General features: G+C 30.9%; 55 protein-coding genes and 2 pseudogenes (1 of these 57 running past the window's edge). 32 read left to right on the top strand and 25 right to left on the bottom strand.

All coding sequences use genetic code 11. From position 1 onward, the window contains the following. Positions 1–915 (top strand): methyl-accepting chemotaxis protein (locus AJN64_RS07300; protein WP_002934477.1); only part of this gene is annotated, 915 nt, incomplete at its 5' end. Positions 916–957: 42 nt separating this feature from the next. Here AJN64_RS07300 and AJN64_RS07295 read toward each other — a convergent pair. The 20 genes from AJN64_RS07295 to AJN64_RS07200 form a co-directional block, all read right to left on the bottom strand. Then, the gene (locus AJN64_RS07295; RefSeq protein WP_044779862.1) at positions 958–3324 is read right to left on the bottom strand and encodes a flagellar protein; all 2367 of its coding nucleotides are present in this window, start codon (positions 3322–3324) and stop codon (positions 958–960) included. A gap of 21 nt (positions 3325–3345) precedes the next feature. Next, positions 3346–4734, bottom strand: coding sequence for an NADH-quinone oxidoreductase subunit N (locus AJN64_RS07290; RefSeq protein WP_070292847.1), 1389 nt, complete (start codon positions 4732–4734; stop codon positions 3346–3348). Beyond that, entirely contained in the window at positions 4724–6211 is a 1488-nt protein-coding gene (locus tag AJN64_RS07285; protein WP_053872612.1) for an NADH-quinone oxidoreductase subunit M, read from the bottom strand. The genes AJN64_RS07290 and AJN64_RS07285 overlap by 11 nt, the downstream gene beginning before the upstream one ends. Position 6212: 1 nt before the next feature. Continuing rightward, complete coding sequence (nuoL, locus tag AJN64_RS07280; protein ID WP_053872613.1) at positions 6213–8003, bottom strand: NADH-quinone oxidoreductase subunit L; 1791 nt, start codon at positions 8001–8003, stop codon at positions 6213–6215. 1 nt (position 8004) lies between these two features. Then, positions 8005–8301, bottom strand: coding sequence for an NADH-quinone oxidoreductase subunit NuoK (nuoK, locus tag AJN64_RS07275; RefSeq protein ID WP_002858466.1), 297 nt, complete (start codon positions 8299–8301; stop codon positions 8005–8007). Further along, positions 8298–8816 (bottom strand): NADH-quinone oxidoreductase subunit J, encoded by a 519-nt coding sequence (locus AJN64_RS07270; protein ID WP_053872614.1) that lies wholly within the window; start codon positions 8814–8816, stop codon positions 8298–8300. The genes nuoK and AJN64_RS07270 overlap by 4 nt, the downstream gene beginning before the upstream one ends. After that, on the bottom strand, positions 8813–9454 hold the full coding sequence (gene nuoI, locus AJN64_RS07265) for an NADH-quinone oxidoreductase subunit NuoI (protein ID WP_044778693.1): 642 nt from the start codon (positions 9452–9454) through the stop codon (positions 8813–8815). The genes AJN64_RS07270 and nuoI overlap by 4 nt, the downstream gene beginning before the upstream one ends. Positions 9455–9463: 9 nt before the next feature. Continuing rightward, on the bottom strand, positions 9464–10462 hold the full coding sequence (gene nuoH, locus AJN64_RS07260) for an NADH-quinone oxidoreductase subunit NuoH (protein ID WP_053872615.1): 999 nt from the start codon (positions 10460–10462) through the stop codon (positions 9464–9466). After that, positions 10455–12917, bottom strand: coding sequence for an NADH-quinone oxidoreductase subunit G (locus tag AJN64_RS07255; protein ID WP_053872616.1), 2463 nt, complete (start codon positions 12915–12917; stop codon positions 10455–10457). Before AJN64_RS07255 ends, nuoH begins: the two co-directional genes overlap by 8 nt. Beyond that, positions 12914–13606 carry a hypothetical protein gene (locus AJN64_RS07250; protein WP_053872617.1) on the bottom strand — a complete coding sequence of 231 codons (693 nt, stop codon included), beginning with the start codon at positions 13604–13606 and terminating at the stop codon, positions 12914–12916. Before AJN64_RS07250 ends, AJN64_RS07255 begins: the two co-directional genes overlap by 4 nt. After that, positions 13603–13830, bottom strand: coding sequence for an NADH-ubiquinone oxidoreductase subunit E family protein (locus AJN64_RS07245; RefSeq protein ID WP_002824979.1), 228 nt, complete (start codon positions 13828–13830; stop codon positions 13603–13605). The genes AJN64_RS07250 and AJN64_RS07245 overlap by 4 nt, the downstream gene beginning before the upstream one ends. Then, a complete protein-coding gene (gene nuoD, locus AJN64_RS07240; RefSeq protein WP_002862216.1) occupies positions 13827–15053 on the bottom strand; it encodes an NADH dehydrogenase (quinone) subunit D in 1227 nt (408 codons plus the stop codon). The genes AJN64_RS07245 and nuoD overlap by 4 nt, the downstream gene beginning before the upstream one ends. 1 nt (position 15054) lies before the next feature. Next, a complete protein-coding gene (locus AJN64_RS07235; RefSeq protein ID WP_083271926.1) occupies positions 15055–15849 on the bottom strand; it encodes an NADH-quinone oxidoreductase subunit C in 795 nt (264 codons plus the stop codon). Further along, complete coding sequence (locus AJN64_RS07230; RefSeq protein ID WP_002851253.1) at positions 15846–16349, bottom strand: NuoB/complex I 20 kDa subunit family protein; 504 nt, start codon at positions 16347–16349, stop codon at positions 15846–15848. Before AJN64_RS07230 ends, AJN64_RS07235 begins: the two co-directional genes overlap by 4 nt. Continuing rightward, positions 16331–16720 (bottom strand): NAD(P)H-quinone oxidoreductase subunit 3, encoded by a 390-nt coding sequence (locus AJN64_RS07225; RefSeq protein ID WP_002824972.1) that lies wholly within the window; start codon positions 16718–16720, stop codon positions 16331–16333. The genes AJN64_RS07230 and AJN64_RS07225 overlap by 19 nt, the downstream gene beginning before the upstream one ends. A gap of 113 nt (positions 16721–16833) precedes the next feature. Further along, positions 16834–17499, bottom strand: coding sequence for an ATP-binding cassette domain-containing protein (locus AJN64_RS07220; protein WP_044778688.1), 666 nt, complete (start codon positions 17497–17499; stop codon positions 16834–16836). Continuing rightward, entirely contained in the window at positions 17492–18202 is a 711-nt protein-coding gene (locus AJN64_RS07215) for an ATP-binding cassette domain-containing protein (RefSeq protein WP_044778686.1), read from the bottom strand. The genes AJN64_RS07220 and AJN64_RS07215 overlap by 8 nt, the downstream gene beginning before the upstream one ends. Further along, positions 18199–18993 (bottom strand): ABC transporter permease, encoded by a 795-nt coding sequence (locus AJN64_RS07210; protein ID WP_074487149.1) that lies wholly within the window; start codon positions 18991–18993, stop codon positions 18199–18201. Before AJN64_RS07210 ends, AJN64_RS07215 begins: the two co-directional genes overlap by 4 nt. Then, positions 18980–19924, bottom strand: a complete 945-nt coding sequence (locus AJN64_RS07205; protein ID WP_053872620.1) for an ABC transporter permease — start codon at positions 19922–19924, stop codon at positions 18980–18982. Before AJN64_RS07205 ends, AJN64_RS07210 begins: the two co-directional genes overlap by 14 nt. Next, the gene (locus AJN64_RS07200; RefSeq protein ID WP_070292845.1) at positions 19924–21459 is read right to left on the bottom strand and encodes an ABC transporter substrate-binding protein; all 1536 of its coding nucleotides are present in this window, start codon (positions 21457–21459) and stop codon (positions 19924–19926) included. Before AJN64_RS07200 ends, AJN64_RS07205 begins: the two co-directional genes overlap by 1 nt. Positions 21460–21794: 335 nt before the next feature. Between AJN64_RS07200 and AJN64_RS09820 the strand changes: the two genes are divergently transcribed. From AJN64_RS09820 to cgb, 9 genes and pseudogenes are all read left to right on the top strand, one after another. Further along, the gene (locus AJN64_RS09820) at positions 21795–21944 is read left to right on the top strand and encodes a hypothetical protein (RefSeq protein ID WP_002862223.1); all 150 of its coding nucleotides are present in this window, start codon (positions 21795–21797) and stop codon (positions 21942–21944) included. Between the two features lie 151 nt (positions 21945–22095). Further along, the gene (locus tag AJN64_RS09815) at positions 22096–22503 is read left to right on the top strand and encodes a molybdopterin-dependent oxidoreductase (protein WP_053872594.1); all 408 of its coding nucleotides are present in this window, start codon (positions 22096–22098) and stop codon (positions 22501–22503) included. 375 nt (positions 22504–22878) lie between these two features. Next, entirely contained in the window at positions 22879–23103 is a 225-nt protein-coding gene (locus AJN64_RS09810) for a molybdopterin-dependent oxidoreductase (protein WP_053872595.1), read from the top strand. A 62-nt stretch (positions 23104–23165) separates the two neighbouring features. After that, complete coding sequence (locus AJN64_RS09805) at positions 23166–23561, top strand: hypothetical protein (RefSeq protein WP_053872596.1); 396 nt, start codon at positions 23166–23168, stop codon at positions 23559–23561. Positions 23562–23585: 24 nt separating this feature from the next. Beyond that, positions 23586–23771, top strand: a complete 186-nt coding sequence (locus tag AJN64_RS09800) for a hypothetical protein (protein ID WP_053872597.1) — start codon at positions 23586–23588, stop codon at positions 23769–23771. A gap of 10 nt (positions 23772–23781) precedes the next feature. Beyond that, positions 23782–24212, top strand: a pseudogene (locus AJN64_RS07175) (4Fe-4S dicluster domain-containing protein); the annotation flags it as partial. 126 nt (positions 24213–24338) lie between these two features. After that, the gene (locus AJN64_RS07170) at positions 24339–24965 is read left to right on the top strand and encodes a DmsC/YnfH family molybdoenzyme membrane anchor subunit (RefSeq protein WP_079860282.1); all 627 of its coding nucleotides are present in this window, start codon (positions 24339–24341) and stop codon (positions 24963–24965) included. Continuing rightward, positions 24913–25470 (top strand): molecular chaperone, encoded by a 558-nt coding sequence (locus AJN64_RS07165; protein WP_053872689.1) that lies wholly within the window; start codon positions 24913–24915, stop codon positions 25468–25470. The genes AJN64_RS07170 and AJN64_RS07165 overlap by 53 nt, the downstream gene beginning before the upstream one ends. A 66-nt stretch (positions 25471–25536) precedes the next feature. Next, positions 25537–25959, top strand: coding sequence for a single-domain globin Cgb (gene cgb, locus AJN64_RS07160; protein WP_002862237.1), 423 nt, complete (start codon positions 25537–25539; stop codon positions 25957–25959). A gap of 19 nt (positions 25960–25978) precedes the next feature. Here the strand turns inward: cgb and AJN64_RS07155 are convergent, their stop codons facing one another. Both AJN64_RS07155 and AJN64_RS07150 read right to left on the bottom strand, forming a co-directional pair. Continuing rightward, complete coding sequence (locus AJN64_RS07155; protein ID WP_053872690.1) at positions 25979–27610, bottom strand: multidrug ABC transporter permease/ATP-binding protein; 1632 nt, start codon at positions 27608–27610, stop codon at positions 25979–25981. A gap of 49 nt (positions 27611–27659) precedes the next feature. Next, positions 27660–28953, bottom strand: a pseudogene (locus AJN64_RS07150) (MFS transporter). 87 nt (positions 28954–29040) lie between these two features. Here AJN64_RS07150 and AJN64_RS07145 point away from each other — a divergent pair. The 15 genes from AJN64_RS07145 (at position 29041) to hisIE (ending at position 39346) form a co-directional block, all read left to right on the top strand. Further along, on the top strand, positions 29041–29838 hold the full coding sequence (locus AJN64_RS07145) for an MBL fold metallo-hydrolase (protein ID WP_053872691.1): 798 nt from the start codon (positions 29041–29043) through the stop codon (positions 29836–29838). Positions 29839–29925: 87 nt separating this feature from the next. Beyond that, positions 29926–30144: a translation initiation factor IF-1 gene (gene infA, locus AJN64_RS07140; protein ID WP_002781436.1), complete on the top strand. Its 219-nt coding sequence runs from the start codon at positions 29926–29928 to the stop codon at positions 30142–30144. Positions 30145–30315: 171 nt separating this feature from the next. Continuing rightward, a complete protein-coding gene (gene rpmJ, locus AJN64_RS07135; RefSeq protein ID WP_002781429.1) occupies positions 30316–30429 on the top strand; it encodes a 50S ribosomal protein L36 in 114 nt (37 codons plus the stop codon). 2 nt (positions 30430–30431) lie between these two features. Then, a complete protein-coding gene (gene rpsM, locus AJN64_RS07130; RefSeq protein WP_002800121.1) occupies positions 30432–30797 on the top strand; it encodes a 30S ribosomal protein S13 in 366 nt (121 codons plus the stop codon). 9 nt (positions 30798–30806) lie between these two features. After that, entirely contained in the window at positions 30807–31199 is a 393-nt protein-coding gene (gene rpsK / locus AJN64_RS07125) for a 30S ribosomal protein S11 (protein ID WP_070292844.1), read from the top strand. Positions 31200–31226: 27 nt separating this feature from the next. Further along, positions 31227–31853 carry a 30S ribosomal protein S4 gene (gene rpsD / locus AJN64_RS07120; protein ID WP_002856574.1) on the top strand — a complete coding sequence of 209 codons (627 nt, stop codon included), beginning with the start codon at positions 31227–31229 and terminating at the stop codon, positions 31851–31853. Positions 31854–31865: 12 nt separating this feature from the next. Then, positions 31866–32879, top strand: coding sequence for a DNA-directed RNA polymerase subunit alpha (locus AJN64_RS07115; RefSeq protein WP_002855748.1), 1014 nt, complete (start codon positions 31866–31868; stop codon positions 32877–32879). Positions 32880–32882: 3 nt separating this feature from the next. Next, on the top strand, positions 32883–33236 hold the full coding sequence (gene rplQ, locus AJN64_RS07110; RefSeq protein WP_002851332.1) for a 50S ribosomal protein L17: 354 nt from the start codon (positions 32883–32885) through the stop codon (positions 33234–33236). Positions 33237–33408: 172 nt separating this feature from the next. After that, positions 33409–34308: an ATP phosphoribosyltransferase gene (gene hisG, locus AJN64_RS07105; protein WP_053872692.1), complete on the top strand. Its 900-nt coding sequence runs from the start codon at positions 33409–33411 to the stop codon at positions 34306–34308. Between the two features lie 7 nt (positions 34309–34315). Beyond that, on the top strand, positions 34316–35602 hold the full coding sequence (gene hisD, locus AJN64_RS07100; RefSeq protein ID WP_053872693.1) for a histidinol dehydrogenase: 1287 nt from the start codon (positions 34316–34318) through the stop codon (positions 35600–35602). Beyond that, the gene (gene hisB / locus AJN64_RS07095; protein WP_053872694.1) at positions 35599–36657 is read left to right on the top strand and encodes a bifunctional histidinol-phosphatase/imidazoleglycerol-phosphate dehydratase HisB; all 1059 of its coding nucleotides are present in this window, start codon (positions 35599–35601) and stop codon (positions 36655–36657) included. Before hisD ends, hisB begins: the two co-directional genes overlap by 4 nt. Next, positions 36654–37241, top strand: coding sequence for an imidazole glycerol phosphate synthase subunit HisH (gene hisH, locus AJN64_RS07090; RefSeq protein WP_053872695.1), 588 nt, complete (start codon positions 36654–36656; stop codon positions 37239–37241). Before hisB ends, hisH begins: the two co-directional genes overlap by 4 nt. Next, positions 37238–37972, top strand: coding sequence for a 1-(5-phosphoribosyl)-5-[(5-phosphoribosylamino)methylideneamino]imidazole-4-carboxamide isomerase (hisA, locus tag AJN64_RS07085; protein ID WP_002862246.1), 735 nt, complete (start codon positions 37238–37240; stop codon positions 37970–37972). Before hisH ends, hisA begins: the two co-directional genes overlap by 4 nt. Next, on the top strand, positions 37954–38721 hold the full coding sequence (gene hisF / locus AJN64_RS07080) for an imidazole glycerol phosphate synthase subunit HisF (protein WP_052858814.1): 768 nt from the start codon (positions 37954–37956) through the stop codon (positions 38719–38721). Before hisA ends, hisF begins: the two co-directional genes overlap by 19 nt. A 1-nt stretch (position 38722) precedes the next feature. After that, positions 38723–39346 carry a bifunctional phosphoribosyl-AMP cyclohydrolase/phosphoribosyl-ATP diphosphatase HisIE gene (gene hisIE / locus AJN64_RS07075; RefSeq protein ID WP_053872696.1) on the top strand — a complete coding sequence of 208 codons (624 nt, stop codon included), beginning with the start codon at positions 38723–38725 and terminating at the stop codon, positions 39344–39346. A 23-nt stretch (positions 39347–39369) separates the two neighbouring features. Here hisIE and AJN64_RS07070 read toward each other — a convergent pair whose 3' ends face one another. After that, positions 39370–40530, bottom strand: coding sequence for a tetrahydrodipicolinate N-succinyltransferase N-terminal domain-containing protein (locus tag AJN64_RS07070; RefSeq protein ID WP_002866583.1), 1161 nt, complete (start codon positions 40528–40530; stop codon positions 39370–39372). A gap of 25 nt (positions 40531–40555) precedes the next feature. After that, positions 40556–41662: an Mrp/NBP35 family ATP-binding protein gene (locus AJN64_RS07065; RefSeq protein WP_002871282.1), complete on the bottom strand. Its 1107-nt coding sequence runs from the start codon at positions 41660–41662 to the stop codon at positions 40556–40558. A gap of 122 nt (positions 41663–41784) precedes the next feature. Here AJN64_RS07065 and AJN64_RS07060 point away from each other — a divergent pair, with 122 nt between their 5' ends. The 6 genes from AJN64_RS07060 to prfA all read left to right on the top strand — a co-directional run bounded on the left by AJN64_RS07060 (position 41785) and on the right by prfA (position 46855). Next, a complete protein-coding gene (locus AJN64_RS07060; protein WP_044794390.1) occupies positions 41785–42900 on the top strand; it encodes a bifunctional 2-C-methyl-D-erythritol 4-phosphate cytidylyltransferase/2-C-methyl-D-erythritol 2,4-cyclodiphosphate synthase in 1116 nt (371 codons plus the stop codon). Further along, positions 42897–43784, top strand: a complete 888-nt coding sequence (locus AJN64_RS07055; protein ID WP_002866587.1) for a response regulator — start codon at positions 42897–42899, stop codon at positions 43782–43784. Before AJN64_RS07060 ends, AJN64_RS07055 begins: the two co-directional genes overlap by 4 nt. Next, positions 43762–44922 (top strand): sulfate adenylyltransferase, encoded by a 1161-nt coding sequence (locus tag AJN64_RS07050; RefSeq protein ID WP_053872697.1) that lies wholly within the window; start codon positions 43762–43764, stop codon positions 44920–44922. Before AJN64_RS07055 ends, AJN64_RS07050 begins: the two co-directional genes overlap by 23 nt. 4 nt (positions 44923–44926) lie before the next feature. After that, positions 44927–45427: a phosphatidylglycerophosphatase A gene (locus tag AJN64_RS07045; RefSeq protein WP_002862253.1), complete on the top strand. Its 501-nt coding sequence runs from the start codon at positions 44927–44929 to the stop codon at positions 45425–45427. Positions 45428–45505: 78 nt separating this feature from the next. Continuing rightward, on the top strand, positions 45506–45769 hold the full coding sequence (gene rpsT / locus AJN64_RS07040) for a 30S ribosomal protein S20 (protein WP_002856547.1): 264 nt from the start codon (positions 45506–45508) through the stop codon (positions 45767–45769). Between the two features lie 18 nt (positions 45770–45787). Then, positions 45788–46855 carry a peptide chain release factor 1 gene (gene prfA / locus AJN64_RS07035; RefSeq protein WP_002858952.1) on the top strand — a complete coding sequence of 356 codons (1068 nt, stop codon included), beginning with the start codon at positions 45788–45790 and terminating at the stop codon, positions 46853–46855. Positions 46856–46868: 13 nt separating this feature from the next. Here prfA and AJN64_RS07030 read toward each other — a convergent pair whose 3' ends face one another. Further along, positions 46869–47624 carry a HugZ family heme oxygenase gene (locus tag AJN64_RS07030; RefSeq protein WP_070292843.1) on the bottom strand — a complete coding sequence of 252 codons (756 nt, stop codon included), beginning with the start codon at positions 47622–47624 and terminating at the stop codon, positions 46869–46871. A 193-nt stretch (positions 47625–47817) separates the two neighbouring features. On the opposite strand from AJN64_RS07030, the gene AJN64_RS07025 reads away from it, so the two are divergent. Further along, positions 47818–48853, top strand: partial view of a TonB-dependent receptor gene (locus AJN64_RS07025; protein ID WP_070292842.1) — the beginning only. 1094 nt of this gene lie beyond the right edge of the window; 1036 of the gene's 2130 nt are visible here — the first part of the coding sequence; the start codon lies at positions 47818–47820; the stop codon falls past the right edge of the window.

The following is a 48853-nucleotide window of genomic DNA, read 5'->3' as shown; positions in this document are numbered from 1 at the left end:
ATCAACGAAAACATCCTTGCTACTAAAAAAGGTTTAGAACAAGACAATCAAGCTGTTAAAGAATCAGTTCAAACCGTATCAGTTGTAGAAGGTGGTAATCTAACAGCAAGAATTACTGCTAATCCAAGAAACCCACAGCTTATTGAACTTAAAAATGTTCTAAATAAACTTCTTGATGTTTTACAAGCTAGAGTAGGTTCTGATATGAATGTTATTCATAAAATATTTGAAGAATACAAAAGCTTAGATTTTAGAAATAAAATCTCTAATGCTTCAGGAAGTGTTGAATTAACTACTAATGCTTTAGGTGATGAAATAGTTAAAATGCTAAAACAAAGTTCAGACTTTGCTAATGCTTTAGCTAATGAAAGTGGAAAATTACAAACTGCTGTTCAAAGCTTAACCACTTCTTCAAATTCTCAAGCTCAATCTTTAGAAGAAACTGCAGCAGCTTTAGAAGAGATCACTTCTTCTATGCAAAATGTTTCAGTTAAAACTAGTGATGTTATCACTCAATCTGAAGAGATTAAAAATGTTACAGGTATTATAGGAGATATCGCAGATCAAATCAATCTTCTAGCTTTAAATGCAGCTATTGAAGCTGCACGTGCTGGAGAACATGGTAGAGGCTTTGCTGTTGTGGCTGATGAAGTTAGAAAACTAGCTGAGAGAACTCAAAAGTCTTTATCTGAAATAGAAGCTAATACTAATTTACTTGTTCAATCTATCAATGATATGGCAGAAAGTATTAAAGAACAAACTGCAGGTATTACTCAAATCAATGATAGCGTAGCACAAATTGATCAAACTACTAAAGATAATGTTGAAATTGCTAATGAATCAGCTATTATTTCTAGTACAGTAAGTGATATAGCTAATAATATCTTAGAAGATGTTAAGAAGAAGAGGTTTTAACCTTAGATAACTAGCTAAAAAGCTAGTTATCTCTAAATTTACTTATTGATTTAAAATTTGATTTTTACTCTTACATAAATTCTGCCAATTTGAAACACTTTTGATTTCAAGACATTGTTTTAAACTTTCTTTTTCAGCTTGTATATTTTGCATTCTTTCATAAGTTAAAGCTTGGATATATAAAGCTCTTGCTCTATCTTCATCTGAAAGTTTTAATTTAAGCAAATCTGTTAAAACGGCTAAACTTTCTTCATTTTTATTGATTTTAGCCAAAGCATCAAGATACATAAATTCTAAATTAGGACTAAAAAGATTTATACCTTTAAAATTTTGATAGTCAATGGCCTTAGGTGCGTAAGTTAAAATAGTTGTTTGCATATTATGATCATTAGCATAAGAAAGTAAAGCATCATAAGCTTCTACCATACTAAAATTCATTGGAAAACTTTCTAAAATTTGCAAAATTTTAATGGCTTGATTGTAGTCATTTAAACGCAACAAAGACAAAAATTGCAAATAATAAGCCTTAAAATTCTCATCATCGCTTTTTAAAATTCTAGAATTAGCTATATCTTTAGAAATTTTAATCACCTGAGGATATTGTTTATTATCAAAAAGAATAGATGCTTTTTGAAGACCATAAAATATAGAATCTTCACTATAATTTTTATCTATATAATCAAGTGCTTGTTCAACATTAGAAGTTCTGATAAGACAAGCTAACATTTGTTTTTTATTCTCAATTTTCTGACCTATATCATAAGCGCTAAAACGCATAAAAATATTTGCAGCATTGATACAATTATCAGCTTTTATCGCATTTTTTAAATCATTAACAGCTGCTTTCTCTAAAAATTGAGTAGCATTTGGAATTTTTTTACTTTCTATAAGATCTTTATAAGCTAAAATCGCACTAAAATTTCCCTCTTTATAATAAAGTGCAACATCTTCATCTAAAGCTTTATTTGCAATATTCTCATCTTTATTTGCATATTGCTTCATTAAATCTGTATAACGCTGATGCAAAAAGCTTGCATTATTATCACCTAAAGCAAAGAATACCTCATCACTTGCTTTTTTGATTTCATCTAAATACCTACCATCTAAATAATCATCCATATACAAATCAAGGTATTTTTTAGCATCACTAGATCTGTTAGTATGTGATAAAACTAAGGCTAAATCTTTTAAAGTTTCTTCATAACTTGGATCAAGTTTGGACATTTTAGCAAAGGCATCTTCATAAATACTTGCACTTATATCAAATTGTCCTTTTTGATTAAATAATTTAGCAAGTTCTAAGGATCTTGGAATATCTTTTCCAAAATATTCAGGATTGGCTTTTAAAATAGTGTTAATATACTCTATAGCTTTATTTACTTGCCCATTTGAAAGCAAATTCTTTGCCAAACTCATAGCTGCTCTTGCAGCTAAATCTAAATTTTTTGTATTAAAATAAGTATTTTCATAAATATTTACAGCTTTTTCTTTTTCATTTAAATTATAAATATAGTCTGCATAATCAAGTTTTGATAACTGAGTAAAATAATTATTAGGTTGTTCATTATCCAAAATCGACATTGTATATTCCACATCAGCACGCTGGGCTAAAGCGATATAAGTTCTTAACATTATATGTAAAACTTCTGAAAAATTTTTATCACTTGTAAAAGTACGCGTCCAATTTTTAGCATCATCAATCATCTTTTCTAAAATTTGTTGATCACGCATGCTTGGATCTTGGGTGTAAAGTTTATTTTGAGCTCTTAATTTATATAGTATAAATTCACTAGTAAAAATACTGCCACGATATCTATTGATAGCATTTTGCGCATCAATAGCAACCTGACTATAATTAGCCTTATCGTATTCTTTTTTGATGCGTAAATAAGTATTAATATCTGCACTTTGAGGGATAATAACAGGATCAGAATTTAAATCCAAAGCTCCAACATAAGGCAAGCTCTCGTGTGGAAAATTGATATTAAAATCAAGTCCATCATAGTCTTTAATAGGTGCTAGCTCTGGTGCAAAAATAAAAGTAAAAGCCTTACTTTTATGCGAACTTGATGAACTAAGTTCTTTATCTATATAAATATTTTGAGAAGTGTCAAACATTCTTGCTTGTATTTTTGGCAAAATGATCATTTTAATTTTTTGAGCTTCTTGTATAAATTTTAAATCAAAAGCAGAAAAACTCTGATCTTTTAATTTATTATCAACCATACCTACAATATCACATTCAAAATGAACTTTTGATTCGGTAATAAATTTTTGACATGTAAATTCTAAATCATTACTCGCATGTAAAACTGCAAAAGCTTGATTATTTTCGCGACCCGTGTTTAAAACAAGCTCAAAAGCAAAAGCATTTAAAAAACTTAATAAAATTAAAAATAATATTCTCATAAAATAATTATAGCAAAACTCTTATAACATTAACAATATAGCAAAAGTGCTTATACAAACACAAAAAGCTAAAATAAAATTTTGTATAAAACTAAACTTAATATTATAAACCCTATCATTTTTCATAAATAAAGCATGAATTAAAATCTTTAAATACGCATAAAGCATAATAACAGAAGATAAAGCCACAAAAAGTGCCAAATACCAATATCCATTTAAAATTGCTGTATTTAAAATCATAAATTTACCCCAAAATACTCCAAAAGGCGGGACACCTGCTAAAGAAAGCACACTAATGCTCAAACAAAAAGCAATTAAAGGTTTTTTAACCAAAAGTCCATTTAAACTCTCATAAGAATTATTCTCATAATTGCTTAAAATCATAAATACAGCATAATTTGCAAAAGCAAATAAAGTCCAATATCCAAAAATAGCAAGCAAAATTCCATCAAAATTTTGTTCTTTTAATAAAGGAATACAAGCCACCAAAACCAAAGAAGAATGCACTACAGAACTATAAGCAAACATTTTTTTGATATTGTTTTGACTTAGAGCCGCAAAAGCACCTATAAGCATAGAAAAAATCGCTAGAACTATTATGATATATTCAAAACCTGTATTATTTAAAAAATCAAACAAACGAATAACCACACCCAACATGGCAACTTTTGGCACAACTGAAATAAAAGCAACCAAATTTGTATGTGCTGCATAATACACATCTTTAAGCCAAAAATGAAAAGGTGCCAAAGAAAGCTTGATTGCACAAAGAACAAAAATCATCACTCCAGTACCCAAAAGCATGGGATCTTTTTGAAACTCATTTTTTAACGCTAAATTAGCAGATAAATCTAAAGTTCCTGTTTTTAAATAAATAAAAGCTACAGCCATAACAAAAAACCCAGCTCCTACAGCCGCTACACTAAAGTATTTTATCGCACTTGAAATAGCATTATCACTTCCACGCATTGCTATTAAAGTATAAAGTGCTAAAGAAGAACTTTCAAGTCCTATAAAAATAAGTACTAAATTTGAGCTTGAAACCATCAAAAGCAAAGATGCAATCACAAATAAAAATAAAGCATAAAATTCACCCTGATTTTCTTCTTTTTGCATTAAAAGATATAAAAATGAAAAACACAAAATCACCAAAGAAGCATAAAATGAAACAATATCATTATTTAAAGTAGCCAAAAAAGCTTTTGCTTCTAAACCTTGAGCATTTGCATTATTTAAAATCAAAAAAGCACTTACAATTAAAGATAAAGAACTTATGCCAATATAAAACGATCGATGAAATTTCCAAAAACCAGAGCAAAGCAAAAGAACTATTGCAGTTGTAATTAAAAATAAAAATGGATAAGATAAGCTTATATTTAAAAGTTCTAAATTTAAAAAATTATTTAACATTTGCCTCTCCTATTTTAGATAAAAAATCTAAAGTATTTTGCTCCACAGCTCTAATATTCATTGTTTTTATAAGATTATCCACATCTTTTTGTATCGGCTTTAAAAGTATATTTGGCATAAGCCCTAGTCCAAAAATCATTACTACAATACACACAAGCGCTACTATTTCTCTAAAGCGTAAAGAAAAACTCTCTATAAAGCTTTGTTTTTGCATGAAAAATATTTTTCTAAATACTGCAAACATATAAATCGCTCCTAAAATAATCACCAAACCTGCCAATAAAGCGTAAAATAAATTAATCTTTGCTATACCTAAAAGAATTAAAAACTCTCCCACAAAAGAAACAGTTAAAGGCAAAGAAACACTCGCAAGTAAAATTAGCATAAAGAAAATTGAAAATAAAGGTGCTTTTTTAGCCAAAGAATGGTAAAAAGAAATATCATAAGTATGATATCTTTGGTGTAAAAGTTCAACCATTAAAAATAAAGCTCCCGTTACAATACCGTGTGCAAACATATAAAAAACCGCACCACTAATACCCAAAGCATTTAAAGAAAAAATTCCCAAAATCATCACACCAAGATGTGAAATAGAACTATAAGCGATCAATTCTTTAATATTTTCTGCTCTATAAGCAATTAAAGCATTATAAACGATACTCACTATGCATAAAGCTACAATTAAAGGCATAAAATACACACTCGCATCTGGAAAAAGTGGTAAACAAAAAAGTAAAAATCCAAAAGGAGCCATTTTAAAAACTACAAGCATTACAGAAACAAGTACAGGCGAATTTGCATAAACCTTAGGTGCCCAAGTATGAAGTGGAAATAAAGGAGCTTTGATAGCAAAAGCGATAAAAAATGCTCCAAAAAGTAAAAGTTGCTCTGTGAAATTTACTGCTGAGGCATTATTTTTCCAAATTTCCAAGTCAAAAGTGAAGATGTTTAAAAGTTGATAATTTAAATAAGCTTGATAAATCAATGCTACAAGCATTAAAATTGAACCCGCAAAAGCATAGATAAAAAATTTCACCCCTGCTCTAAAATCTTTACCATAAACTCCCATAATATAAAGCAAAGGCAAAAGAGAAAATTCCCAAAAAACATAAAATAACAAACCATCTTTTGCGCTAAAAAGTCCCATAATAGCAAATTCTAAAAAGAATATACAAGATACAAGCGCTTTTTGTTCCAGCTTTAAAAATAAAAAGCTTAAAAATATCATCAAAGAACTTAAAAGCATCAATATAATTGCGATACTGTCTACTCCTACATGAAAGCTAAAAAATTTCAAAATTTTAAAAGAGAGATTATAATCAAAGCTTGCCCCTTGTAAAAAATCCGCAAAAATATCCAAATTTAAAGCCAAAATCATAAAACTTACAACAACGCTAAAAACCTTAACGCCTCCGCGATTTAAAAGCAAAACCACAAAAGCAGAAATTAAAGGAAAAAATATCAAATAATTTAGCATTTTACACCATCCATACCAAAATCAACAAAATCACAAAAGCTGCCACCAAAAATCTAAGCATTAAGTTTAAGCTGTTTGGCATAATCATTTTTTGTGAAATAATTTGAGAATACAAAGCAATTTTTTCAACTATTCTATCAAAAATATAAAGATCACAATGCTTTAAAATCGCACATAAACTTTCATATTTTGAAACAATAAATTGATGATAGAATTTAGGAATAAAATAATCATTACTTAAAAGTTTGTGAATTTTATTTTCTTCAATACTTTCTTTAAACCAAGAATTTTTATAAGCAAAAATAGCCAAAATTACACCCAAAATAGCTACTACACTCGCACAAATCATTACAATTTGATTTTGTGCATCAATAAAAACTAATTTTGTGCTTAAATATTCAAAAAAACTATGTTCAAAAAATCCTGCAATAATAGCTAAAACCATCAAAGGACTCATAGCTAAAAGTGCGATTTTACTTGCTTCATGTGGATGTTCATCATGTCTTGCAGGGGTAAAAAATACCAACATTAAAAGTCTAAAGCTATAAAATGCTGTTAAAAAAGCTGCGATTAAAAGCACCAAAAAAATACCATGGTGAAAAGAAATGAAAGAATATCCTAAAATCAAATCTTTAGAGAAAAATCCTGCAAAAGGATAAATTCCTGCTAAAGCTAAAGATCCTATACACATCAAAATAGCTGTAAATTTTAAAGGTTTAAAAAGTCCACCCATTTTTTTAATGTCTAATTTATCATTCATAGCATGCATTACATTTCCAGCACCTAAAAAAAGTAAAGATTTAAAAAAAGCATGTGTAGCTAAGTGAAATAAAGCTATACCATAAGCCCCAAGTCCTGCAGCTACAAACATATATCCAAGTTGCGATAAGGTAGAATAAGCAATAATGCGTTTTAAATCCCTAGCCACCAAAGCCATAGAGGCTGCAAAAATCGCTACAAAAGCTCCAAGTAAGGCAATAATATAAGAAACCTCAGGAACTAAATCATAAAGCGTGCTCGCACGAATTACCAAATAAACCCCCGCTGTTACCATGGTTGCTGCATGGATTAATGCAGAAACAGGAGTTGGCCCTGCCATAGCATCAGCAAGCCAAGTGTGAAAAGGAAATTGTGCAGATTTTCCCATAGCCCCTATAAATAAACAAGTTGCGATTAAGATCAAAGCGTTGTGATCTAGGCTTTGTGCCATGGAAAAAACTTCATCATATTTTAAAGTTCCTGCTTGTAAATAAAGCCAAAAAATTCCTAAAAGCATACCCAAATCCGCAATACGATTCATAATAAAAGCTTCATTAGCTGCAAAAGAATAAGTATCGTTTTTATACCAAAAACCTATGAGCAACCAAGAGCAAAGCCCAACGCCTTCCCAACCTACGAAAAGTCCTAAGAAATTATCACTCATAACTAAAAAAAGCATAGAAAAGACAAAAAGTCCTAAATAAGCAAAAAATTTATTAAAACCTTCATCATGAGCCATATAAAAAATACTATAAAAATGCACACAAGTAGCTACAATACCTACAACACTCATCATAGTAAGCGAAATAGCATCTATATCAAAGCCAAAATTTACTCCAGCAAACCATTCAAACAAACTCACATTAAAAGCTTCATTGCAAAAAAGCAAATACAAAGAACAAAAAGCACTTAAAGCTATTAGAAGCGAACAAATTATCCCTACAAATTGTTTTTTCTCACTCAAAGCAAAACAACTTGCAAACAAAAAAGCTATAAAAGGACTAAAAAGAGAAATCAAAGCTAAATTTTGCATACTAAGCCTCCACTTCTTTTAAGCTTTTTAATTCCAAAGTGCCTTTTCTTCTATACCAAAGCACACACAAAGCTACACCAACAGCTACTTCACAAGCCGCTACACCCATGATAAAAAGTGCAAAAACCTGTCCATTTAAATCATTGTGCATTTTAGAAGCTGCTACCAAGGCTAAATTAGCACTATTTAATAAAATTTCACTCGAAATAAAAAGCATGATGAGATTTTGTCTTTTTAAAATCCCTACAAGCCCTATGACAAACATTAAAATAGCTATAAAAAAATACTTTTCTATCATCGTTTTTCCTTTGTCAGCTCTTTATGAGTAAGAGTGATAGCACAAACTAAAGCAATCAAAAGTAAAATGGCTATAAATTCAAAAGCCAAAAGATATTTTGAAAAAATCGCTAAAGCCAGTTGTTTATTAAAATCAAACAAAGCAGGATCATTTAAAGGCAAATCCGTGCTGATATTTTGATATTTAAAACCTATAAGCATGGCCAAAAGTAAAATCGCACTTAAAACTACCAAAGTAAAAAAACTTTTTTTAGCTTTAAGTTGTTCTTTAAATTCTTTAGAAGCATCAAAAAACATCATCGCGAAACTATAAAGTCCAAGCACAGCTCCACTATAAACAATAATTTGTATCACGCCTAAAAACTCTGCATCAAGTAAAAAATAAAATCCCGATAAAAACACCATTCCACCCGCTAAAGCCGAAAGAGAATAAAGCATATTTTTACTTAAAACCGCAATGCCAAAAAAGCCTAAAACCACTACACTAAAAAATACAAAAGCCAAATTTTCTATCATTTATTTTCTCCTTGCTCTTGTGTATTTTGATTTTCTAAGGCTCTTTCTTGCATCACATCGTAATAATTTGGTGTTTTTACCACCAATAAATCAGCATCTTTTCTAAGGCTTCCCGCTCCTTCAAATTCAACTTGATTTTTAAGCTTATCAATAGGAGTTAAAAAATCTTGCTTATAGCCAAAATAAGACCTTTGCTCAGCTGCATTTTCATACTCTGTTCCATGCACTATAGCAAGTTCAGGGCAAACCTCAGCACAAAAACCACAATAAATGCAACGCCCTAAATTAATACTATAATTTCCTACTTTTTTACGCCCATTTTCATCTAAAGAAGTTTCCATTCTAATACAATTGCTAATGCAAATTTTTTCGCAAAGCCCACAACCTATACATCTTTCGTTTTCGCTTTCTATAAAACGCATCAAACGATGAACAGCACGGTAACGATTGTCAAGTTTTACCTTTTCAAAAGGATATTTAATCGTAGCGCTATTATTTCTCTTAAGTAATTCTCTCATCATCACAAAAAGCCCTATAAAAAGCTCTAGTTTAACGCTTCTACGCAAAGCTTGTGAAATTTTCTCCCAAGCGCTAACAGGAGTTTTTCTTTTCTCATCCACTAAATAATAATTTTTCATATTAAACTCCTATAAAAGAACTGCCAAAGCAGTGATTAAAAGGTTTAAAACCGCTAAAGGGATTAAGATCAAATAGCACATTTTCATCACTTGATCTGGACGCAATTGCGGAAAAGCAGCTCTTGCCCAAAAATACCAAAAGAAAATAAAACTTGATTTTACTATCATCATAATCCAACCAGGAATAATCCAAAAGCTATTAAAACCCCCTAAAAACAAAAGAGTTACCAAAATAGCTCCAGCTATCATAGAAGCATATTCACCTATGAAAAACATACCCCATCTTAAACCCGAATACTCCGTTCCATAACCCGCTACAATTTCAGCATCATTTTCCGTCAAACAAAGCGGAGTTCTATTGGTCTCTATAAATAAAGCAATTATAAAAAGCACAAAAGCCAAGGGCTGTTTAAAAATAAGCCAAGAAAAAAATCCATCGCTTTGATAATTGTTAATATCCACCAAAGAAAAAGAACCTACAAGCATTACAACAGCAATCAAAGCCAAAGCTCCTACGCTTTCATAGGAAATAATCGCTACAAGCCCTCTTGCAGCCCCTAAAATCGACCATTTATTATTACTTGCAAGTCCACCCAAAAACACCGCATAAAAGCAAAGCCCTGAAGTACCGATGACAAAAAGCAAAGCTACATTGATATCTGCCACTATAGGCTGAATCACCCTTCCAAATAAAGTAAATTCAGGTAGCATAGGAATAGCTGCTAAAGAAACAAAAGCACAAATAGCAGAAATCAAAGGTGCTATAGCAAAAATAAATTTTTGCGAATTTGAAGGGATTATATCTTCTTTAGTAAAAAGTTTTATCATATCAGCTACAAGTTGAATAAGCCCAAAAGGCCCTACCATATCAGGCCCTATGCGTCTTTGAAAATAAGCTAAAACCTTTCTTTCAGCATAAGTTGCAAGACCTGCTAAACTCGCAAATATTGCAATGATAATAATACATTTAATCAAAGTCTCTAAAGCAAAAAAAGCAAAATCACTCATGACTTGCTCCTAATTTTTCTAAATTCGCCACAACAAATCTTTCATCAAAAAAGCTTAGCGTGTCAAGCTTTTCATCAAAATACGGCAAGAAAGCTCCATTTTTTATATCCTTATCCACACGCACGCTAAGGCTTAATTCTTTATCTTTTATTTTAAGTTTTACAAGATCTTTATCTTTTAAATTTTTCTCTTTAGCTAAATTTTCACTTACACCTAAAAAAATCACCTCATTAATCGCACTAGCACGATTTGAAAATCTACCAAATTGATAGCTAGGATTAGCACTATAAAGCAAAATTTCATCTTCTTTTGGGTTTAAATTTTCAAAATTTGGAGAGATGAATTCTTTTTTAGCAACTTGTTTGAAACATTCTAAATTAAGCTCATATCCCCTTTTACAATCGCCTGCATTGGTATAAAAATTGTCTAAATGATCAAAATCAATCGGAGAAAAACCTTTATTTATAGGGAGTCTCTTAGTATAATTTATAGTATATTCCTCATCAAAACCTAAAGCATTAGCTAAATCATTTAAAAAATATCCCTTAAATTCTAAAGCAGCGTTAGTTGGCACCACTCTTTTATCGTAATTTAAAAAAGTTCCTTCTTGCTGATTTAAACTCGCACTAGCTAAATTTGCATGCTCTTCATAAGAAAAACTAAAATCACCTTTTTCATTATAACCTAAAGTCTTGCCTTCTTGTGTGTTTTTATCCAAATCACAAATCATAGCCACACCTAAGGTATTGGTATGCGTAGGATTTAAAAAGACTTTAAAAGGAGTGGTATTTTGGATCAAAGCAAGTAATTTAGCAAGTTTTTTCGCATTTTTATGAAAATAAAAATCACTCCCTATAACAAGAGTAAAATTTGCTTTTTTAAGCAATAAATCTTCTAATTTATCTTCATCTATGCCTAAATTTTTAGCAAAAATAGAGCGTTGCACTTCTATGATTTTTTTCACTTTCTTAGGCACGACTTTTTTTACTTCTTTTTGGATTTCATTGCCTTCTTCATCTTTTTCTATGACTTGCTCTACAACTTCTTCGTTGATACTTTCTTCTATTTCTTTATTTTCACTAACAAAAAACTCTGCTAAATGAGTTTTAATACCTTCATCTTGGCTAAATTTTTGAAGTAAAAAATATAAAATTTGCTCTTCATCGCCACTTTTATGAATGTGTGAAATAAAATTTTTAGAATATTTTGCTATACCCATATCTTCCATAGGATGAAAATAAAGCCCTGAGCCTTTATTCATCACTAAAGCATTATTGATTTTATAGCTAAGTGTTGGAGCATCATATCTTAAAAGCATTCCAGCTACAACCAAAAAATCACTTTTTGTTATATCTTGAGTATTAGCACTATAAAACTCGCCAGAATTAGCGATAAATTCTTGTAAAAATTCTTTAAATTTCAAAGCTTCTTCATTGATCAAAGAAAGATTAAATTTCTTTTTTAAATTTTGTAAAATCAAAGCTTCTTCATTGGTAATAAAACTATTAAATTTAATGTTTTTAATTTCATTTTTCTCAAAAAGCTCCACAAGTTCTTTAAAGGCTTTTTCATCTTTATCTGCCTCATTTTGCGTATCAAAAGCAAATCTTGCAGCCTTATTTAAACTCGCAAAGGCAAAATCATTACTCACACGATAAATTTTTTCTTTTTGATTGCTAATACCACTTTGCTTAATATCATAATACATCAACTCACAATCGCTTGAATGCGGATTTGAAGCAGGGATTCTTTTAAGTTCCCAAATATTTGAAGTGTATTGAAATTTCGAACCTATCAAAGCTCCTGTTGGGCATACGCTTGTACATTCCCCACAAAATGAACAATCAAGCGTGTCGCCATTTGCAGGACCTATCAAACTTTTTTGAAATTTAGTCCAAATTGCATAAGCATCTTTTCCCATGCTCTCTTTAAAGCTATTATCCACACTATCTCCGCCACGAGGAACAGTCTTTAAAGCACTTTCGCCGATTTTATCCTTACAAACTGTAATACAACGCTCACATACTATGCAAAGTGCGGGATCGTAATTAATCATTCCCCAATGTTTATGCGGTTTATGCGTGTCTTTAATCCAATGTTTTTGAACATTTACACGACTTTTATGAGTGAAATTTTGCAATTCACACTCGCCTGATTTATCGCAAACCCCACATTCTAAAGGATGATTGATACAATAAGCTTGCATGATCTCATTTCTTTCATCCCAAAGATTTTTTAAATCACTTTCTACAACCATACCCTCTTTTGCTTTAGTATTGCAAGAATATACCTTTTTACCATCAGCTTCAACCATACACATACGACAAGCCAAAGTAGGACTACAGCCTGAAAGATAGCAAATCGCTGGGATAAAAATATCATTTCTTCTTGCTATATTTAAAATATATTCGCCTTCTTCAAAGGCGCAATTTATACCATTAATCTTAACTGTCATTTTGCTTCCTTTATGCGAATTGGAGTAAAATTAAAACCATTGTTTTCATAATTTAAAAAAGCTATGGTGCCTTGTAAATTTTCATCTAAACAAAGCTTGGCTTTAAGACTAAAATCTTTAGCCAAAATTTCAACTTCACTTTGATCTTTGCATTTTGCAATTTGTAAAAATTGCCTTGAACAATGTAAATTTTTATCTTGCAAATTTGCTCTAAAAAGCACTAAGCCATCATAATTATCTAGTTCTTTTAAGGTGTTTAATTTTGCCTTTTTAAAATCGCATTCTTCTTCATCGCTATCTAAAATCTTTAATTCATATTTTGCACTTAAGAAATTCAAAAAATATTTGATATTTTCGCTATCTTTATAAAAATGGATATTTTTATCTATAATTAAATACTTAGCCTCTTTTAAAAAAGCAAGTACTTCACCTGCTTCTTCCTCTCCAAAGCAAGATTCAGCACTTAAATATCCCTCATCTAAATCGCTAAATTGTCCTTCATCGCTTAATTTACAAAGCAAGGCTAAAACAAAACTCAAACTTGCAATTTCGCATTTGTAAAATTTAGCTTTTAAATTTTTATCTTCCAAACAAGAAATATTAATACTATTTACACCTATTTTTTCACATAAATTTTTGTTTTTAAGGCTTGGCATATCTAAAAAACAAAGAGCATTATCATAAATCATACCCTCTCCTTTTTTATAACAATAGTCCAATCCACTTGATTAAATTTCAAAGAATTTAAAAGCTCACAGCCTTGTTCTTTTACAAAAGAAAAACTTTTTTCAACAGGAGAAAAATCGCCGATTTCAAAAAGCACCACTAAAACCTCGCCTTGTTTTGCTTCTTTTATGATTTGTGCTAAATCTTCAAAAAGCTCTTTGCTTTTTCTTAAATCTACTCTTCTCATCGATCTATCTCACCTAAAACTATATTTACATTACCCATAATGGCTACAACATCAGCCAAATAAGTACCTACAAGCATTTCTTCAAAAAACGCACAATGCCAATAACTAGGCGTTCTAGCCTTTAAACGATAAGGTCTTCCTGTACCATCACTATGGATAAAAAAGCCAAGCTCACCTTTTGGACTTTCGGTAGGCACATAAACTTCGCCTTTAGGAGGTTTTAAACCTTGAGTGATTAAAACAAAATGTTGCATTAAGGAATAATTCTGCGTTAAAATTTGTTCCTTTGAAGCACTTACATACTCAGGATGCGTAGCTAAAATTTCAGGTGGAGTATCTTTATAAAGCGTGGCACATTGCCTAAGGATTTTCAAACTTTCACGAAATTCTTGCATATAAACTTTATATCTTGCATAAGAATCCCCTTGTGTAGCATAAGGCACACCAAATTCAACTTCATTATAAAGCAAATAAGGCTCTTCTTTGCGTATATCGTATTTTATACCACTTCCTCTTAACATCACACCTGTACAACCCCAATTTAAGGCTTGTTCTTTGGTAACCACACCTACATTTTCAGTTCTTAAACGCCAAATTCTATTATCATCTAAAAGATCTTCATAATCTTTTAGATCATTTGGAAATTTGTCACAAAATGCAAGCATTTCTTCTAAATAATTCTCAGGTAAATCAAGCATAACCCCACCTATTCTCATAGAAGAATGCGTAAGCCTTGCGCCACAATACTTTTCTATCAAATCCAAAACATACTCACGTTCTCTAAAGCAGTATAAAAACACACTCATCGCACCAATATCAAGCGCATGAGTGGCAAGCCAAAGTAAATGCGATGCGATACGGTTTAATTCTAAAAGTATCATGCGTATGACTGCTGCACGGCGTGGAATCTCTAAACCACAAAGCTTTTCAACCGCTGCACAATAAGCATAATTATTCGCTGAAGCGGCGATATAATCCATTCTATCAGTAGTAGGAATAAATTCTTGATAAATCATATTTTCAGCCATTTTTTCCATACCACGATGCATATAACCTATACAAGGACGCGCTTTTACAACTTGCTCTCCATCAAGTTCTAAAATAAGACGTAAATTTCCATGTGCTGAAGGGTGTTGAGGGCCTAAATTGATAATCATTTTTGAGTCTTCTTGCTCAAAAGCTATATTTTCATAATAAGGTTTTAACTTGCTAGGAATTTGCATTTTAACGCCTTTTCTCTAAAATTTTTGCTTCATCACGTTTTACTTTTTTTACAAAAGCTACGCCTTCATCTTCTTGATATTCTTGTTTAAAGGAAACTTCCTTCTTTTGACCACCTTTTGGCGCTTCATGATAAAGTCTTGCAAAATTTAGCGTATCTTTATCATCAACAAAACCAGAATCTCTTTGTTCTTCACCTACTACTTCACGATATTCTTTACCAAAAATTTTATCAATCTCATACCATCTTGCAAACTCATCACCCTTTAAAGGATAAGTTTTTAAAAGCGGATGTCCAAACCAATCATCAGGCATTAAAATGCGTTTTAAATTGGGATGATTTATGATGAAAACTCCAAACATATCATAAATTTCTCTCTCACTCCAATTTGCCCCTTTAAAAACATGAGCCACGCTTTGCAAACGCTCTTTTATGCCTACAAAAGTTTTTATTCTCACTCTTAATTTTTTTTCTAAATTTAAAAGCTGATAAAACACTTCAAAACCATTTTTATCTGCTACAAAATCAATAGCACTTGCCTCTGTAAAACTTAAATACCCTAAAGTTTTAAGCATTTGCAAAGTTTTAACATTGTCTTCTTTTTTAATTTCTATTACCCAAAAATCAAGCTCTACAAAGGAATTTAAAATTTCTACTTGAGTTTTTAAAACTTCAAAATCATCTTTAAAAACACTTTCATTAACATCAGATTTTACAGTGTGTGGCGCGTGATAAAATCTATCTTTATAGTAATTTTGAGTTTGAGCATTTTTTTTATCGCTATACTTTCTCATCATATCAACCTTTTAGGTGCGATCTTACGACTTGCTTTTTCTTTGCGGATCTTTTTTTGCAAAATCATCAAAGCAAACTGAAAACTTTCTGGGCGTGGAGCACAGCCTGGCACATAAATATCTACAGGTATAATTCTATCCACTCCTTGAACCGTAGAATAAGTATTAAACATACCGCCTGTATTGGCACAACTTCCCATAGAAATCACCCATTTAGGATCAGGCATTTGATCATAAAGTCTTCTTGTAAATTCAGCGTGTTTTTTACACAAAGTTCCTGCGATAATCATCACTTCGCTATGGCGTGGTGAAGCTCTAAAAATCGTTCCAAATCTATCAAAATCATATCTTGAACCCCCGGCCGCCATCATCTCAATCGCACAACAGGCAAGTCCATAAGATAAAGCCCATAAAGAATTACTCCTACCCCATTGAACTAGTTTATCAACGCTAGTTAAAACGACGGGCAAACCACTTGCATAATTTACTTGATGCTCTGCCATGCAAACGCTCCTTTTTTATAAGCATATAAAAATCCAACTCCTAAAAGTACGATAAAAACAAAAACTTCTAAAAGCCCAAACCAACCTAAATCTTTAAAAATCAAAGCCCAAGGAAATAAAAACACAACTTCTATATCCAAAAGTATGAAGATTAAGGCGATGATGAAAAATTGAGAGTTAATCTTGTTAGCTTGTTTAACAGGAATAGGACCACATTCATAAATTCCAAGTCCTAATTTTTTGCGATTTTTTGCGGCAAAATTATTACCAATTTTTGAAGCTAAAAAAACCAGTCCAAAAAAAATAACACTAGCAAGTACTAGCATTAAAAAAATACCAAAATAAGGATGCGAAGCATCTATATGAGACATTTATTCTCCTTTTTTAAAGCACTTTAATCACTCCACAACAAAAATTAAATTTACACTTTTCTTTATTTTACTCTAAACTTTCTATATTGAAACTTATATTAAAAAATATTTTTTTAAAGTTTTAATTTTTTATGATTAAATTTATAAAAAAGATCACTTTGATGGGTTATAAATATATAAGAAATATTATTTTTTTGCTGATAGTCATATAAAAAAGTTAAAATTTCTTTAGAAGTTTTAATATCAAGCGCTGAAGTAATTTCATCTAAAATCAACAATTTAGGATTTAAAACCAAAGCACGGATAAGACCTACACGCGTGGCTTCTCCTCCGCTTAATTCATAGGGTTTTTGTTCTAAAATTTGTTTTTTTAGACTAAAAAAATCAAAAAATTCTAAAATCAAGTCATCATTCTTTTGTAAATTAAAATTTTCCAAACCATCTTGTATAAGATTTTTGATTTTTTTATAAGGGTTTAAAGTCATTTTGTGATCTTGAAAGCAATACTGAATTTGCTTTCTTAAAAGTCTCTGTTTGTTTTTATCAAGCTTGTGTAAGTTAAGATTTTCATACCATATCTCACCCTCGCTTGGATCTTCTAAAAAACAAAGAATTCTAGCTAATGTACTTTTACCTGCACCACTTTTACCTAAAATCATTAAATTGTCATTTTCATTTAAAGAAAAATTGATATTATCAAAAACAATATGTCTTTCTTTTTTTAAATACCAATGCTTTTTAAGCTCATAAAACTTACTTAAATTACAAACTTTAAGCATTATAATACCTTAAAAACTCATCTAAACTATATAAATTTGAACTATTTTTTTCTAGCATAAGAATTTCATCTGCTAAAGAATTTACCAAATTTAAATCATGAGTGATGCAAACTAAGGCTGTAGTATTTTTTAATTCTTCTAAAATCGATATGATCTTAGAAGCGTTTTCTTTATCCAAAGAAGCTGTGATTTCATCACAAATTAAAATTTGGGGTTGATTTAATAATGCTAAAGCTAGGCTCACCCTTCTTGCCATACCCAAACTTAATTCATTAGCATAAGAATGCCATAAACGATCAAGATTTTCAAATCCTAATTTTTTAAAATAAGAAAAAGCGTAATCTTTTCTTTCTTTTTGTTTTAATTTTGTATGAGTTTTTAAAACAAGATGACATAAATTTCCGATATCCAAATAAGGATAAAGACTAAGCTCTGCATCTTGTAAAACAAGTGCCACCTTAGAACGAAAATCTCTAAGTTCTTCTTTGTTAAAATTAAAAATACAAGAATTATGAAAACTTAATTCATCAAAACTTATTGTGAAATTAGAATCTAAAAGTCTTACCAAAGCTTTTCCTAACAAGCTTTTACCCACTCCACTTTGTCCTAGTATCATTAAAGTTTTGCCTGTTTTTATATCTAAATTAATATCCTTAAGCAATAAATTATTCTTCAAACTGATATTTAAATTTCTTACCTTCAAGATCTTATACCCCAAATTTTTTGTAAAAAATTACCCAACCATAAAAGAGGTAAAAACAACAAAAGCAAGCTTAAAAGTGGAAAAAGTATCATCCACCAAGCACCTATAAAAACTGCTTTTGAAGACTCACTCAAAAGAGTACCTAAAGTTGGAATTTCAAATCCTAAGCCCAGTCCAAAAAAACTCAAAGTAGCTTCTGTGGCTATAGCATGAACAATATTAAATATAAAAAGTGTAAAAATCAGTGTTTTTAAAGCGGGTATTAAATCTTTAAAAAAAGCTCTAAATTTAGTTCTTCCAAGCACTATATTTGCTTTGTAAAAATCTAAATTTTCAAGTCTTTTTAATTCACTTTCTATAATTCTTGCTATGAAACACCAATGAATTAAAGCGATTAAAAAAATCATCAAAAACACATCAGAAGTTATCATGCTTTGAAAAAACATCATAAGTAAAAAAGCAGGCAAGGCTAAAAAAAACTCTAAAATACGCATCCAAAAAATATAAAAAAAACATCGTGCTAAAAACAAATAACACAAAGCAAAAATAATAGACAATAAAGATCCACCAACACCTATAATCAAAGAATTTCTCAAAGCAAAAAGCAAACGAGAAAACAAATCCCTGCCTAAAAAATCAGTCCCTAAAATATAAGTAAAATTAGGAGCTTGATGCAAATTTTCTAAATGAGTGCTTAAAATATCAAAAGGAGTCAAAAAAGGTGCGAACAAGGCGCATAAAAACAAAAAAATTAAAGGCGCAAGTATGATAAGAAATTTAAACAAAATCAAGCCTTCTTAATCTAGGATTTAAAATCCTAGCTACAATATCACTTAAAAATGTAAAAAATGCTGCAAGCAAAACACTAAAAAATATAAGCGCAAGCACAACAGGATAATCTTTAAAAATAATACTTTTAAAAAGTAAAGACCCAAGCCCCTCGTAAGCAAAGACACTTTCTACCACATAAGTTCCCATCATAAAACTTAAAGCACTTCCCCCAAAATAAGCCACAATAGGACTTAAAGAATATTTCAAAACTAAAAAATAAATATCTTTTTCCCTCAAAGCTCTAGCATATAAATTTTGAATAAAAATTTGAGAAAAACTTTCATTGATAAAATTTCTAGCAATCCTTAAAAATAACGCCAAATGTGATAAAACGAGCACCAAAACAGGTAAAATCAAATGCTCTAAACGATTTAAAAAATCATCTTCAAAGCCTATATCACTACTTCCCATAACAGGCAAAATTTTCCAAAAAATTCCAAAAATTAAAACAAACAATAAAGCTAAAACAAAAGGAGGTAAAGCAAAAAAATTAAAAGCTAAAAAAGTGATGATTTTATCTATAAAACTTTCTTTATAGTAATATCCTAAAAGTGCCAAAAAAACACTGAGTAAAAATAAAAGCATTAAGGCACTAAAACCCAAAATAAAAGTATTAAAAATTCTTTCTTTTATAAGCTTTAAAACACTTTCTCCACTTAAAAAAGAAACCCCTAAATCTCCTTTTAAAGCCTTAAAAAGCCAAATTTTATACTGCTCTAGCAAAGGCTTATCAAGCCCTAAATTTTGTTCTATTCTTTGAATAAATTCTTTACTTTGTGAATTAACTCCATTAACATAAGCTATACCGCCTTTACTAAAATAAAGCAAAGCAAAACATAAAAAAGTGCTAAAAAATGCTACGACAAGACTAAAAACTAAGCGTTTTAGCACTATTTACTCCACTCATAAACATTCCAAGTAAAACCCACTCCATGATGACCTAAAGTCCTTGCTTTGATACCTTTTAAATCTTTATTATAAACTAAAGCAAAATCAAGATAGGCTAAAAAGATAAAAGGAGGATTTTCATACAAAGCATCTATAAAATCTTTATAATATTTTTTTCTCTCTTCCAAATTTGAAGTATTTCTTGCTTTTTGCAAGGCTATATCCACTTTTTTATCATGATAATGTCCAAAATTCCAACCCTCATCATTTAAAGCACTATCTTGCGAACTTTCAAATACCCTAAAAGTGTGAAAATCAGGATCTAAAGGACTTCCCCAGCCTATTAAAAAACTATCTACTTTAGAATAATCAAAACTTCCAGCAGGTTTAGCCACTACCTTGCTTACAACTCCTATTTTTCTAAATTCGCTTTGCAAAATTCCAGCTAAACTTACCCTTAAAGGATCATTACTCATCGCCCAAATTTCAAATTCTAAAATTTTCCCATCTTTTTCAAAATTTCCATCTTTATTTTTCTTAAAACCTGCATTTACAAGTAAATCCTCGGCTTTTTTAGGATCATATTTGTAAATTTTAAAATTCTTAGGATTTGCCCAAGAACGCTCTAAAGGGTGATTAGCTACAAAAGCATAATCATGCAAAAGATTTTTTACTATACTTTCTTTATCAACTGCATAATTTAAAGCTTGTCTTACTTTTAAATCTTTTAAAAATTCATTATCAAAATTAAACATTAAAGCCCGATAATCAGCCGATTTTTCACGTAAAATTCCAAAATTTTCATCATTTTTAAAAATATTTAGCAAAGAAACATCGATTAAAGCTGCGTCTATCTTGCCATTTTTAAGCTCAGCACTAGCTATAGAAGGATCAAAAATGTGTTTTATAATAAGTCTTGGAGTTTTTACCTTATCAAGATAAAAATGTTCATTAGCTTTAAATTCAACATATTCACCTTTTTTCCATTTTACAAATTTATAAGGACCTGTACCTATAGGATTTTGATTAAAAGAGCTTGTGTTTAAATTCTCATTTTCAAGCAAATGTTTAGGAAGCATTCCTATGCTTAAAGCATCTAAAAATGCGGGATAAGGTTTAAAAAGTGTGATTTTTACATGAGAAGGATTTAAAATTTCCACACTTTTAATGTCTTCAAAATTGACATAAACAGAAGAATTGTTTTTAGGATTTTTAAAGGCTTCTATACTAAATTTCACATCATCAGCACCAAATTTGACTCCATCATGCCATAAAACTTCATCTCTTAAAAAAATATCATAAATAAGCCCATCTTTACTAACATCCCAAGACTTAGCCAAATCAGGTTTTAAACTCATATTTTCATCAAAACGCGTAAGCCCTGAAAATACAAGATTAATCACTGCATCATGATCCTCGCTATAAGCAGGATTTATCCTTGTGATTTCATTTTCAACTGCTATAATAAGCATATCTTTTTGGGTTTTTGCTTCTAAATTCACAAACAACAACATTACAAAAATTAAAAATCTCAACATAAAAAACCTTTTTATTTTAATAACGCACAAAATTATAAAACAAAAAAACTTAACTCGCAAGCCTATACGGGGGATAAAGTTATATTTTAGTTATAAATTTCTATTTAAATACTATATTTAATAAAATTTTTATCATTATATTATTCAAATTTTTATTTTTTGAAGTTAAATTCATAAACGAAAAATCCATTATAAAGCCTATATTTAGGAGTTTTAAAGTCTTAATTTTAATTGAATAAAATTATTATTTGTATTATAATTGCAATTACTTTTGTCACATAAATGTAAGGAGATAACATGAAACAAAATCGTAGAGATTTTTAAAATGGAGTTCTTTGTTTGGTGGCTTAACCTTAAGTCCTATAAGTCTAAGTGCAAATTTATTAAAAACTCCACCATTGATCAGCAAATGGGCTGAATGTAATGTAAATTGCGGAACAAAATGTCCTGTAAAAGTGCATACTCAAGATGGAATTATTAAATAATCAGTACTGATAATGAAGGTGATGATAGCTTTGATAATCGTCAAGCAAGAGCCTGTATTAGAGGGCGTAGTTCAAGATATAAAGTTTACAACGCAAATCGCCTAAAAAGATCTTTAAAAAGAGTGGGAAAAAGGGGTGAAGGTAAATTTTTATGCCTATTTCTTGGAAACAAGCTTTTGATGAAATTTCTGCCAAAATGCAAGAAATTAAAGAAAAATACGGCAATGAAGCCTTTTATATAAATTATGCAACAAGAACAATAATCAATCGCTGTACACAAGGTCCATGGGCTAGACTTTTAAATTTTTATGGTGATTATTTAAATTATCATAATTCTTATTCTACGGCTCAAATTTCAAATGCTATGAATTTTTTCTATGGAGGATCTCCTGCTAGCGATATATACACTTTACGCTCTGCAAAATTAGCTATATTTTTTAGAGCAAATCATGTTGAAACTAGAATGGGAGGTGGTGGAGTAGGCTATGCTTATCAAAAAGCCTTTAACACCAGGAACCGATGCAGCTTTGATTATGTGATGATAAAAAGATTTACTTGATAGAACTTTTCTTGATAAATACACCATAAGCTTTAGCGAAAATACTCTGCCACAAGATACAACCAAAACTCAAGCTATGAAAGCTATGTTTTAGGACTAAACGATGGAGTAGAAAAAACTCCTGATTGGGCTAGCAAGATTATAAACCACATAGTTCAACTTGCAAGAGAAATTACCACCATAAAGCCTTGTTTTTTATTCACAGATGCCATTTATCGCGGAAAAGAAATGGCAGATATTAGCGATGGAGTACGTGGTAAAACACAATTAAAACAAAATATCAAATTATTTTAATACAGCAGGAAATTGCCTTACAAATCAGCACAGCACCATTAAATAAGTGCATGATATTTTAAACGATGAGAATTTGTGTGAGTGTATAGTAGAGATATTAATGTAACTAGAACTCCGTCAAATAACTGCGCAGATTATATCTTACCTGATGCAACTATACTAGAGCAAGAAGATTTTATAAGACCTAGTGCAAGATATTATAGCAATAAGCCTTATATTATTTATTGTCAAAAAGCTATCGAGCCAGTTGGTGAAGTAAAACCTATTTATGAAATGTGTCTTGAACTTGCTAAAGACTTGGCATAGAAAAAGAATTTAGCGAAGGAAGAACGCAAAAAGATTGGCTAAAATATCTTTATGAAGAAAGTATGAAAAAAAATCCACTTTTGCCTAGTTTTGAAGAAATGTGCGAAAAAGGACTTGTAAAATTTGAGCCTGTAAAACCTGTAGTGGCATTACAAAGTTTTATAAAAGATCCCATCAATAATCCTTTAAAAACTCCTAGCGGAAAGATAGAAATTTATAGCACAAAACTCGCACAAATGCAAAAAACTTGGAAATTAAAAGAAGAACAACAAATAGTGCCTATTCCTGTTTTTGAAAGCCAAAGAGAAGGGATTTTAGATCCATTAAAACAAAAGTATCCTTTGCAATTTTTTGGCTATCACTACAAAGGTAAAACGCATTCTAGCTTTTGGGAAATTCCACAAATTAGAGAAGCTAATCCACAAGAAATTTGGATAAATACCATAGATGCAGAGTAAAGAAGTATCAAAACAGGCAATGTGGTGCAAGTAAGAAATGACTTAGGAATCATACCAGGTTGTGCAGTAACCCCACAAGGCGCATGGGTAAAATATGAAAATGGCACCAATGTGGGAACTTGTGTGAATTCTTTGGCAAGTATAGTGCCAACTGCTATTTCTAAAGGAAATGGACAACATTCTATTTTAGTTGAAATTGCAAAAGTTTAAGGAGAAAAAGATGAAATTAGAAGAAAATTCACAATTTGGTTTTATGCTAGATCAAAACAAATGCTTAGGCTGTAGGACTTGCTCACCTTCTTGCAAGGATTATAAAAACATGCCTGTGGGGGTTAATTTTCGCCGTGTATTTGAGACTGAAGCGGGAAATTGGACCTGTAAAGAAGATGGAAGTTTTGAGCAAAGTGTTTTTGCTTACTACACTTCTATTTCTTGTAATCATTGTTCTAATCCATCTTGTCTTAAAGCTTATCCAACCGGTGCAACAACGAAAATAAATAGGGTATAGTAACAATCGATGATAGTATGTGTATAGGCTGCAAAGCTTGTTCTATGGTATGTCCTTATGGCGCACCTCAATTTAATCATGAAAGTGGTCATATGAGCAAATGCGATGGGTGTTATGAGAGATTAAAAGAAGGTAAAAATCCAAAGGAATTTGCAATGGTGGTTGCTTTTATCCCTTCATTTTTTCATTTAAATGATATTGCACACATTTTTAATGTATTAAATAGAATGGGTGTTTTTTATGCAAATAATGAGTGACATATAGGCTGGATGAATAATGAAATTTTATTTGTATCTCTTGTGTGTGCTTTGGGCTTTTTGCTTTATCTAAAAACTTCAAATTGGGTGTTTTATCTTACGCTAATATGTGGAATTTTAGGACTTTTCTTTATGAGTGGAGCTTATGGCTCCATGCAAGAAAGTGTGCCTACTTGGGATTTTAAGATCACTTTGCTTTATTTTTTCGCTAGTACTATATTTTTAGGTGCTATTGTTTATTATTGTTTTTTTGAAAATAGCGAACATGAAAAAAATGTCGTTTTTTACAGGACTTATGGGCATAGGGCTTTAAGCACTGCTATAGTTTTGCAAACCCTACATGTAGGACAAACTTGGATTATGGGGCTTGTAAACCCTTTTGAACTTTTAGGTGGAGCCTATGATTGGTTTATATCGCTTTCTTTTGCATTCTTAGGACTTGGGATTTTTACTTGGTATTTGCATAATTATTTACATGAAAAATTTAAAAGTAAATTTTTTGCTTATTTTGCCCTACTTTGTGCATTTTTAGGGGTGTTTACCACTAGAATGCTATTTTATGGACTTATAAGTTGGGACATTCTTAATGCAAAAATTGGCAATAGATATATTTATCAATTTTTTGCAAAATCCACCTAATCATTTTTTGCTAGAAAAACTTAAAAAAGAAGAATTCTGGCAAAATTGGTTTTTAAAAAATAATAGCAAATTACAATGCACCGCTTTAAAGCTTTTATCATCTTCAAACGAAGATGATAAATTAATAGCAAGTGATTTTACTTCTTTGTTTTTAAGTGATGTTGATTATGTAAAAGCACCGCCTTTTGCTTCTTTTTATCTTGATGAAAATAAAGAAATTTATTCAGATAATTCTGATAAAATTAAGCAAATTTTTGTGCAAAATAACTTTTTTTCTTTTTTTAATGAAGAACCTGCAGATAGCTTGATAAATGAATTATTATTTATTAGTTTTTTAATCAAAAAACAAGATGATATAACTTTGCAAAAATTCTTAAAAGAAGAATTTTTTACTTGGTTTAACATGTGGAGTTTTGATGTTATCAATAAAGCTAAAACACATTTTTATAAAGCATTAGCAATATTAATGCAAGACTTTTTCAATCAACTAAATACAAAATTTTAACACAAGTCAATTTTTTTCTCCTTTTTAAGATATAAAATATCTCTTTTACAATAAAAAGGAGAAATTATGACAAAAGAACAAATTCAAATCATCAAAGATTGTGTGCCTATTTTGCAAAAAAATGGAGAGGATTTAACCAATGAGTTTTATAAAATAATGTTTAATGATTATCCTGAGGTAAAACCTATGTTTAATATGGAAAAACAAATTTCAGGAGAACAACCAAAAGCTTTAGCGATGGCGATTTTAATGGCAGCCAAAAATATAGAAAATTTAGAAAATATGAGAAGCTTTGTTGATAAAGTTGCCATAACTCATGTTAATTTAGGGGTTAAAGAAGAGCATTATCCTATAGTTGGAGCTTGCCTTTTAAAGGCTATTAAAAATCTTTTAAATCCTGACGAAGCTACTCTTAAAGCTTGGGAAGTTGCTTATGGAAAAATTGCTGAATTTTATATCGATATAGAAAAAAAGCTCTATGATAAATAATACAAGCCCATTTTGGGCTTTAATCAAATTTTTCTACTAAATTTTTAGCTAATTCCTTTATATTCTCACCCTTTAATTCGCTGATTTCACCATTTTGAGCCAAGAAAATTCTATCAGCACTATCAAAATATGCATCATCATGTGTGATAGCAAAGATTGTTTTACCTTGCTCTTTTAGCAAAGGTAAAAGTTTTTTATAAAAAAATCTTCTAAAAACAGGATCTTGATCAGCCGCCCATTCATCAAGCACTAAAATATCCCTTTCTTCAAGCAAGGCTATAAGCATAGCTAAACGCTTTTTTTGCCCTGTAGAAAGTTTGGTTAAGGTCAGTTCATTATCTTTGACACTTGTTTTATCTTTAAGTTCTAAAAACTCCAACCAAAAAGCAATTTTTTCTTCGCTTGCAAAATTTTCTTTATTTAAGGTTTTAGTAAAAAGATGAAAATCGCTAAAAACAGCAGAAATAAGAGATCTATACTCATCTAACTTTTTATCATCTATAAGCGTATCATCAACATAAATTCCGCCTTTGCTTGGCTTAAAAAGTCCTGTCAAAAGCATACAAAAAGTGGATTTACCACTTCCATTTTTACCTATTAAAAATACCAATTCACCTTTTTTAAGTTCTATATTTACAGGATTTAAGTGAAAATTTTCTTCATAAGCAAATTGAGTATTTCTAAAAGAAATTTTTTTCCATTCGCTAATATAATGTGTTTTTTTAAAACCTTCTATATAATCATCTAATTCCAATTTTGCGATCTTATCCAAAGCGATTTTTGCCAAAAGCAAAGTAGGAAAAGATCCTATCATAGATACTAAAGGGGTTCGTAAAAACAAAATAGAAAGAGCTATAGTTGTAGCATCTGCAACACTTGCCCATTCAAATTTTAAAGCTAAGTAAAACTCTACGCCCACTAAAGCCAAAAGAGTTACATTTGTCCAGTTGTTTGAGAGATTGTTAAAAAGATTGCCTAAAGTACTATTTTTCTTTTTCAATCTTGCATTATTTTCAAATTCATCTTCATAATAAAGCTTGGCTCTATCACGATTGATCAAAAGTTCTTTATGTCCATCTAGTATATTTTGGTAATTATTTTGCAAAGCATCGTCATTTTCCCTTGCCTTTCGAAAATACTGATATACTTTCATCATCAAAAAATTATTAGTAATAAAAATAACCATAATCCATACCACACACAAAGCAAAAATTTGTGGTGAAAGATAACATAAATAAACACTAGTGCATAAAATCAATATACTTGATTGTAAAAAATCAGGCAATCTTAAAAGCCCAAAAGATATATTTCTCACATCACTTCCCAAAGAAGCTAAAATTCTAGCCTTACCTACTTTAGCCACTCTTAACAAAGGAGTGTCTAAGATCTGCTTTACTACACGCCTTTGCATTTTAAAAATAAAATTTTGTCCAAAAATACTAAGTCCAAGTTCAACTATGGTAGAACTTATAAAAAATATCAAAAGCAAAACAATAAAATAAAAAATAGGAATGTTTTGTGCATTTTTAAGCAAATAATCATTGATAAAAACAAGAGTTAAAACTCCAACAGCACTTGTAATAAAAGAAAAAAGCAAAAAAGAAATCAACTTTAATTTATTTTGCTTAAGTAATTCGATAATAAAAGGCATCTATAAACTCCAAAATATAATTTTAATTATAACATTTTAAGAGTGATTATCAAAATTTTATTTTATCTTTTACTATAAAAACAGCACAAATAGCCAATAACGCTAAAAAATCATATATATACTCATACCATATAAAAATGGATTTTCATTTTTACTCGCGAGTGTATTAAGCCAAAAAACGAGTTGCGGAGTAATACCGCCTGAAATTGCATAAGCAATATTATAAGAAAAAGAAATTCCTGAAAATCTTATTTTAGCTCTAAAAACTTCACTCATTAAAATAGGCGCAAACACATTAATCCCACCTAAAAAACAAACAATCGAATACAAAATACACACCAAAACCAAATTTTTAAGTTCATATAAAGCATAAAAATATAAAAAAGAAAAAAATACAAAAGTTAAAGAAAAGAAAATGCAAATTTTAAATAAACCAAATTTATCTACAAGATAACCCATAAAAGCCCCGCCTAAAGCTATTCCCAAAATTCCTAATATCTGCAAATAACTTCCTTCAACCCCACTTAAATTTAAAATACTAGGCATAAATTTAGGCATCAATAAAACAAGCACAATAACACAACCTGTTAAAACCCAAGTCATCATCATTGATGAAAATAAATTTTTTACAATATCCTTTTCTTTAAATAAATCTTTAAGTGGAAAAGAACTAAGCGATGATTCTTTTTTCATTTGTTTAAAAACAGGAGTTTCTTGCAAAAATCTACGCAAATAAATAGAAATAATCCCAAAAATTCCACCTACAAAAAAAGCAATACGCCATGCATAAGCAGCAATTTCTTCTATACTAAAAAAAGCATTAATGATTAAAAATACTATACTTCCTAACAAAATTCCTAAAGCCATAGCTGAATTTAAACAGCTTAAAAAGAAAGCTTTTTGTTTTTCTTGACAATGTTCTCTTACAAAAACCCAAGCTCCAGGCAATTCTCCACCTATAGCTATGCCTTGAAAAATTCTTATAAGTATCAATAAAACAGGAGCTAAAAACCCAAGAGTTTCATAACCTGGAATAAAAGCTAAGACAAAGGTAGGAAGAACCATTAGTAAAATACTTAGCATAAACATGTTTTTACGCCCAAATTTATCTCCAAAATGTGCCATAACTATACCACCTAAGGACGTGCTAAATATCCAGCTGCAAATGCTCCATAAGTATTTAATAAAGCCCAAAATTCACTCATACCTTTAGGAAAAAATACATTGGCTATATATTCAGCAAAAAAGACAAAAATAATAAAATCATAAAATTCTAAAGTTCCTCCTAGTGAAGAAAGTCCTAAGATCTTAATTTCCTTTGTTCCAAATTTTGATTTTCTCATTGATTAATTACCTTAAATTTTAAAAACATTGTTTTTATTATACTATAATCATTTCCAAAATATTATCTAAAAAATTTAAGGATAAATATGTTTAATTTTATAACCACTCTTTTAAAAACCAATCTTTATTTTTTAGAAGAAAAAACCACAAGCAAAAGTTCAAATCAAACCCATATAATCCCACTTAAACAATCTGATGATGAATTTTTAAATTTATTATTTTCTTTTTTAGTGCCACAAAGCGATGAAGATAAGAATTTTATAGAAAAAACTCGCACAAAAATCAAAAGAAATGAGCATAATATTGCTCTGATAAAAAATCCAAATTTTAATGCTTTAATAGACACAGGGTTTTTAGATACTATTGATACATTAAAAGAAAAATTACATATCCAAAAAACCGATTTTAAAGATATCACTCATATTATCTTAACACATGCACATCCTGATCATATAGGAGCTTTAATGAGCGAAGAAAATCTTTTTCCAAAAGCTCAAATTTTAATCGATAAAAAAGAATATGATTTTTGGATCAAAAGCGATAGACAAGAAATTAAAAACACCTTACTTAAACTTAAAAATATAGAATTTATTAACCACTCTAAAGATTTAATCTTTCAAAATTCAGGCATTAAAGCCATACCTGCTTATGGACATACCCCAGGACAAAACGCTATAATAATTGATGATAAAATAGTCTTTTGGGGAGATTTACTTCATCTTTATGATATACAAATTCCAAAACCTAAAATCGCTATAAAATTTGATATAGATCAAAATGAGGCTATACAAACAAGGGAAAAACTACTTAAAGAATTTAAAGAAAGAAAACTCAAAGTTATAGGGACTCATGTGCCTTTTATCGAACCTAAATTTTTAGATTAATTACTTAAAAATTACTAAAAATTAAGTAAAAATTTTAATAATTTTTGCTAAAATTATAGCCTTTTTATTTCATGAAAGGAGAAAATTTTGGCAAAAGATGATGTAATTGAAATTGATGGCACCGTACTTGAAGCATTGCCTAATGCAAATTTCAAGGTTGAACTTGACAACAAACATGTAATTTTATGTCATATTGCAGGAAAAATGCGTATGCATTATATAAGAATAATGCCAGGTGATAAAGTAAAAGTAGAACTTACACCTTATAGCCTTGATAAAGGGCGTATAACTTTTAGATATAAATAATCTAAGTTATTTAAAAGCTAATTTTAGATAAAATTAGAGTTTTTGCGACAAATTACATCGAACTATATGAAGAAGTATTTTTAAAATCCACCACTTATTTTGAAAATAGTTGGTTATTCATAAAACCTGATGTAGTCGTAAATCAAGTGGAATTCATTCAAGGAGACGCTCATGAAAGTGAGACCATCGGTTAAAAAGATGTGCGACAAGTGCAAAGTAGTTCGCCGTAAAGGCGTGGTTCGCATTATTTGCGAAAATCCAAAACATAAACAAAGACAAGGATAAACATGGCTCGTATTGCAGGTGTGGATTTACCAAAGAAAAAAAGAATTGAGTATGGACTAACCTATATTTATGGTATAGGGCTTTTCACTTCAAGAAAAATTCTAGATAAAGTAGGAATTTCTTATGATAAAAGAGTTCATGAGTTAAGTGAAGATGAAGCAGCAGCTATCCGTAAAGAAATTCAAGAAAACTATATGGTTGAAGGGGACTTGAGAAAACAAGTTGCTATGGATATTAAAGCACTTATGGATTTAGGAAGCTTTAGAGGCTTAAGACACAGAAAAGGCTTACCAGTTCGCGGACAAAAAACAAAAACAAACGCAAGAACTAGAAAAGGTAAGAGAAAAACTGTTGGTGCAAAATCATAAGGATAAATCATGACAAAAAGAAAAATCGTAAAGAAAAAAGTAGTTAAAAAAAATATAGCAAAAGGTATTGTTTATATCAGTGCGACTTTTAACAATACTATGGTTACAGTAACTGATGAAATGGGAAATGCTATCGCTTGGAGTAGTGCAGGTGGTTTAGGATTTAAAGGTTCTAAAAAATCAACTCCTTATGCAGCACAACAAGCAGTAGAAGACGCTTTAAATAAAGCAAAAGAACACGGAATTAAAGAAGTAGGCATTAAAGTACAAGGACCAGGAAGCGGTAGAGAAACTGCTGTTAAGAGTGTAGGTGCTATGGAAGGAATCAAAGTAACTTTCTTAAAAGATATCACTCCATTAGCTCACAATGGTTGCAGACCGCCTAAGCGTCGTCGTGTCTAAGATATAAGAAAAATTTAGGAGAATATTATGGCAAGATATAGAGGACCAGTAGAAAAATTAGAAAGACGCTTTGGTGTTAGCTTAGCATTAAAAGGAGAAAGAAGACTAGCTGGCAAAAGTGCACTAGACAAACGCCCTTATGCGCCAGGACAACACGGAGCAAGAAAAGGTAAAATTAGTGAGTATGGACTTCAATTAAGAGAAAAACAAAAAGCTAAATTTATGTATGGAGTAAGCGAAAAGCAATTCCGTCGTTTATTTGCTGAAGCAGCAAGAAGAGAAGGAAATACAGGGGTATTACTTATCCAACTTTTAGAACAAAGATTAGACAATGTGGTATATAGAATGGGTTTTGCTACAACACGTCGTTTTGCAAGACAACTTGTAACACATGGACATGTTTTAGTAAATGGTAAAAGAGTGGATATTCCTAGCTTTAGAGTAGAAGCAGGTGCTAAAATCGAAATCATCGAAAAAAGCAAAAACAATCCTCAAATTACAAGAGCTATCGAACTTACAGCACAAACTGGAATCGTTGCTTGGGTTGATGTTGAAAAAGATAAGAGATTTGGAATTTTCACAAGAAAACCTGAGAGAGAAGAAGTTGTCATTCCGGTTGAGGAAAGATTTATCGTTGAGCTTTACTCTAAGTAATAGGGGCTAAATATGAGAAACATTACAACATCTGCTTATACGCCAACAGAATTTACAATAGAAAACATTAGTGATACTGTGGCTAAAATCAGTGCTTGGCCTTTTGAGATCGGCTATGGAATCACCCTAGCCCATCCTTTACGCCGTTTGCTTTACACTAGCACCATAGGATATGCTCCAACTGCAATTCATATTGATGGCGTAGCTCATGAATTTGATAGCATGCGTGGTATGCTTGAAGATGTAGCACTTTTTATCATTAATCTAAAAAAACTACGCTTTAAAATTAAAGGCGAATCAAATAAAGAAATAGTAGAATTTAGCTTTAAAGGCTCAAAAGAAATTTACGGCAAAGATCTAAATAATGATCAAGTAGAAGTAGTAAATAAAGACGCCTATCTAGCAACAATCAACGAAGATGCTGAACTCAAATTCACATTGATTGTTGAAAAAGGTATTGGCTATGTACCAAGCGAAGAAATTAAAGAGCTTATAAATGATCCTAAATTTATAGCTTTAGATGCTTTCTTTACACCTGTAAGAGAAGCAACCTATGATATTGAAAAAGTTTTATTTGAAGATAATCCTGATTATGAAAAAGTGGTTTTAACCGTAACAACTGATGGACAAATCACTCCAAATGAGGCTTTTCAAAATGCTCTAGAAGCTATGTATAAACAATTATCAGTATTTGATAAAATTACCAATGTTAGAAGCGTAATTAAAAATCAAGCAACAAGCAATGAACTAGAAAATACTAAATTATTGCAAAACATTACAGATTTAAATTTAAGTGCTAGAAGTTATAATTGTCTTGAAAAAGCAGGAGTAGTTTACATAGGCGAGCTTGCTTTGATGAGTGTAAGTGAACTTGCAGGGCTTAAAAATTTAGGTAAAAAATCTCTTGATGAAATTAAAAACATCATGGAAAGCATAGGTTTTCCTGTGGGAACTTCTAAGCTTAGCGATAATAAAGAAATACTTAAAAATAAAATCGCAGAATTAAAAGCACAAAACGAAGGATAAAGAATGAGACATAAACATGGATATAGAAAACTTGGCAGAACTTCATCTCATCGTGCTGCCTTATTAAAAAATTTAACTATAGCTTTAGTAAATAGCGGAAAAATCGAAACTACTCTACCAAAAGCTAAAGAATTAAGAGGTTATGTAGAAAGATTGATTACTAGAGCAAGACTTGGAGATTTTAACGCTCATAGAGCAGTTTTTGCTTCATTACAAGATAAAAACGCTACTAATAAATTAGTAACTGAAATTGCTCCAAAATTCAAAGATCGCAATGGTGGATATACAAGAATCATCAAAACAAGAATTCGCCGTGGTGATGCTGCTGAAATGGCTTTCATCGAATTTGTAGCTTAATCAAATCCTAGCTTTTGCTAGGATTAATACTTCAATTAAATATCCTAAAAATAAAAAGTTTTAAATAATTATTTTAAATAAAATTAAATTCATTTATTTTCTAAAACCCTTGCTAAAAATTCAACTACTTATGCTAATATAAGTTTTTAATTTTTAATTTCAAGGATATGTTATGCAAGAAAACACTCGTTTACGCATTGCGATACAAAAATCAGGTAGACTTTCAAAAGAATCCATAGAGCTTCTTTCAGAATGTGGTGTTAAAATGCATATCCATGAACAAAGTTTGATCGCTTTTTCTACAAATTTACCCATAGATATTTTACGCGTTAGAGATGATGATATCCCTGGGCTTATTTTTGATGGAGTTGTAGATTTAGGCATTATAGGGGAAAATGTTTTAGAAGAAAATGAACTTGAACGCCAGTCTTTAGGAGAAAATCCAAGCTATAAGCTTTTAAAAAAGCTAGATTTTGGATATTGCCGTCTTTCTCTTGCCTTGCCTCAAGAAAATAAATTTCAAAATTTGAAAGATTTTGAAGGCTTAAGGATAGCTACTTCTTATCCACAACTTTTAAAGCGTTTTATGAAAGAAAATGGGATTAATTATAAAAATTGTATGCTTACAGGTTCTGTTGAAGTAGCCCCTAGGGCAAATTTAGCCGATGCAATTTGCGATCTTGTTTCAAGTGGAGCAACTTTACAAGCAAATAATCTTAAAGAAGTTAAAGTCATTTATGAATCTCGTGCTTGTTTGATTCAAAAAGAAAATGCTTTAAGTAAAGAAAAACAAGCCTTAGTGGATAAAATTATGTTGCGTGTAGCAGGAGTAATGCAAGCAAGAGAATCTAAATACATTATGCTTCATGCTCCAAAAGAAAAGCTTGATAAAATTCAAGTCCTACTTCCAGGAGTTGAAAGACCGACTATCTTACCTTTAGCACACGATGAAAAAAATGTAGCTTTACATATGGTAAGTAAAGAAAATCTTTTTTGGGAAACCATGGAGGCTTTAAAAGAAGAAGGTGCGAGTTCGATTTTAGTTCTGCCTATAGAAAAAATGTTAAAGTGAGTAAAAAATGCAAATTTTAGTATATGATAATTTGGATGAAAAACAAAAAGAAGAAGCATTAAAACGCCCTGCTATAAGTGCGAAAGATGAAATTTCAAAAATAGTAAGTTCTATCATTAAAGAAGTGCAAGAAAAAGGTGATGAAGCTTTGATAGAACAAGCTTTAAAATTTGATAAAGCTGAAATTTCAAAGATTAAAATCACTCAAGAAGAAATTACTCAAGCAAGTAATCGTTTGGATAAAGATTTGCAAGAAGCTATTTTAGTAGCTTATGAAAATATCAAAAAATTCCACGAAGCTCAAATCCCACATGAAATCGCTCTTGAAACTACAAAAGGCGTTAAATGTGAAGTTTTAACACGTCCTATAGAAAAAGTAGGGCTTTACATACCAGGGGGTTTGGCGCCTTTGTTTTCAACGGTTTTAATGCTAGCTATTCCTGCAAAAATTGCAGGTTGTGAAAAAATCGTTTTAGCAAGTCCTGCAAAAATCAATGATGCCGTGCTTTTTTGTGCTAAACTTTGCGGCGTGGATGAAATTTATCAAATGGGTGGTGCAGGAGCTATAGCAGCTTTGGCTTATGGTACACAAAGTGTTTTAAAGGTGGATAAAATTTTTGGCCCAGGAAATGCCTTTGTAACCGAAGCAAAACGTCAAGTAAGTAGCGATATAAACGGAGCGACTATTGATATGCAAGCAGGACCTAGTGAAGTTTTAGTAATAGCTGATGATTTGGCTAATGAAAAATTTGTAGCTAGTGATTTGCTTTCACAAGCTGAACATGGTGCAGATTCTCAAGTGATTTTGGTGTGTTTAAGTCAAGATTTTGCTAAAAAAGCAAGCGATGAAGTCCAAAGTCAATTAGAACTTTTGCCTCGCAAAGAACTTGCAAGCAAAAGTATTGCGAATTCACGCATTATCATAGCTAAAGATTTAAATCAAGCCTTAGAAATTTCAAATCTTTATGCCCCTGAACATTTGATCATACAAACTCGAAATCCACGAGAACTTTTAAAAGGTGTAAAACACGCAGGATCGGTATTTTTAGGAGCTTATTCCCCGGAGTCTATGGGTGATTATGCAAGTGGGACTAATCATGTTTTACCTACTTATGGACTTACTAAAACGCATTCTAGTTTAGGTTTGGCAGATTTTAGTAAAAGAATGACCGTTCAAGAATTAAGTAAAGAAGGCTTTTTAGCTTTGGGTAAAAGTGTTGAAATTTTAGCGCAAAATGAGCATTTAGACGCACACAAAAATGCAGTAACTTTTCGTTTAGAGAGCTTAAAATGAGTCAAAAAATCCTTTTTATAGATAGAGATGGCACTTTAATAGAGGAGCCAAAAAGCAATTTTCAAATCGATACTCTTGAAAAATTGCGTTTTGAAAAAGATGCTATTCCTACTCTTTTAAAACTAAAAAATTTTGGATTTAAATTTGTCATGGTAAGCAATCAAGATGGTCTTGGAACGCCAAGTTTTCCAAAGGAAAATTTTGAAATTGCTCATGAAAAAATGCTTGATATTTTAAAAAGTTGTGGTATAGAATTTCAAGATATTTTTATTTGTCCGCATTTTGAAAATGAAAATTGTGCTTGTAGAAAACCTAAAACCGCTATGTTAGAAGAATATATCAAACACGAACTTTATAACAAGGAGCAAAGTTTTGTTATAGGAGATCGTGAGAGTGATATGATCTTAGCTTCAAATTTAAGTGTGCGTGGTTTAAGATACGGCGAACTTTCTTGGAAAGAAATAGAAAATGAAATTTTAAGTTCTTTTAGAAGTGCGAGTTATCAAAGAACTACTAAAGAAACAAATATAAAAGTAAAAGTGTGCTTAAATGGGGGCAAGGTTAGCATTAAAACAGGTATTGATTTTTTTGATCACATGTTAGAGCAAATCGCTGTACATGGAGGCATAGGGCTTGAAATTTCTTGTAAAGGGGATTTGGAAATCGATGAGCATCATAGTATTGAAGATGTAGCCTTAGCACTTGGAGCTTGTATCAAAAAAGCCTTAGGGGATAAAATCGGCATTGCAAGATATGGTTTTGCTTTACCTATGGATGAGTGTTTGGCAAGTTGTGCGATGGATTTTTGCAATCGTCCTCATTTAGTCTATAAAGCCAAATTTAAAAAATCTCATTTAGGAGCTTTAAGCACAGAAATGATCGAACACTTTTTTTATTCTTTAAGCTATGCTATGGGTGTGAGTTTGCATTTAAAAGTTAAAGGTAAAAACGATCACCATAAAGCCGAAGGGCTTTTTAAAGCCTTTGCAAAAGCTTTGAAAATGGCAGTAAAAATAGAAAGTGAAAATTTAGCCAGCTCTAAAGGAGTGATATGAAAATCATCATCATTGATACAGCCTGTGCGAATTTAGCATCTTTGAAATTTTGTCTGGATAGATTAGGTTTTAATGCAACTATCAGTAGGGATTTAAAAGAGCTTGAAAGTGCGGATAAGCTTTTTTTACCTGGAGTGGGTACCGCAAAAGAAGCGATGAAAAATTTAGAACAATTTAATCTTATTGATTTTCTTAAAAATACCAAAAAACCTTTGCTTGGTATTTGTTTAGGTATGCAAATTTTAGGAAATTTTTCTGAAGAATTAAATCAAGAAACCTTAAAACTTATAGATTTTACAACTCAAAAATTTAAAGCTAAAGAAGGCTTGACTTTTCCACATATGGGATGGAATCAAGTTCGTAGCTCTCATGCTTTGTTTAAAGGTTTAGAAGGGGCTTATTTTTATTTTGTGCATAGTTATTGTGTAGGACTTGGGGAATACACTATAGCAGATTGCGAGTATTCGCAAAAATTTAGCGCAAGCGTAATGAAAGATAATTTTTATGGGGTGCAATTTCACCCTGAAAGAAGTAGCGAAACGGGGGAAATTTTAATTTCAAATTTTATTAAGGATATAGGATGACTCAAATCATACCCGCACTCGATCTTATAGATGGCGAAGTGGTGCGTCTTGTAAAAGGGGATTACGAACAAAAAAAAGTATATAAATACAATCCCTTAAAGAAATTTAAAGAATACGAAAAAGCAGGAGCGAAAGAACTTCATCTTGTAGATCTTACAGGCGCAAAAGATCCTAGCAAAAGACAGCTTGTTTTGATAGAAAAATTAGCTAAAGAAGTCAGTGTCAATCTACAAGTAGGTGGAGGCATACGCTCTAAAGAAGAAGTTAAAGCTTTGCTTGATTGTGGAGTAAAAAGAGTAGTGATAGGATCTATGGCGATTAAAGATGCGACTTTATGTCTTGAAATTTTAAAAGAATTTGGTAATGAAGTTATAGTTTTAGCCTTAGATACGATTTTGAAAGAGGATTATGTTGTGGCTGTAAATGCTTGGCAAGAAGCAAGCGATAAGAAGCTTATGGAAGTTTTAGATTTTTATAGCAATAAAGGCTTAAAACACATACTTTGCACAGATATTTCAAAAGATGGCACCATGCAAGGAGTAAATGTAAGACTTTACAAACTTATCCATGAAATTTTTCCTAATATTTGCATTCAGGCAAGTGGTGGAGTAGCAAGCTTAAAAGACCTTGAAAACTTAAAAGGAATTTGTAGTGGGGTTATCGTAGGAAAAGCTTTATTAGACGGAGTTTTTAGCGTAGAAGAAGGGATAAGATGCTTACAAAACGCATAATTGCATGTTTAGATGTCAAAGATGGCAGAGTAGTAAAAGGAACACAATTTAAAAACCATAAAGATATGGGAGATATCATAGAGCTTGCTAGGTATTATTCTCAAAATGGTATTGATGAGCTTGTTTTTTATGATATTGCTGCAAGTGCTAGAAAAGAACGCATATCAAGAGAATGGGTAAGTGAAGTAGCAAAAAATATCAACATTCCTTTTTGTGTTGCAGGGGGTATTAAAAGCGAAGAAGATGCAGCTGAACTTTTAGCTAATGGGGCAGATAAAATTTCTATCAATTCTCCTGCTTTAAATGATCCAAGCCTAATCACACGCCTTGCTAAAAGCTTTGGCGTGCAATGCGTAGTAGTAGGGATTGATAGCTTCAAAGATAAAAATGGAAATTTAAAAGTATTTCAATACACAGGCGATGAAAAAATAAGCAAGCATAGTGGAAAAAGCACTTTAGAATGGGTTAAAGAAGTGCAAGATCTAGGTGCAGGCGAAATTGTTTTAAATATGATGAATCAAGATGGTGTTAAAAATGGCTATGATTTAGAACAATTAGAAGCTGTATATAAAATTTGTAAAGTACCTTTGATCGCAAGCGGGGGAGCGGGAAAAATGGAGCATTTTTTAGAAGCTTTTAAACTAGGTATAGATGGGGCTTTAGCTGCTTCTGTTTTTCATCAAAAACTTATAGACATTAAAGAATTAAAAATTTATCTTAAAAATCAAGGTTTAAGTATAAGGATATAATATGCAAAATTTCAAAGAACTTAATGAAAAAATTGCTTGGCAAAAAGTGGATCATCTTTTACCTGTCATCATCCAAGATGCAAAAACTTGTGAAGTTTTAATGCTAGGCTTTATGAATAATGAAGCCTTAGAAAAAAGCTTAGAAAGTGGTAAAGTAGTCTTTTTTTCACGCAAAAAACAGCGTCTTTGGATGAAGGGTGAAGAAAGTGGAAATTTCTTAAATATCATAGATTTAAGCTTAGATTGTGATAATGACACGCTTTTAATTTTAGCAAATCCTGTAGGGCCTACTTGTCATACGGGCAATATTTCTTGTTTTGAAAAAATTTCTAAAAATGCAGATTTTGTTTTTCTAGCCAGACTTCAAAAGCTTATTAATGCACGAAAAAATGCCGATGAAAATACTTCTTATACAGCAAAACTTTTCAAAAGTGGTACAAAACGCATCGCACAAAAAGTTGGTGAAGAAGGCGTAGAAACAGCTTTAGCAGCGACAGTAAAAGATAAAGAAGAGCTTATTTGTGAAGCAGCGGATTTAATGTATCATTTAAGTGTTTTACTTGCAGATGCAAATCTTAGTTTCTCAGATGTGATTTCAAAGTTGAAAGAAAGACATAAAGCTTAAAGCTTTATGTAAATAAATTTGTATCAATGCAAGGCTTCATTAAGTTTGACTGCTTTTTTATTTAAAGCTACTATCATAGCACCACTTATAGAATCTTGACGGAAATGTAGCCCATTTAAACCTTTAAGCTCTAAGCCTTTGTAAATTTCTTTATCAAAATTAAAATAAGGATTAAGTTTAGCAAGTTCCTCAGCATCTTTGAGTAAAAATTTCGTTCCTTCTAGCACCGCAATACCTGCATCAACTATACAATTATCCCCTAAAGGAATTCCTGTCACTGAATTAGCCCCTAAAAGACAAGCCTTACCTACGCTTATAGCATTGCCACTTGTTCCACTTAAAACACCTAAAATCGAAGCTCCTCCACCTACATCAGAACCTTCTCCTACTATAGCACTCGAGCTAATACGCCCTTCAACCATACAAGCTCCTGTTGTGCCTGCATTAAAATTCACATAACTTGCCCCTGGCATGATGGTTGTTCCCGCTGCTAAAGACGCACCCATTCTTACTTTAGAACTTTCTAAAATTCTTGTATTATCCTCAGGGATAATATGTGCTAAAAATCTTGGGAATTTATCAACAAAATCAATTTTTGGATATTGATTGCTCATTTTTAAACGCATTTCATTTGCTCTTAAATACTCAAGCTCGATAGGCTTATCATCACTCCAAGCTACATTGCTTAAAAGTCCAAAAGCTCCATTTAGATTGATACTTCTTAAAGGCACTTTTTTAGTAGAAAGCAAATAAAGTTTTAGATAAACACTTTCTACACTTAAAGGTTCTTTATCTTCAAAAAGACAAACAAAAGCAAACTCATCGTCTTTAAATTTATCTTTGATAATCTTTAATAAATCAATATTTTGATGCCCCTCTTCTTCTAAAAAAGGTTTAAAACAAGAAAGTGCAAAATCAATATCTTCTAATTTCAAAGTTTGTACAAACTCACTCGCATTAAAATCAATCTCCACACCCCTTTGCATAAAAGCTTCAAGCATAATTGCTGCTGAGCCAAAATTTTGCTCGTAATTAATTAAAGCAAAACTTGCTTGCAAGATTTTATTTTTATTTAGCTGTCCTCTATCAAGCCTTGCTATACCAAAAGCTTTAGGTTTTTTATAGCCACTTTTTTGCTCGATTTGTTTGATTAAAAGTAAAAAATCTTCTTTAGTATTAATCATTTTCTTTTCCTTATCCACTTAATTTTTAATGCGAACACGCACTTTTTCCATTCATCACAGGTTGTATAGCAGAATTATCCGCACCACCTTCATTGTTAATCTTTTCTATAAAGCTCCAAATTTTTTCAGCCGCCATTAAATAACGCTTTGAACTCACACTTTCAGGGTGATAAAAACTCACAGGCTTGCCTTCATCTCCACCTTCTCTTACTATCATTTCTATAGGAATTTGTGCTAAAACTTCACTTTTATAAGCTTTTGCCATATCCTCAGCTGTTCCTTTGCCAAAAATATCATACTCTTTACCATTATCAGGACATAAAAATCCACTCATATTTTCAATCACACCCGCTATAGGAATGTGAAGTTTATTAAACATATCTAAAGCTCTTTTACTATCGTCTAAAGATACGGTTTGAGGTGTGCTTACACAAACTCCTGCAGTAATAGGAATACTTTGTGCAGAAGTAATTTGCGCATCGCCTGTTCCTGGAGGCATATCCAAAAACAATACATCAAGCTCAGGCCAAATTACATCAGCTAAAAGTTGCTCAATTGCTTTCATAATCATAGCTCCACGCCACATAAGCCCTTGACCCTCTTCGATCAAAACCCCCATACTCATCATATAAACACCATGAGTTAAAATAGGCTTTAATCTCTGCCCTACTACTTCAGGCTGAGTTTTGGTTTCACCTAGCATTCTTGGAATATTTGGCCCATAAATATCTGCATCTAAAATCCCCACTCTTTTTCCCATTTTAGCCATGGAAATTGCTAAATTTACTGTAGTTGTAGATTTACCCACACCACCTTTTCCACTTGAAACCATGATGAAATTTTTTACTTGTGGAGCAATATTTTTTCCACTTCTTGAATTACTTTTTTCTTCAGGAATTTTTGGAGTGATGATATTAAGTTCGATATTTTTTAAAGCCAAACTCGATAAAGCTTCAGTAACATTTTTACGAATTTCATTAGCTACTTCAGGATTTGCTGAAACGATTTCTATATCAATAAATACACCATCATCTTGAATTTTAATATCTTTTACAAAATTAAAACTCACTATATCCTTTTCAAAGCCAGGATATTTTACAGTTTTTAATTTCTCTAAAATTTGTTCTTTCATGTCTTTTCCTTGTTTTTTAAAAAAATCAATTTTACTAATAAAATGATAAAATTTAGCTTTTTATAAGTGTATAATATGGTAACATTATAAAAACCAACAATATTAAAAAGAGGAATGAAAAAATGAGTGAAATGAGCCTCATTATGTTAGCAGCTGGAAATTCTACTCGTTTTGACGCAAAGGTAAAAAAACAATTTTTACGACTTGGAAATGACCCTCTTTGGCTTTATGCAACAAAAAATTTAAGCTCTTTTTATCCTTTTAAAAAAATAGTTGTTACTTCTAGTAATATCGCTTATATGAAAAAATTTACTAAAAACTATGAATTCATAGAAGGTGGTGATACCAGAGCAGAATCCTTAAAAAAAGCCTTAGAGCTCATAGATAGTGAATTTGTTATGGTAAGCGATGTAGCAAGGGTATTGGTGAGTAAAAATTTGTTTGAGCGTTTGATTGAAAATTTAGATAAAGCAGATTGTATTACCCCTGCTTTAAAAGTTGCAGATACAACGCTTTTTAACAATGAAGCCTTACAAAGAGAAAAAATCAAACTCATTCAAACCCCGCAAATTTCTAAAACCAAATTACTTAAAAAAGCCTTGGATCAAAACCTAGAATTTACAGATGATAGCACAGCTATAGCTGCAATGGGTGGAAAAATTTGGTTTGTTGAAGGTGAAGAAAATGCAAGAAAACTAACCTTTAAAGAAGATCTTAAAAAGCTTGATTTGCCTACACCTAGCTTTGAAATTTTTACTGGCAATGGTTTTGATGTGCATGAATTTGGAGAGAATCGCCCTTTGCTTTTAGCAGGAGTGCAAATTCATCCTACTATGGGGCTTAAAGCACACAGCGATGGAGATGTTTTAGCTCACTCTTTAACCGATGCGATTTTAGGTGCTGCAGGACTTGGAGATATAGGAGAGCTTTATCCTGATACTGATATGAAATTTAAAAATGCCAACTCCATGGAGCTTTTAAAACAGGCTTATGATAAAGTCAGAGAAATAGGTTTTGAACTCATTAATATAGACATTTGCGTCATGGCACAAAGCCCTAAACTTAAAGACTTTAAACAAGCTATGCAAAGCAATATAGCTCATACTTTAGACTTGGATGAATTTAGAATCAATGTTAAAGCCACAACAACGGAAAAATTGGGTTTTATTGGAAGAAAAGAAGGTATGGCGGTGCTTAGTAGTGTAAATTTAAAATATTTTGATTGGACAAGATTATGAAAGTTTTAATTATTGAAAATGAAATTTATCTAGCACAAAGCATTAGCATTAAACTAAGTGATGCTGGATATAGCTGTGAAATTATCAACTCGTTTGATGAATATAATGGTGAAAAATACTATGATATTGTACTGCTTTCTACAAATACTAATAATTTTCTAAAAGCCGTAGGTCAGTTTAAACATAGTATTATTATTTTGCTTATTTCTTATATAAGTACAGATACAGTTTCAAATCCTTTGAAATTAGGTGCTAGTGATTACATTCAAAAACCCTTTATGATAGAAGAGCTGATTAGAAAAATAAAGCATTATCAAGATTTTAGAAAACTTTCAATCCTTAATAAAGCTTATCAAAGCTACATCAAATCAAGATTAGAAACAATCAAAATTCCAGAGTATAATTATAAAAAATTAAAACTTCCATTGATATTAAAATCCAACAAGCAAAGCAGTGCTGATGCTTTTGTTTTTAATTATGCAAATGAATGTGACATTACTCTTTCTTTTATTGATTTAACATCTACAAATTCAGTTGAAAAAGTTATGAAACTTCCCACAGAAAACAATCTTTTATTTTTAAGTAATTTTCAAGCATTAAAAGCAACAGAAAAGGAAAAACTCCTAGATTTTATACAAAACAAAAATGTTATTTTGCATACCAATTCAAATACAGATGATTTAAAAATAAACTGTATTAATTTAAATGATAATGAAAAAAATATCGATAGCAATGAAATTTTAACCATAGATGAGTATGTAAAATATGTTATTATAAACTACCAAAATATATTTCCTGATACTGATCTTTCAAAAAAATTAGGCATTTCACGTAAATCTTTATGGGAAAAAAGGAAGAAATATGAAATCAGCAAGAAAAAATAAAAACATTACCATAGATCAAAATCAATTTGGCATCTTATCACTTATTAAAGAAGGTTTATTAGGTACTTGCACTCATTTAATGAATGAAAAAGAAGTCAATGAAATCATTAAATCAAGAAAATTTAAAGGAGAAAGTTTTCCCTATCCCTTAAGCTTTGCACCAAAAAATGCTGAAGAAGCAGTAAATGATATAAAATCTGGCGATAGAATCGATCTAATACTAGATGAAAAAGTAGTAGGACATATAGATTTTAAAAGCCAATTTAAAAATAATAAAAATTTTTCTGATATTTTCAGTCCTAACACTTGCTCTTTAGAAGATATGGGGACAACTTGCATAAGTGGAAAAATAGAAATTTATAATTCTCAAATTAAAAAAATAAAAGAAAATTTTCAACAAATCAAAAACAATCTTAATGCACAAAAAATTACCGCTATAGTTTCAAGTTTTGATCCTTTGCATCGTGCCCATGAAAGAATGTTTCGTTGGACTATTGATAAAGCAGATTTAGTTGTAATTTTTCTTGTAGAATCTTTTGATACAAATGGGTTTGAATTCGAACTTAAAGAAGCTTATTTGAAAAAATTTATTCAAAACTATCTTCCACCGGATAGAATTTTCATTTTTCCATTAAAAAATATTAATATTTTTCACGCCCATTTAAATCCTGGCTTAGAAAGCATTATCGCAAAAAGTCTAGGTTGTACCAAACTAGTAGTAGGACAAAATCATACAGGACTTGGAATGTTTTATGATGATAATCAACCAAAAACCATACTTGATGATTTTTCCAAGGATTATGGCATAGAAGTGATTGTTTTGCCTGAATTTGTATTTTGCGATCAATGTCGCATGATTGTTAGCACAAGATCTTGCCCTCATGGTTGTCATCACCATTTGCACTATAATTCTCAGTCTTTAAAAGATTTACTAAGAGCGGGTATCATTCCTCCAGCAATTTTCATGCGCAAGGAAGTATCTAGCGTTATTTTAACTTCTCTTTTTCCAAATAGATTAAAAAATATGCAAAAAATTTATAATGAGCTTTTTCCAACTGATGGAATTTTAGAATACAAAAATGATGAAGAATTTTATCAAAAACTTTTAGAAATTCATCAAATGTCTTATATGGTGTAACAAAATGCAAAAATTATTTTTAACTTTTTTTTATTCAGGTTCTATAAAAAAGGCAAGTGGGACTTTTGGTACTATCGCTGCTTTAATACCTGCTTTTTTTATACTTAAATATCTTGGGATTAATACTTTGTTTTTACTAAGTATTTTAATTTTTGTTGCAAGTATTCGTGTTATAGATGATTATGAAAAAAAAACAGGAATTCACGATGACAAACACATAGTTATCGATGAAGTTGCTGGGGTTTTTCTTGCTTGTGCTATTGCAGCAAGTGTTGAAAACTCGATAGTCAATTTTGTTTTGGCTTTTGTTTTATTTAGGCTCTTTGACATTACAAAACCTTCTATTATTGGCAAGATAGATAAAAAAGTCAAAGGCGGACTAGGTGTAATGCTTGATGATATGCTAGCAGGATTGTTTGCTGGACTTTTAAGTGCGGTAATTTATGGATTTTTACTTAAATTTAATTTAGTTTTTTGGGATATAAATTTAAAAGATTTATTTTGAAATTTTGCTTAAATTAATTAAATTTTAAATTTTATTCTTATATAATTTAGTCTTTAATTTCAAAAAAGGAAAATATAAATGGCAAACCATAAATCTGCTGAAAAAAGAGCAAGACAAACTATTAAAAAAACAGAAAGAAATAGATTCTATAGAACAAGACTTAAAAATATAACTAAAGCCGTAAGAGAAGCTGCAGCAAATGGAGATAAAAATGCTGCTAATGAAGCTTTAAAAGTAGCTAATAAAAGCATTCATGCTATGGTAAGTCGCGGTTTCATTAAAAAACAAACTGCTTCTCGCCGTGTAAGCCGCTTAGCCCTTTTAGTAAATAAAATCGCATAATTTTCTATATAGTTTTTAATGTTAGCTAGCAAACTAGATCCTTTTTTAAAACGCTTTGAAGAGTTAAATTCTCTTCTTAGCAGTTCTGATATACTCAACGATATCAGTAAAATGACTACACTCTCTAAAGAACAAAAAAATTTAGAACCTATCGTTTTAAAAGCTAAAGAGTATTTAAAAACTTTAGACAATATAGAAGAAAATAAAGCTTTGCTAAACGATCCAGAACTTGGGGAACTTGCAAAAGAAGAACTAAAAACTTTAGAAGAATTAAAACCGAAACTTGAAGAAGAGATTAAAATTTTACTTCTTCCTAAAGATCCCAATGATGAAAGAAATATTTTTCTTGAAATTCGTGCAGGTACAGGTGGCGATGAGGCATCTTTATTTGTAGGAGATCTTGTAAAAGCTTATGCAAGATATGCTGAAAATCGCGGCTATAAACTTGAGATTGTAAGCTCTAGCGAAGGAAGTGTAGGTGGATTTAAAGAAATCATCATGCTTGTTAAAGGAACAGGAGCTTATTCAAGACTTAAATATGAAGGTGGAACGCACCGTGTTCAAAGAGTTCCTCAAACAGAATCCCAAGGACGCGTGCATACTTCTGCTATCACCGTGGCAGTAATGCCAGAAGTTGATGATATAGAAATCGAAATCAATCCAAACGATCTTAAAGTTGATGTTATGCGATCTTCAGGACATGGTGGACAAAGTGTAAATACTACTGATTCAGCTGTTCGTATCACTCATATCCCCACAGGTATAGTTGTAGTCAATCAAGATGGAAAAAGCCAACACAAAAATAAAGAAAGTGCGATGAAAGTCCTAAAAGCAAGGCTTTATGAAATGCAAGAGAGTGAAAGACTAGCAAAAGAAAGTGAAGCAAGAAAATCACAAGTAGGAAGCGGAGATAGAAGCGAACGCATTCGCACTTACAATTTTCCACAAAATCGTATCAGCGATCATAGAATAAATCTTACTTTATATCGCTTAGATGCCATTATGCAAGATGGGCTTTTTGATGAAATCATAGAACCTTTAATCACTCATCATCAAGCCCAAGCTTTACAAGAACAAAATTTATAAGATTTTATACAAATTAATGCTTATGTGGGAATTTATGTGGATTTCCACTAGCACCTACATGTGCAACATTTCCATTTTCTATATCATAAGCTTGACCAAAACCTTTTACAAAGCGTCCTTTTTTAAATTCAAGCTTTACTAGATGAAAATCAAGCATCTTGCGTATAGTTTTAATGCCTCCTTCTCCTCCGGTTTGTTTTTCAAACTCATCATAAATTTGATCAAATCTTTCACCTCTCTCTAAAAAGCTTGCATTTGCCCTATAGCGCAATCTTTTGCGAAGTATAACAGAAGCAGCTTTACTCTCATCCTCTAAAAACATTATTTCTATATTGTTTGGATTTACTTTGATGTTGTTAAAATGTTCGCTTACTTCACTTATATAAATATAATTTCCCCATTGTGTGCTTACAAAAGGTGCATACGAGCAAACAACTTCTCCATTTGTATTTAAAGTTGCCAAAGCTACAGAATTAAAACTTAGCATAAATTCATTTAATTCTTTTTCTACGCCACTAAAATTTTGCTCACTCTTTGCACTCATGCAAAGGGATATTATAGTATCTTTAATCGTGTTTTCATCGGCTTTTTTAGGAAATTCCACTCGTAAATTTTCTTTATCATTGTAAACAAGATCTAAGCCATTAAAATCAACACTTTTTAGAAAAACATCTTGCACTTGCTCAATACCACCAAATTTTTTACAAAGATCAACTAAATTTGATTTATGATGATCATTCATATGAGAAATAATGCTTTCAAAATTCATTTTTATCCTTTCTTGATTTTAAAATAAAATATTAAAAAAAATGGTATCAATTATCAAATTAAAAATAACTTAAAATATATAAATTATCTATTTTAACAAAAATTTATACTAAATTAAGTTAATAAAGGATAAATTTCGTTCTAAATTATTATGATATAAATTATCATTATTTATTTTATTTAAGGAGTAAAATTTGCACCCAAATAAAAAAGCTTTTAAATTATCTTTATTTGCATTATTGCTAATAACTAATTTAAATGCACAAGAATCAAATGAAGCTATCAATCTACAAAAAGTTGTTGTTAGTACAACAGGTTTTGAACAAGATGCGGATTCAAATTTACGCAATGTAATCAGCATAGAAGGCAAAGATCTACAAAATAAAGGTTATGTTTCCTTAGAGCAAGCCTTAGAAAGAATTTCAGGCATTAGTTTTGTAAATTTTGGACTTGGACGCAATATAGATATGCGTGGACAAGGAAATAAATCCAATATAGCTGTAAAAGTTATGATTGATGGGCATGCTATTAATGTTCTTGATAATTCCCATGGTGTAACCCCACTAGATAGTATCAATTTAGATAATGTAGAACGCATAGAAATCATACCTGGGGGTGGATCTGTGCTTTATGGAAGTGGTACTAGAGGTGGCGTGATTAATATCATTACAAAAAAACAAAAATCAGATGCTTTTGCTATAAATTTAAAAAGCAGTGCTTATGATCATGGTGGACTAGGTGGAAATTTAGGTATCAATGGTGCCAAACAAATAAATGAAAATTTAGCTTTTAGCTTTGATATACAAAGTTTTAACCTTGATGGATATCAAGAAGGTTATAATGAAAAAGGTTATTTTATCAACACAAAAACCTATATTGATATCAATGATAATAGCGATTTAACTTTGGGTTATAATTATTTTAAAAGCAAAAATACCAGCAGTGGCTATCTAACAAAAGCACAAGCTCAAAGCGATCCAACCCAAAAAGGCAATAGTGACAATATCACACAAATCAATCGCCCTGAAATTTCTTTGGATTATCATTACTATTTTGATGATATATGGGAATTTAACCTAGAAGCTTTTTGGCAAAATCAAAAGATCAATTATCTAAAAGATGAAATTTCTATGATGGGAACTACAGCTTATCAAAATGGAAGTGGTTTTGAAGACACACTTACAGGGATAAGTTTAAAAAACAAGCTAAATTATGCAAATAATTCTTATT

Origin of the sequence: Campylobacter sp. BCW_4332 (assembly GCF_001763175.1) — a bacterium.
Classification (GTDB): Bacteria; Campylobacterota; Campylobacteria; order Campylobacterales; family Campylobacteraceae; genus Campylobacter_D; species Campylobacter_D jejuni.
The sequence above is the reverse complement of the archived record's forward strand: the minus strand, read 5'-3'. Positions and strand labels throughout refer to the sequence as shown.

Excerpts from the sequence above, each read along its gene's own strand:
- AJN64_RS07285 (WP_053872612.1), bottom strand. The coding sequence starts at position 6,211 with ATGCTAAATTATTTGATATTTTTTCCTTTAATTTCTGCTTTTGTGGTT.
- nuoH (WP_053872615.1), bottom strand. The coding sequence starts at position 10,462 with ATGAGTGATTTTGCTTTTTTTGCTTTAGAGACTTTGATTAAATGTATT.
- rpsT (WP_002856547.1), top strand. The coding sequence starts at position 45,506 with ATGGCAAACCATAAATCTGCTGAAAAAAGAGCAAGACAAACTATTAAA.
- AJN64_RS07065 (WP_002871282.1), bottom strand. The coding sequence starts at position 41,662 with ATGAAAGAACAAATTTTAGAGAAATTAAAAACTGTAAAATATCCTGGC.
- hisH (WP_053872695.1), top strand. The coding sequence starts at position 36,654 with ATGAAAATCATCATCATTGATACAGCCTGTGCGAATTTAGCATCTTTG.
- prfA (WP_002858952.1), top strand. The coding sequence starts at position 45,788 with ATGTTAGCTAGCAAACTAGATCCTTTTTTAAAACGCTTTGAAGAGTTA.
- hisIE (WP_053872696.1), top strand. The coding sequence starts at position 38,723 with ATGCAAAATTTCAAAGAACTTAATGAAAAAATTGCTTGGCAAAAAGTG.
- nuoI (WP_044778693.1), bottom strand. The coding sequence starts at position 9,454 with ATGAAAAATTATTATTTAGTGGATGAGAAAAGAAAAACTCCTGTTAGC.
- AJN64_RS07225 (WP_002824972.1), bottom strand. The coding sequence starts at position 16,720 with ATGTCTCATATAGATGCTTCGCATCCTTATTTTGGTATTTTTTTAATG.
- nuoD (WP_002862216.1), bottom strand. The coding sequence starts at position 15,053 with ATGCAAATTCCTAGCAAGTTAAAACCTTATTATGAAAATATAGCTTTT.
- AJN64_RS07245 (WP_002824979.1), bottom strand. The coding sequence starts at position 13,830 with ATGAGAAGAGTAGATTTAAGAAAAAGCAAAGAGCTTTTTGAAGATTTA.
- AJN64_RS07165 (WP_053872689.1), top strand. The coding sequence starts at position 24,913 with ATGCAAAAATTGGCAATAGATATATTTATCAATTTTTTGCAAAATCCA.
- AJN64_RS07170 (WP_079860282.1), top strand. The coding sequence starts at position 24,339 with ATGAATAATGAAATTTTATTTGTATCTCTTGTGTGTGCTTTGGGCTTT.
- AJN64_RS07030 (WP_070292843.1), bottom strand. The coding sequence starts at position 47,624 with ATGAATTTTGAAAGCATTATTTCTCATATGAATGATCATCATAAATCA.
- rpsM (WP_002800121.1), top strand. The coding sequence starts at position 30,432 with ATGGCTCGTATTGCAGGTGTGGATTTACCAAAGAAAAAAAGAATTGAG.
- AJN64_RS07155 (WP_053872690.1), bottom strand. The coding sequence starts at position 27,610 with ATGCCTTTTATTATCGAATTACTTAAGCAAAATAAATTAAAGTTGATT.
- AJN64_RS07070 (WP_002866583.1), bottom strand. The coding sequence starts at position 40,530 with ATGATTAATACTAAAGAAGATTTTTTACTTTTAATCAAACAAATCGAG.
- hisD (WP_053872693.1), top strand. The coding sequence starts at position 34,316 with ATGCAAATTTTAGTATATGATAATTTGGATGAAAAACAAAAAGAAGAA.
- AJN64_RS07230 (WP_002851253.1), bottom strand. The coding sequence starts at position 16,349 with ATGGCAGAGCATCAAGTAAATTATGCAAGTGGTTTGCCCGTCGTTTTA.
- AJN64_RS07060 (WP_044794390.1), top strand. The coding sequence starts at position 41,785 with ATGAGTGAAATGAGCCTCATTATGTTAGCAGCTGGAAATTCTACTCGT.
- AJN64_RS07050 (WP_053872697.1), top strand. The coding sequence starts at position 43,762 with ATGAAATCAGCAAGAAAAAATAAAAACATTACCATAGATCAAAATCAA.
- AJN64_RS07045 (WP_002862253.1), top strand. The coding sequence starts at position 44,927 with ATGCAAAAATTATTTTTAACTTTTTTTTATTCAGGTTCTATAAAAAAG.
- AJN64_RS07220 (WP_044778688.1), bottom strand. The coding sequence starts at position 17,499 with ATGCTTAAAGTTTGTAATTTAAGTAAGTTTTATGAGCTTAAAAAGCAT.
- hisG (WP_053872692.1), top strand. The coding sequence starts at position 33,409 with ATGCAAGAAAACACTCGTTTACGCATTGCGATACAAAAATCAGGTAGA.
- AJN64_RS07295 (WP_044779862.1), bottom strand. The coding sequence starts at position 3,324 with ATGAGAATATTATTTTTAATTTTATTAAGTTTTTTAAATGCTTTTGCT.
- AJN64_RS07055 (WP_002866587.1), top strand. The coding sequence starts at position 42,897 with ATGAAAGTTTTAATTATTGAAAATGAAATTTATCTAGCACAAAGCATT.
- AJN64_RS07235 (WP_083271926.1), bottom strand. The coding sequence starts at position 15,849 with ATGATGAGAAAGTATAGCGATAAAAAAAATGCTCAAACTCAAAATTAC.
- hisB (WP_053872694.1), top strand. The coding sequence starts at position 35,599 with ATGAGTCAAAAAATCCTTTTTATAGATAGAGATGGCACTTTAATAGAG.
- AJN64_RS07145 (WP_053872691.1), top strand. The coding sequence starts at position 29,041 with ATGTTTAATTTTATAACCACTCTTTTAAAAACCAATCTTTATTTTTTA.
- AJN64_RS07290 (WP_070292847.1), bottom strand. The coding sequence starts at position 4,734 with ATGTTAAATAATTTTTTAAATTTAGAACTTTTAAATATAAGCTTATCT.
- nuoL (WP_053872613.1), bottom strand. The coding sequence starts at position 8,003 with ATGCAAAATTTAGCTTTGATTTCTCTTTTTAGTCCTTTTATAGCTTTT.
- rpsD (WP_002856574.1), top strand. The coding sequence starts at position 31,227 with ATGGCAAGATATAGAGGACCAGTAGAAAAATTAGAAAGACGCTTTGGT.
- AJN64_RS09815 (WP_053872594.1), top strand. The coding sequence starts at position 22,096 with ATGCCTATTTCTTGGAAACAAGCTTTTGATGAAATTTCTGCCAAAATG.
- rplQ (WP_002851332.1), top strand. The coding sequence starts at position 32,883 with ATGAGACATAAACATGGATATAGAAAACTTGGCAGAACTTCATCTCAT.
- nuoK (WP_002858466.1), bottom strand. The coding sequence starts at position 8,301 with ATGATAGAAAAGTATTTTTTTATAGCTATTTTAATGTTTGTCATAGGG.
- rpmJ (WP_002781429.1), top strand. The coding sequence starts at position 30,316 with ATGAAAGTGAGACCATCGGTTAAAAAGATGTGCGACAAGTGCAAAGTA.
- AJN64_RS07255 (WP_053872616.1), bottom strand. The coding sequence starts at position 12,917 with ATGACAGTTAAGATTAATGGTATAAATTGCGCCTTTGAAGAAGGCGAA.
- rpsK (WP_070292844.1), top strand. The coding sequence starts at position 30,807 with ATGACAAAAAGAAAAATCGTAAAGAAAAAAGTAGTTAAAAAAAATATA.
- hisF (WP_052858814.1), top strand. The coding sequence starts at position 37,954 with ATGCTTACAAAACGCATAATTGCATGTTTAGATGTCAAAGATGGCAGA.
- cgb (WP_002862237.1), top strand. The coding sequence starts at position 25,537 with ATGACAAAAGAACAAATTCAAATCATCAAAGATTGTGTGCCTATTTTG.
- AJN64_RS07200 (WP_070292845.1), bottom strand. The coding sequence starts at position 21,459 with ATGTTGAGATTTTTAATTTTTGTAATGTTGTTGTTTGTGAATTTAGAA.
- hisA (WP_002862246.1), top strand. The coding sequence starts at position 37,238 with ATGACTCAAATCATACCCGCACTCGATCTTATAGATGGCGAAGTGGTG.
- AJN64_RS07250 (WP_053872617.1), bottom strand. The coding sequence starts at position 13,606 with ATGATTTATGATAATGCTCTTTGTTTTTTAGATATGCCAAGCCTTAAA.
- AJN64_RS07270 (WP_053872614.1), bottom strand. The coding sequence starts at position 8,816 with ATGATAGAAAATTTGGCTTTTGTATTTTTTAGTGTAGTGGTTTTAGGC.
- AJN64_RS09805 (WP_053872596.1), top strand. The coding sequence starts at position 23,166 with ATGAAAAAAAATCCACTTTTGCCTAGTTTTGAAGAAATGTGCGAAAAA.
- AJN64_RS07115 (WP_002855748.1), top strand. The coding sequence starts at position 31,866 with ATGAGAAACATTACAACATCTGCTTATACGCCAACAGAATTTACAATA.